This window comes from Ochrobactrum sp. Marseille-Q0166 (genome assembly GCF_014397025.1).
Lineage (GTDB): Bacteria > Pseudomonadota > Alphaproteobacteria > Rhizobiales > Rhizobiaceae > Brucella.
Map to the genome: position 1 here is coordinate 1,422,797 of NZ_JACJUO010000001.1, position 57,671 is coordinate 1,480,467.

The window sequence follows — 57,671 nt, forward strand, 5'->3', positions numbered from 1 at the left end:
AACAATGAGAGTCGCTAAGATTCTTATCACAAGCCATTGCATGGCTATAGTATGACGAAGAATCGGATTCGCCCGGTTTGCGTAAGCTCACTAGAAAAGTGTTAAACAGTTTTCGGAAAAAGTTGCGCGGTAAAACAAAAAGTTAGAGCACTGGTCTGAAGCAGTCAGATCGAGACGCGCTCTCATGTCGGAGATTGCTTTGTTTTTCAGTTTTTCCAAGATTTTCTGGCTGCTCTTCCAACCGTTGACGATTATTTTCTTATTTCTGCTGCTTGGGCTTGTACTGGTCGGGACCAATTTCAGGAAACTCGGTCTGGCCGCGCTGATAAGTGGCGCTGTGGTATTGTTTTTCAGTGCTTATACAACGCTAGGGAGCTTACTTCTCTTGCCACTGGAGGATCGCTTTCCAAAACAGGTTCAGTTGCCGCCTCATGTGGATGGCGTCGTCGTGCTGGGCGGCTATATGAATGGCGATATCAATGCGGGGCGTCCTGGATTTGAGCTGAACAGTGCCGCTGATCGAATTTTTGAGACGATGCGGCTTGCACGGCTGTATCCAGACGCGAAAGTCATCGTGTCCGGTGGGGACGGCGCTTTCTTTGAAGACGCCGAGCCTGAAGCCGACAGCACGCGTAGAATGCTGTCTGATCTCAGCTTTTCAGGCGATCGCTTCATTTTTGAGAACAAGTCACGCAATACGGTAGAGAATGCAGAATTTTCCAAGGCGCTGGCTGAACCAAAACCCGGTGAAACCTGGCTTCTGGTGACATCGGCCTATCACATGCCCCGCGCTATCGGGTGTTTCCGCAAAGCGGGTTTTGATGTTGTTGCATGGCCTGTTGATTATAAAACACCGTCAAAACAGAGTTTCGCACTTTATCTTGAATCGCCTAATGAAGGCCTTTCTCGCTTCAGCGTGGCGATGCGGGAGTGGTTTGGCCTTAGTGCTTACTGGCTAACTGGCAAGACAGATATGCTCCTTCCACAACCCTGATGCCCCAATTCTGCCTTGGCATTTAAGGTTTTATTAAACATACGACTTGTTAAGATTTTGATATTAATTAAGTTTTTGAAGCGCTTTATGATAAGGCTGGCATGCGCGCCGCATTTCCGCCATTTTTCGCAGTTGCGTTTCACATGCGTCGAGATTATATCTGTGGTAACAGCGTTGTGAAGGACGCTGCTTTACAAGAGTTGCACAACAAGGTTTTAAAAAATCTCCATGGACGAAACCGTTCAAAAATCCTGCTGGGGCGTTACGCTTTGGGCAGTCGTTGGCCTCGCTACAATTATTCTCATGGCTTATCTCTTCTCGGTATGATGCCGTAAGGGATGCGTAAAGCGGAAACTTGATGCCGCATTTCGGCAATCCGTTGGCGTTGTTCCGATCTTAAACTATCTATAATGTTGTAATGTCATTTTGCTGCCCTCTTTGCTTGGTTGGCATATGGAATTGCGCAGCCCGTTTTGGGTTGGATAGGTGAAGAATGTTTCTGTCGGTATTTGATCTCTATAAAATTGGTATTGGGCCATCGAGTTCGCACACGATGGGTCCGATGACGGCCGCTCATATGTTCCTCGATGAGCTGATCAGCGGCAATTGGCCGAAGCCATCCAATGCAAAGGTTTACCGATTGAAGGCTAGCCTGCACGGCTCGCTCGCCTATACCGGCGTCGGACATGCTACGGATCGTGCTGTGATCCTGGGCCTTTCTGGTTTTACACCAGATTCGATCGATCCGGATATTATGGATAGCGAAGTCGAGAAGGTATCGCGCGCCAGAACCGTTCAACCTGCAGGCCATCCAGCCTATCAATTTGATCCCAAAACCGATCTGGTTCTTGATCGTAAGACGCCTTTGCCCGGCCACGCAAATGGCATGGCGTTTGAGGCATACGACAAAAGTGAACGATTGCTGCTCCGACGTGTGTATTTTTCGATTGGTGGTGGCTTTGTTGTGACTGCGGAGGAACTGAGCCGCGTGCAGACCAGTGGTGGAAAGCGCGAGGAAAAGGTCAAAGTGCCTTATCCATTCAATAATGCCGCTGAAATGCTGGCTATGGCGCGTTCAAGTGGACTTTCTATTGCTGACATGAAACGCGCCAATGAAGAATGCCATATGTCGTGCCCTGATCTAGACGAAGGTCTTGATCGTATCTGGAGCGCGATGCGCGGTTGTATTGAACGTGGCCTGAGCCGCGATGGTATCATGCCCGGTGGCTTGAAGGTACGTCGCCGCGCGCGCCAGCTGTTCGAGCGCCTGGAAGACGATTGGCGCAACAATAAACTCAATCCGCTGCTCGCCAATGACTGGCTGGCTGTCTACGCTATGGCCGTTAATGAAGAAAATGCGTCTGGCGGGCGCGTTGTCACTGCACCGACCAATGGTGCGGCGGGCGTTGTTCCGGCTGTTCTGCGGTATTATCTGCATTTCCACGACGATGCAGATGCAAAGGGCATACGTGATTTCCTGCTGACATCTGCCGCAATTGGCGGCGTGATCAAGCACAATGCTTCGATCTCCGGTGCAGAAGTCGGCTGTCAGGGTGAGGTCGGTTCAGCTTCAGCTATGGCTGCTGCCGGTCTTGCTGCTGTTATGGGCGGGACACCTGAGCAGATCGAGAATGCTGCTGAAATCGCTCTTGAGCATCATCTGGGCATGACCTGCGATCCGGTCGCCGGTCTTGTTCAAGTACCTTGCATCGAGCGCAATGCACTTGGTGCTGTGAAGGCTGTCACGGCTGCATCGCTTGCGGTTAAGGGTGATGGTCAGCATTTTGTGCCGCTTGATGCCTGTATCGAAACCATGCGTCAGACGGGCCATGATATGAGCGAGCGCTACAAGGAAACCAGTCAGGGTGGTCTCGCTGTCAACGTGGTTGCCTGCTGAGGATAAGATTCTTATTGCTTGAAGCCTGCATTCAGCTTGGCTAAATCAACCTCATGGCACTTAATCTCGTCAAACTTTGCGTCGGCTGCGATAGTATCGAAGATCTCGCGTCCTGGATTGATTTTCGGCTTGCGGAGCAGCGCGCTGCTGGCCTTGTCCCGGAACAGTTTCACACGACGCGCATGGTTCCCAAGCGTATTGATGAACTGCTGGAAGGTGGATCGCTCTACTGGGTCATCAAAGGCAATGTTCAGTGCCGCCAGCGTCTGCTTGATATACGACCCTTTACTGATGAGCAGGGTATCAATCGTTGTCATCTGGTGCTGGAGCCAAAAATTCATCCTACACAGTGGCAACCGCGACGTGCTTTTCAGGGTTGGCGCTATCTGAACGAAAACGAGGTGCCGCTTGATGAGGCGGCGGGTAAATCGGGCCGGGCAGCATTGCCGCCTGAATTGAGGCAAGAACTCGCAGCCTTGGGATTGCTTTAATCAAATAAAAGAAGCCTGCCAGTTTGGCAGGCTTCTTTAATGGAACCTTATCTCAATTTTCAATCGTAATACGGACCGCAACCTTATCAGCCGTTACCGGTAGCGTCATACGCATCATGGTTCTGGGCTTAAGCATCCGGCGATTGCGTGCCGCATGACTCACCAGTACTCCAACCAAATCCCGCGTATGAAAGCCTTTTCCATGGCGCACGTCAGCAATACGAAGCGCAGCCTGCTTCAACGCTTGGACGGAAAATAGTGATCCGATTGCGGAAGGACGACGTGTCTCATCTGCCCACAGATTGGGTGCCAAAGCATGTTGTCTCAGTATCTCGTTCATATTCGACATCTCGAAACCCTCTACGCAATACAAATTTCGGGTTTAAAGCTATGCAGGAGAACCACTTCCCCTGCGTTCTCGTTAGTTTGCGACTGCGTAGCAGCCAAAGTTCTTCTTTTTGAGTGATGCACATGCATCCCATGCTGCTTGTTTTGACGAGAAGCCGACGAAACGGGCACGGTAGAAAGTGGCGTTACCCTTTACGAAAGTCTCGGTGTAAGGCGAAGCCGAACGTAGTGGAGCGCCAACTGACGAAGAAACCTTGGTCAGCATATCGCGGGCCTGACCTTCACTTGGCAGGGATCCGACCTGAATTGCCCAACCGCCGGATGCGGGGGCCGACGCGGTTGTAACCGGGTCAATTTCATGTGCTGGTGCAGAAGGTACCGCAGCCTTTGGTGTAGGGCGAACCGCTGCCTGCGCGGCCATTGCAGCCGGACGCTGAGTTGGAGCGGCAAGAGCCAGAACCTGAGGTTGCTCAATGTCGCCTTCACCGCTTTCATTGTTGATAACATCTGCGACGGCGACGACCTGACGTGCTACCGGAACAGGCGCATTGCGTGCCTTTGGAAGCGTTGCAGAAGCAACGACCTGAGGCACTTCGCTGCGCATCGCAATCAGAGGTTCGGAAACGCGGCCACGCGTTGCTATTGGCAGGTATTTTTTAATGAGCTGCGCCATGTGGGCGTCGCGGCTTGCACCGGTATTGCCACCCATGACAACAGCTACGATACGTCGACCATCAAGGTTGACAGATGAAGCCAGGTTGTAACCGGAAGCATTGGTGTAGCCTGTCTTAATGCCGTCGACGCCTTCGATGCGACCAAGAAGACGGTTGTGGCCGCGAATGGTTTGGCCACGATATTCAAAACTGCTGCGTGAGAAGTATGAAAACTCGCGCGGGAAATGCTGACGAAGCGCGATGCTGAGTATCGCCATATCGCGTGCAGTTGTTACTTGCTGCATATTCGGCAGGCCGGAAGCATTGCGGAATGTGGTGTTGCTCATGCCCAGGCGACGAGCTTTTGCGGTCATCATCTGGGCAAAGCGTTCTTCCGATCCGCCAAGGAATTCGCCGGATGCCGCTGCAACGTCATTCGCAGACTTTGTCACCATTGCAAGGATTGCATCCTCAACGCGAATGTTCTGACCTTTTTTAAAGCCGATCTTTGTCGGTGGCCGCGCCGCCGCATAGGCAGAGACTGGAATGCGAGTGTCTTTGTTGATGCGGCCAGTCTGCATAGCTTCAAGCAGCATGTAGATCGTCATCATCTTGGTCAGAGACGCAGGGTAACGTTTTGCGTCCGCGTTTGAAGCAAACAGGGTTTTACCTGTGTTGGCATCGACAACGATTGCGGCATATCTGTCATTGGCCACAGCAGGAACTGTGGTTGAAGCTGTGGAGCAGCCTGTTACGACAGCAAGAAGAAGAGAAGCTTGAGCTGCTCTTTTCAATACATATGCGACTTTACTGAATGCGGTACGCACGATGATGACCTGCCTGTATTCCGGTTTTTTGAACTGCGGCACAAAGGGCACACAGCAATCTAATTCCGGAACCTTACTGTCATCAGCGTTACCAATCCGTTTATGGTAACCGCATTATTCATAATTTCTAAAAAAAAGTTGATGCTCAAAGTGTGAAGTTGCGCGCAAGAAATCCGTAATTGATGATTGATCTCTTAAAGACTGTGCGTTCAAAATTTTGTTATGATTGGAAATGCCCTGAGATAATTGTGCCAATGTTGCGTCTTGCAATAAGTCTCGGTTGCAAGTGGCAGCGAAGGGCTTAAAATCGGATTATGACGCCCTACATATGAGGGCAAGCAGGCGAGATAGTTGGGCATTTGGGTGTTAGGTTTCATGAGGCATTTTAATCCAGTCATGCAAAGCAAGACCAACGGCGGGAACGGACCGGATAATGGTACCGTTGTGGTCACGCGCACGCAGCCTAAAACCAAAAAGCCTAGCCTCTATCGCGTTCTGCTTCTCAATGATGACTATACTCCTATGGAGTTTGTCATTCATGTCCTGCAACGTTTTTTTCAAAAGAATGTGGACGACGCGACGCGTATCATGTTGCATGTTCATAACCACGGTGTCGGTGAGTGCGGCGTATTCACTTACGAAGTTGCCGAAACCAAGGTTAGCCAGGTCATGGATTTTGCCCGCCAAAACCAGCATCCATTACAATGTGTAATGGAGAAAAAGTGAGGTCATATGCCATCGTTTTCTCCCGGCCTTGAAAGGGCGCTGCATCAGGCGCTTACCATCGCGAACGAGCGGCATCACGAATATGCGACGCTCGAACACCTTTTGCTTGCGCTGATCGACGATCAGGATGCGGGCGCAGTGATGCGCGCCTGTAACGTCGATCTCGAGCATCTCAAACGGATTGTGACCGATTATATAGATCGAGAGCTGGACAATCTGGTCACAGGCTATGACGAGGATTCAAAGCCGACGGCAGCTTTCCAGCGCGTGATTCAACGTGCCGTTATTCACGTCCAGTCTTCAAACCGCGAAGAAGTTACCGGCGCAAACGTGCTGGTTGCCATTTTCGCTGAGCGCGAAAGCCATGCTGCTTATTTCCTGCAGGAGCAGCAGATGACGCGCTACGATGCCGTCAATTATATCTCGCACGGTATTTCAAAGCGCACACAGGGCAGCGAAACGCGTACCCCACGTGGCGCTGAAAGCCCGACCGAAGACCGTAGCAGTGTAGAACAGGAAGAAGGTTCAAAGAAAAAGCAGGATGCTCTTACAGCCTATTGCGTCAATCTGAACGAGAAAGCCAAATCAGGTCGTATTGATCCACTGATTGGTCGGGATAGTGAGATCAGCCGTACAATTCAGGTGCTCTGCCGTCGCTCCAAGAACAACCCGCTTTATGTGGGTGATCCGGGCGTTGGTAAAACCGCGATTGCCGAAGGTCTTGCAAAGCGTATCGTTGAAGGCGATGTGCCGGAAGCGCTTGCTGATGCTACCATCTTCTCGCTCGACATGGGTACGCTGCTTGCTGGTACGCGCTATCGCGGCGATTTTGAAGAGCGATTGAAACAGGTTGTGAAAGAGCTCGAAGACTATCCCGGTGCGGTGCTGTTCATCGATGAAATTCACACCGTCATCGGTGCCGGTGCCACTTCAGGCGGTGCGATGGATGCATCAAACCTGTTGAAGCCAGCGCTTTCTTCGGGTGCAATCCGCTGCATTGGTTCAACGACATATAAAGAATATCGTCAGTTCTTCGAGAAGGACCGCGCATTGGTGCGGCGTTTCCAGAAGATTGATGTCAATGAGCCATCGATCCCGGATGCGATTGAGATCATGAAGGGGCTAAAGCCGTATTTTGAAGACTTCCACAAGGTCAAATATACGGTTGATGCCATCAAGTCGGCCGTTGAGCTTTCTGCACGCTATATCTCCGACCGCAAGTTGCCCGACAAAGCCATCGACGTGATCGATGAAACTGGTGCAAGCCAGATGCTTCTGCCAGAAAACAAGCGCAAGAAGACCATTGGTGTCAAGGAAATCGAAGCAACCATTGCCACCATGGCGCGGATACCGCCGAAATCTGTCTCAAAAGATGACGAGCAGGTGCTCGCACACCTCGAATCAGAATTGAAGCGTGTTGTCTATGGTCAGGATCTGGCGATTGAAGCGCTTTCCTCTGCGATCAAGCTTGCCCGTGCAGGTTTGCGGGAAGCAGACAAGCCAATCGGCTCCTATCTGTTCTCCGGCCCAACAGGTGTCGGTAAGACGGAAGTGGCCAAACAGCTTGCTTCTTCGCTTGGCGTCGAACTGCTTCGTTTCGACATGTCGGAATATATGGAGCGTCACACTGTATCGCGTTTGATCGGCGCACCTCCCGGCTATGTAGGTTTTGATCAGGGCGGCCTTCTGACCGATGGTGTCGATCAGCATCCGCATTGTGTGCTGTTGCTCGATGAAATCGAAAAGGCGCATCCAGATCTCTTCAACATTCTGTTGCAGGTTATGGATCATGGCTCACTTACCGATCATAACGGCAAGAAGATCGATTTCCGCAACGTGATTTTGATCATGACCACCAATGCCGGTGCCGCTGATATGGCAAAGGCTGCGATTGGTTTCGGTTCGACACGGCGCGAAGGTGACGACATGGAAGCGATCAACCGGCTGTTCACGCCGGAATTCCGCAACCGTCTCGACGCAATCGTTCCATTCGGCCCGCTGCCGGTTCCGGTCATCCATCAGGTCGTTCAGAAGTTCGTGCTGCAGCTCGAAGCACAGCTTGCAGAACGTGGCGTGACATTCGAACTGACCGAGCCTGCTATCGCATGGCTTGCTGACAAGGGTTATGACGAGCGCATGGGTGCACGTCCGCTAGCGCGCGTCATTCAGGAACACATCAAGAAGCCATTGGCCAATGAAGTGCTGTTCGGCAAGCTCAAGCATGGCGGTACGGTTCGCGTCGATGTGACGACAAAGGATGATGGCAAGACCGATCTTGCTCTTGAGACTGTTTCCGACAAGCCGGTTACTCCGAAGAAGGATATTCCGGCTGAAAAGAAGCAGCCCGTGCGCAAGAAGATAGCGCCGAAGAGGGCTGAAAAGGAAAAGGTTCTTGCTGGCAAGGATGAGGCCGCGCCAAAACCTGCCACCAAGGCTTCGACGGCGAAATCGTCGGTTCCTAAAGTGCCGCGTAAGAAATAAGAACTTAAAAAGGCCCTTCACATGAGGGCCTTTTTTATTGACCGCATTTGCGGCTGAAAAACTGCTTCGCACTTTTGGCTTAAATACATCTTCAGTTTTTAATATGCATTATCCTGCGCAAAACCGCTTCGCACTTTTGCTGGAAATGCTTTAGTTTGAAGCATGTCTTCGAGTCTTTCCCCCAGTTCAGACCAACAGTCAGCAGAGCAATCTGGCCATATTGGCTGGTTTTTCCGCGGTACGCGCCGAATAGTGAGTGTGCCTGCTATTTTGTTGATGAGTTCCTTTATTGGCTTTTCAGGACTAGCAATCGAAAGTGGCATAACAGTCGGACAAGCGGTGTTTATGACGCTGACCATCTGGGCTTTGCCCGCAAAGGTGGTGCTCATTGGCGCGATCAGTGCCGGGGCATCCATTCCCGCAGCGGCCTTGGCTGTAGGATTGTCATCTGTTCGCCTAATGCCGATGGTGGTGGCGCTTTTACCGGAATTGAAAGGCCCAAAGACACGCAAGCTGACGCTTGCAGCCCTATGCCATTTTGTAGCGGTGACTGCTTGGGTCATGGCAATGGAAGAGCTGCGTAACGTGCCGCGCAATATGCGGACTAGTTATTTTGCGGGTATCGGCTCTGTTCTCGTCGGCACGAATGCGCTTGTGGTCGCTCTGGTTTACATGCTTTCCGCGTCATTTCCGCCGGTGGTGTTTGCAGCGCTTTTCATGCTGACACCGATGTACTTTTTGACGTCGCTTTGGCGTTCGGCGCGTGAACGGGCCGGGCAAATTGCCATGGTCTCCGGTATCGTCCTTTTCCCGATCTTCCACCAGTTTGCGCCCGGCTATGATCTACTTCTGACTGGTATTTTCGGCGGACTGATTTCATTCGCCTTTCACCGCTCGCGCAAGGCGAGCGAGGAGGCTCTGCAATGAATTGGAACAGCTATTCCGATTGGTGGTGGCCGCTTGTATTTATCCTGCTTGCAGGTGCACTTCCAACATACATATTCCGTGTCATGGGAGTGATTGTCGGTGGGCGGATACGCGAGGATTCAGAAGTTCTGGTGTTTGTGCGCTGTGTTGCGACGGCACTGGTTGCAGGCGTGATCGCACAGCTTATTCTGTATCCGAACGGGGAGCTCGCAAACTCCCCGATGTGGCTTCGTATTGGATCGGCAGCTGCCGGATTCATCGCTTATCTTATCGCGGGCAAGCGCTTGCTTGTCGGTATTATGGTGGCTGAAGCGCTGCTGATTGCCGGATTGTTGAGCTTATAAAGACGATTCTTATCAAAGTGCTGCGCGGATTTTCTCAGCATTTGCTGTAAGAACGGCAGCGTCTTCCATTTTTCCGGTATGAGGCTTCAGTTCTACACCTTCAAAACGCGGGATAACGTGGAAGTGCAGATGGTAAACCGTCTGCCCTGCTGCCGATTCATTGAATTGAATGACAGTGACGCCATCCGCGTCAAAAGCCTTCTTCACGGCATTTGCGATCTTCTGCACGGCTTTGATAGCTTCCGCGAGCGTTTCCGGCTTTGCATCAAGGAGGTTGCGTGATGGCGCTTTTGGAACAATCAGCGTGTGGCCTGTTCCCTGCGGCATGACATCCATGAATGCCACAACATCATCCGTTTCATAAACGCGCGTTGACGGAATCTCGCCGCGCAGGATTTTTGCAAAGATGTTGTTGTCATCATAGGTAGCGGACATGGTGTTCTCTCCAGTTCAGTCTCTTATTCGGTTGTTATCGTGATGCCTGCTTGAAAGGCGTGTGCTCTTTCAGTGCTTTGTGTATCTGATCGACTTCTCGTCGTTCACGTTCCAGATAGTCGCTGACAGCGTGACGGAAACCTTCATGCGAAATATAATGCGCGGAATGGGTTGTAACCGGCGCATAGCCACGCGCAAGCTTGTGCTCGCCCTGTGCACCTGCTTCCACAACCCGTAATTTGCGATCAATCGCGAAGTCTATCGCCTGATGGTAGCAAACCTCAAAATGGAGGTATGGGTGATCCTCAATGCAGCCCCAGTGACGTCCATAAAGTGTATCGCTACCGATGAAATTGATTGCACCGGCAATGTAACGGCCATTACGTTTTGCCATGACCAGCAGGATATCCTGCGCCATTGTTTGGCCAATCAACGAGAAAAACTTCCGGTTGAGATAAGGGCGACCCCACTTGCGACTGCCTGTATCAATATAGAATTCAAAAAAGTCGTCCCATACGGATTCTGTCAGATCGCTACCGGTCAGCCAGTCGATTTCGATGCCTTCTAAAAGCGCTTCTCGACGTTCTTTTTTGAGAGCTTTGCGTTTTCTCGACACTAGCTCATTTAGAAAATCATCATAATTAGAAAAACCATTGTTTATAAAATGAAATTGCTGATCTGTTCGATGCAGAAAACCAGCTGCTTCAAGCGATGAAATCTCGGTCTGGGGCGCGAATGTAACGTGCGCAGAAGAAGCGCCTGTCTGATCAGTGAGTTGCCGCAACCCCGCTGCGAGAGCAAACTGGATTGCTCCGGGTTCAAACTCCCGATTATGAAGCAGGCGCGGGCCGGTTGCGGGCGTAAACGGAACTGATGCCTGAAACTTGGGGTAGTAACGCCCGCCTGCGCGTTCGAAAGCATCTGCCCAGCCGTGGTCGAATACATATTCGCCCTGACTATGGCCTTTCAGGTAATTGGGTATTGCCCCGATGAGGTAACCCTGGTCGTCTTCGAGGCGGAGATAGTGAGGTAACCAGCCAGCCTGTTGTGAGACCGAGCCTGAATGCTCCAACGCCAGAAGAAATGCGTGGGAAATAAACGGGTTATAATTGCCATCCTGCCGGGACGTTCCGGCAAGATGGTTCCATTCATCTTCTGAAAAGTCGCCAACGCTTTCAACGATGCGAAGAGCGAAGCTTTGCTCAGTCTGCTTCTCGTCGTCATTCATGGCGAAATGTCCTGTTAGGCGGCCAATGCGCGTGGATCGAAGCCTTCAAAAGTGATCTGATCCACGTTGAGATCGCTATGCTTTTTCATTTCCATATCTCGTACTGTCCAGCTGATGACAGGAAGGTCAAGCTTTTCACGCACGAAGCTGACGAACGGGTTCGGCAGGTGATGCACATTATAGGATACAAAGGAAATCTGATGCGCGAGCATTGCGAAGTGTGCTTCGAAAGCCTTTGTACGCGTGCCTTCCGCTGTCAACCCTGCCGGGATGCCGGGAGCGTCGCTTGCGAAGCGTCGAACCAGATGATGGTCGAAAGACATGATTGCAGCGTCGCCCTTATATGAAGCCAATTCTTTTGCAACCGCCGCAACAAGACCGTCATCTCGGCCTTCAATACCCTTCAGTTCAATAACGACAGGTACGCGGCTGGCAACGAGGTCAAGCATCTGTTTGAGTGTTGGCGCGCGATCAGCAGTGCCACCAATATGAAGTTCGCTGGCTTCAGCGAGCGTCAGGTCGCTGATACGGCCTTCCCGCCCGGTGAGGCGCTTGAGGTCGTCATCATGAAACACGATAACACCGCCGTCTTTGGTCAAATGGACGTCGCATTCAATCGCAAAGCCAGCTTTTGCTGCTGCATCAAAGGCAGCGAGCGTGTTTTCCCAGCGCTCTTTATTGAGGTCGTGCAGGCCGCGATGCGCAATGGGTTGTTTTTTAAGCCATTCAGGAGATGACATTATGCAACCTCGATGATTGCTTCGATTTCAACCGGTGCATTCAGCGGGAGGCTTGCAACGCCGACTGCAGCGCGTGCGTGCTTGCCAGCATCACCGAGGACTGCGACGAGGAGATCGGAGGCGCCATTGGCGACCAGATGCTGTTCAACAAAATCGGCTGTGGACGATACAAATACTGTGATTTTTATGACCCGCTTGATACGGTTCAAATCGCCAAGAGCGGCCTTTGCCTGTGCAAGAACGTTAACGGCGCAGGCGCGTGCTGCGACCTGACCGTGGGCAACCGTCAGGGCATCGCCGATCTGACCTGTGTGAACGAGCTTGCCGTTTTCTAATGGAAGCTGGCCTGAAGTCAGAAGGAGAGAACCGGTTTGTGCGAACGGCACATAGTTTGCTGCGGGTGCTGCAGCTTCCGGTAAAGATATACCCAGATTTTTAAGGCGACTGTCGATGGTATCGGTCATTCCATTAATCCCTGCTAACTTAATGCCTTGAGCTTCTCTTTCATCAAGAGAATCGGTGAAACTTTTGGGGAGGGTGCGTTTTTTGCCTCGCTTCCGCCACGAGTTTTTTTATCATGCTGCTCAACATATCGGGAGATTCATTTATGCGCTTTTTGACAATGGCATTTGCGGCATCCGGAGCAGCTATTTGCATATGGAGCGGCATTGCCAACGCTTCATCGACGGTAACTTTGGTTCCGCATCGCGCCGTTTATGATCTCACGCTCGATCGTTCTGATGAAAAATCCGGTATCAGTGGACTCACAGGTCGTATGGTTTATGAGTTTAATGGATCAGCCTGTGAAGGCTATACGACGAATTTCCGTTTTGTCACGCGCATTGATATGGATGAGCAACCGCAACGCGTGACCGATCAGCAGACAACAACCTTTGAAAGCGGCAACGGGAAGGATTTCCGTTTCGTCAACAAAACCTTCGTTGACAAAGAACTCGTCAAGGAAGTTCGTGGCGATGCCAAGGTTGAAGATGGCAAGACGGTTGTTGCGCTGACAAAGCCAAAGGAAAACAAACTCGACCTTAAGGCGACGCAGTTTCCAACGACGCATATGGAAGAGCTGATCGCAAAAGCGGCAGCTGGTGAAAAGTTCTATCAGACTTCTCTTTATGATGCTTCGGAAGATGCCGACCGTATTGTTTCGACCACGGTTGTTGTTGGCAAGGAACAGGAAGCCAGGGACGACGAAACTAAAGCCATGGGCAAGTTCATGAAAGACAATGTCTGGCCTGTGACGATTTCCTATTTTGATGATACGCAAAAGCAGGACGGACTTCCGATCTATCGCATTAACTTCAAGCTTTACAAAAACGGAATAACACGCGATCTGACAATGGATTATGGTGATTTCTCCATGCGCGGTAAGCTCGTCAAGCTTGATGTTTATGACGAAAAAGCACCCAAAGCAGATTGCAAATAGGTCATTTACCACAGCCTTCGGCGTTATAATTGTCCGAAGGCTTGCATTTGTCAGCGCGTTGGTTTAACAGCGCGCCTATTCCACACACGGGATTGGGCTTTTGCAGGGAGAAATCCTGCCTCAGCCTCCGGTGGCGAGAAATCGCCTCAGCCCGTGGAGGTTCAACCGGAAAAGGAAAATACAGATGGCATTGCCTGAATTCAGCATGCGTCAGCTTCTGGAAGCTGGTGTTCACTTCGGCCACCAGACCCACCGCTGGAACCCAAAGATGGCTCCTTACATCTATGGCGACCGCAACAATATCCATATCCTCGATCTGTCCCAGACCGTTCCTCTTTTGCACAACGCGCTGAAGGTCGTTTCTGACACCGTTGCTCGCGGCGGTCGTGTTCTGTTCGTTGGTACGAAGCGTCAGGCTTCGGACATCATCGCTGACGCAGCAGCTCGCTCGGCTCAGTATTATGTCAATGCACGCTGGCTCGGCGGCATGATGACCAACTGGAAGACAATCTCGAACTCGATCCAGCGTCTGCGCAAGCTCGACGAAATTCTGGCTGGCGACGCTCAGGGTTACTCGAAGAAAGAACGTCTGAACCTCGAACGCGAACGCGAAAAACTGGACCGTGCTCTCGGTGGTATCAAGGACATGGGTTCGGTTCCTGACCTGATGTTCATCGTTGATACCAACAAGGAAGCAATTGCTATCCAGGAAGCCAAGCGTCTGGGCATTCCAGTTGTTGCTATCATCGATTCGAACTGTAACCCGGATCAGATCGACTACCCAATTCCGGGTAACGACGATGCTGCACGCGCTATTTCGCTTTATTGCGACCTGGTTGCTCGCGCTGCTCTTGATGGTATCGCTCGTCAGCAGGGTGCTCTCGGCATTGATATTGGTGCGCAGGCTGAAGCTCCTATCGAGCCAGCTCTCGAAGCTCCAGCTGAAGGCGCGTAATCAGCGCTCGTGATTTTCATCCATCCGTTACATGACGGGTGGATAACTTCATTCGTTCCGATGCAATAAGCGTCGGTTAAAAGTTGGCACACCCATCCGGTGTGCCTTCGCTTTCGTGAAAGGCGACACAATGAGCATTTCCGCATCACAGGTTAAAGAACTCCGCGAACTGACTGGCGCAGGCATGATGGACTGCAAGGCAGCGCTTGCTGAAACCAATGGCGACATCGAAGCCGCTGTTGATTATCTGCGCGCGAAGGGTATCGCTAAGGCTGACAAGAAGGCTGGCCGTACAGCTGCTGAAGGTCTTGTTGGTGTTGCTGCTTCCGGCAACAAGGCTGTTGTTGTTGAAGTCAACTCCGAGACCGACTTCGTTGCTCGTAACGATGCTTTCCAGGATCTCGTCCGTAAAATCGCTGAGGCTGCTCTTTCGACCGACGGTTCGTCTGAAGCTACTGCTGAAGCAAACATCGACGGCAAGACCGTTACGCAGGCTGCTAAGGACGCAGTTGCAACCATTGGTGAAAACATCAGCTTCCGTCGTTCGGCAGCTCTTGAAGTTTCCAAGGGTGCTGTTGCTACCTACATCCATAACGGTGTTGCAGATGGCCTCGGCAAGCTTGGTGTTCTCGTCGCAATCGAAACCGAAGGCAATGCAGAAGCTGCAAGCGCATTCGGTCGTCAGGTTGCAATGCACGTTGCTGCTATCAACCCGCTCGCTCTGACTGCTGCTGACGTTGATCCAGCTGCTGCAGAACGCGAAAAGGCGATTTTCATCGAACAGGCTCGTGAATCGGGCAAGCCAGACAACATCATCGAAAAGATGATCGAAGGCCGCATGCGCAAGTTCTACGAAGAAGTTGTTCTTCTCTCGCAGGCTTTCGTTATCAACCCTGATCTGACTGTTGAAGCTGCTCTCAAGGAAGCTGAAAAGTCGATCGGCGCTCCTGCCAAGATCACTGGCTTTGCACGTATCGCTCTCGGTGAAGGCATTGAGAAGGAAGAAAGCGATTTTGCTGCTGAAGTTGCTGCTGCAGCTAAGGGCTAATATTATTTTTCAAAGCGCATTCTGTTTAGACAAGCGCTTTGATATTTCTTTTCCTGCATTACCCTTCGCAATACCGTTTTGCACTTTTGCTGGAAATGCTTGAAAAGACCATTGATTTTGAAGGGCATCGCGTGACAACGCGGTGCCCTTCGTGTATCGCAAACCGAATAGTATCAGTTGATCACCACCTGCGGAGAAACTCCATGTCCGTTAAGCCCGCCTATAAACGCGTTCTTCTGAAAGCCTCCGGTGAGGCATTGATGGGCAGTCAGGGCTTTGGCATCGATGTTTCGGTTGCCGATCGCATTGCAAACGATATCAAACAGGCCCGCACACTGGGCGTCGAAGTTGGCGTCGTGATAGGCGGCGGCAATATTTTCCGCGGTGTTGCGGTGGCCTCAAAGGGTGGTGATCGTGTGACCGGCGACCATATGGGGATGCTCGCAACTGTGATTAACTCGCTGGCTCTGCGCACATCGTTGCACAAAATCGGCGTGGATGCCGTTGTTCTCTCTGCCATAGCAATGCCCGAAATCTGCGAGAGTTTTTCACAGCGGCAGGCAACTGCCTATATGGATGAGGGCAAGGTTGTGATTTTTGCTGGCGGTACGGGCAATCCATTTTTCACGACAGATTCTGCGGCCGCATTGCGTGCAGCGGAAATTGGGGCCGATGCACTTCTCAAAGGCACGCAGGTGGACGGCATTTACTCAGCTGATCCGAAAAAAGACTCTACTGCGACACGCTTTGATACTCTCACACATAAGGAAGTTCTGGATCGCGGTCTTGCTGTCATGGATACAACTGCGGTTGCGCTTGCGCGTGAGAATAACATTCCGATAATAGTCTATTCCATCCATGAAAGCGGTGGCTTGGCCGAAATTCTGCAAGGCAGGGGACGTTGCACGGTCGTTTCCGATAATTGATCTGCTCCCCTGTTAAGTAATGAAGGAGATACTGATGAGCGATGTTTTTGACATCAACGATCTGAAGCGCCGCATGGAAGGCGCTGTCAACGCGCTAAAGCACGATCTTGGCGGCCTGCGCACAGGACGCGCTTCGGCAAGCTTACTCGAACCAATTACGATTACGGCATATGGTTCTGAAATGCCGATTAATCAGGTTGCAAATATCACGGTCCCTGAAGCACGTATGCTCTCTGTCTCCGTATGGGATAAGACAATGGTCAGCGCTGTCGAGCGTGCGATTCGCGATTCCGGACTGGGTCTCAATCCAATCACCGATGGTATGACACTGCGCATTCCTTTGCCGGAGCTTAATGAGCAGCGCCGTAAGGAACTGGTCAAGATTGCGCACCAGTATGCTGAGCAAGGTCGTATTGCAGCGCGTCATGTTCGCCGCGATGGGATGGATACGCTCAAGAAGCTCGAAAAAGATGGTGATATCAGCCAGGACGATAGTCGTGGTCTTTCTGAAAAGGTTCAGAAGCTGACGGACGATACCATCGCTGAAATGGATAAGATTGTTGCTGTTAAGGAAGGGGAGATCATGCAGGTCTAGGCCTGACATGATTTTTCAGTGAGGGAGAACTCTGACATGTCCGATCCGCGCCACATTGCCATTATCATGGACGGTAATGGTCGTTGGGCAAAGGCGCGCGGGCTGCCACGCAGCGCTGGCCACAGGGCCGGGGTCGAGGCATTGCGCGAAACGGTGCGTGGCGCCGGGGACCGCGGTCTAGGCTTTCTCACACTGTTTGCTTTTTCGTCTGAAAACTGGTCGCGCCCAAGCGGTGAAGTCGGCGATCTCATGGGATTGCTGAAACTTTTCATTAGGCGCGATCTGGCTGAGTTGCATCGTAATAATGTTCGCGTCAGGATTATTGGGGAGCGGGAAAATCTAGCCTCTGACATTTCTGGTTTGTTGGGGGAGGCAGAATCGCTGACCCGGCAGAATACCGGGCTCAACCTTATCATTGCCTTCAATTATGGCTCCCGTGATGAGATTGCACGTGCGGTTAAGAGCCTTGCAAGAGATGTTGCCGCGGGCCTTCTTGATCCTTCATCCATTTCGCCCGATTTGATTTCCGCTAATCTGGATACGGCGGGCATTCCAGATCCGGACTTGATCATACGAACCAGTGGCGAAATGCGTCTTTCCAATTTTCTGCTTTGGCAGGCAGCCTATGCAGAGTTTCTGTTTGTGCCGGGGCATTGGCCTGACTTTAAATCCGCTGATCTTGATGCCGCGTATGAAGTTTTCCGCCAACGTGAGCGTCGCTTCGGTGGTGTAGACGTACGTGAACAACAAGAAGAGTACGTGTGCCCTTCGGCCAATGGTGCAGCTGTCTAAGGCCGCTCCTTCGCTTTATCGAAAGGTATCGATGTCAAATCTGCAAACGCGTATTCTGACCGCCATCGTTCTTGGTACTGTAGCTCTTTGGCTAACTTGGGTAGGCGGGCTGGGATTTACTCTGTTCGCAATCGCTATTGGCCTTGCGATGTTTTATGAGTGGACGGAACTCAGCGCGACGAAGCAGACGACATTTTCCCGTCGATTTGGTTGGATTTGGCTGATCCTCATTTCAATTCTTTTGATTCTTGATCGGGGTGCCATACTTACAATCGGCGTGCTGGCATTGGGGACTGCTATTCTTCTTGTGACGGAGTGGAATAAGGGACGCGGCTGGCCTGCCGGCGGCCTTTTCTATGCCGGCTTTTCCGCTGTTTCACTTTCACTGTTGCGTGGTGACGAGCCGTTTGGTTTCACAGCTATATGTTTTTTATTCGCTGTCGTATGGTCAACTGATATTGCAGCCTATTTTAATGGGCGCGCACTTGGTGGGCCTAAACTTGCTCCACGCTTTTCACCAAATAAAACATGGTCTGGTGCTTTGGGTGGGGCAGCGGCAGCCGTTGCCGGCGGAATTCTGGTTGCCTCTCTCGTGGCGCCTCCCGGAAGCTGGGTTGTGCCTTTACTCGCGCTGTTGCTGTCCATTGTCTCGCAGATAGGTGATCTTGCAGAGTCATGGGTTAAGCGCCAGTTCGGGGCCAAGGATTCAGGCCGCCTCTTGCCGGGGCATGGTGGAGTTCTGGACCGGGTCGATGGTCTCGTCGCGGCTGCAGCACTCTTATATGTATTTGGGGCGGTTATGGCGGAGCCAGACGTTCCATCAGCTATCTTTTTTCGTTTCTGACCACATGTGAATTTGTAGGAGTGGTGATTTGCAGGAGGCTCTCGCCTTTTTTATCGGCAGCGAAAGTCTGCTTGTGGGAACCATAATTCCATTTTTGTTTGTGCTGACTGTCGTCGTTTTTGTACACGAAATGGGCCACTATCTCGTGGGGCGCTGGTGTGGCATTGGTGCGACGGCATTTTCTATTGGTTTTGGTCCTGAACTGGTTGGCTTCACCGATAAACACGGTACGCGCTGGAAGCTTTCGGCGATTCCTCTTGGCGGTTATGTTAAGTTTATTGGCGATGAGGATGCGAGCAGTTCACCTGTTGGTGTCGATATGTCGAAACTGTCCGCTGATCAGCAGAGCAGAGCTTTTCCGGCCCAGCCTGTTTGGAAGCGTGCGGCGACTGTCTTTGCTGGCCCTGCCTTCAATATCATTTTGACCATTATAATCTTCAGCGTATTTTTTGCGCTGTATGGCCGACAAGTTGCTGATCCGCTTGTTGCGGGTGTCCAGCCGAATAGTCCCGCGGCTGCTGCCGGCTTTGCGCCGGGAGATCGCTTTGTCAGTGTTGATGGCCAAAAGATCACAACATTTTCTGATGTTCAGAGAATCGTTTCCGGGCGTTCGGGGGACGAGCTGAGTTTCACCGTTGAGCGCGATGGAAAGATGGTGGATCTGAAGGCCACTCCGTCGTTGGTTGAGCGTACCGATCCCCTTGGCAACAAAATCAAGATGGGTGCCATTGGCGTCGAAACTACACAGGAAGTCGGAAATTTCCGTCGCATTGAATATGGACCGCTCGAATCAGTCGGGCAGGCGATTGTAGAAACCGGTCACATTATCAGTCGGACAGGCGAGTTTTTTAAGCGTTTCGCTGTTGGCCGTGAAGACAAGTGCCAGCTTGGTGGCCCGGTGAAAATTGCCAATATGGCTGGAAAAGCAGCAAGCCAAGGCTTTGACTGGCTCGTTCAGTTGATGGCGATGCTTTCGGTTGGGATCGGGCTCCTCAACCTGTTTCCGCTACCGCCACTGGATGGTGGGCATCTGGTTTTCTACGCTGTTGAAGCAATCAAGGGCAGTCCGGTTTCGGTTGGTGCGCAGGAGCTTTTTTATCGTGTAGGATTCCTCGTTGTTATGGGCTTCATGGGGTTTGTGCTTTTCAATGACCTATTTGCCTGCTAGATCACTTCTCGAATATCTGGCGGGAAATTGGGGCACGCTACAAAATTGATGTGACTCTAACCGAATAACGCCTCTGCTGCTAAAAGCGGTGCAGAGATGTTAAACAGAAATGAACATTGGGAGTGAGGACTGGAAAAGCGTAGCGTTTTGTTTACCATAACTATTAAATCGCGTGGCATCGATGCCACGCTGATTGTTTAAGTAAACAGATTTTAACCGCGACGCTTGCTTGTATGGAAAAACCGGCTATTACGGTTGTATCTATACGTGCATTTCTGGGAAAATCGCCCCGGGGACAGAAAGAAACGAAGGTTCGGAAAGCCTATGACGGCAAGTTCTAAATTCTTTGGCGCCGCTTCAGCGCTCGCTATGTCGGTCGCTCTTGTAGCTTCGGGTAGTGCAGCGCTGTCTCTGGCATCGGTCACTGCTGCTGAGGCTGCTGTTGTTAACCGCATTGAAGTTCGCGGCAATGGTCGCGTTGACGCTCAGACGGTTCGCGACAATATCGGTATTCAGCCGGGCAAAGCTTTCAACAGCAATGACATTGATGAAGCTGTAAAGCGTCTCTATGCCATGGGTCTGTTCTCTGATGTTCGCATCAATCAGTCCGGCAGCACGCTCGTCGTTCATGTCAATGAACGTCAGGTCGTCAATAATGTCCTGTTCCAGGGTAACAAGAAGATCAAGGATCCTGATCTGGCTCGTGCCGTTCAGCTCAAAGCGCGTTCGCCTTATGATGCTGCGACGATGGAAGCCGACAAGGAGGCCATCAAGGGTGCATATGCGCATATCGGTCGTAGCGACGCGATCGTAAATGCACGCACTGTTGATCTCGGTCAGGGCCGCGTCAATGTGGTTTACGAAATCACAGAAGGTGGTCGTACCAAGATCGCTGACATTAATTTTGTCGGTAACAATGCCTATGGTTCGCGTCGTCTGCGCGATGTCATCTCCACCAAGCGTTCGAACCCGCTGTCGTGGCTGACCCGCAACGACGTTTATGATGAAGGTCGTTTGCAGGCTGACGAAGAAGCGCTGCGTCGGTTCTATTATAATCGCGGTTATGCAGATTTCCGTGTTTTGTCTTCGAATGCGACACTCGATCCTTCAACGAACGAATACACGATCACCATCAATGTTGATGAAGGTAATCGCTACAACTTCGGCGACATTTCGGTTGAAAGCACTGTTGAAGGTGTTGATACACAGGCTCTCAACGGTCTCGTAAAGACACGTTCGGGCAAGCATTACAGCGCCAAGGAAGTTGAAGATTCTGTCGCTGCGATCACAGAAAACGTAGCCGGAAGCGGCTATGCTTTTGCCAAGGTTGAGCCGCGCGGTGATCGTAATTTCGAAAACAACACGATTTCGGTTGTTTATAGCGTTGATCAGGGTCCACGCGCTTATGTTGAGCGTATTGAAATCCGTGGCAATGATAAGACCCGCGACTATGTCATTCGTCGTGAATTCGATGTGAATGAAGGTGATGCCTTCAATCAGTTCATGGTTCAGCGTGCGAAGCGCCGTCTCGAAGCTCTGGATTTCTTCCAGACAGTGAATATCTCGACTGCTCCAGGTGCAGAGCCTGATCAGGTTATCCTGATTGTGGATGTGGTTGAAAAGTCGACTGGTGAATTTTCTATCGGTGGTGGTTATACAACCGGCGGTGATTCTCCCGGTGCGCAGGTCGAAGCTGCTATTACTGAACGCAACTTCCTTGGACGTGGTCAGTTTGTTCGTATCAGTGCAGGTGCTGGTCAGGATCAGATGCGCAACTACGCGTTGTCGTTCACTGAGCCTTACTTCCTCGGCTACCGCATGTCGGCTGGTTTCGACGTATTCCGCCGTTCATACCGCGTAAGCAGCGGTGGTCGTTATGATGTTGAGCAGACAGGCGGAACGATTCGTTTCGGCCTTCCGATCACAGATAACTTCTCTGCCGGTATTGCTTATAACCTCGTGCAGGAAAAGTATAAGCTTGATAGGCTTGATAGCACTGGTGAGCCAGACCCCGCTTACTACGCGCCAGCTTTGATTGAGGCGGCAGAAAATAGCCCTTGGCTTCGTTCTTCCATCAGTTACTCTCTGACCTATAACTCCATCGATGATATGAAGAACCCGCATGATGGTATTTATGCGAAGTTCAATCAGGAGTTTGCAGGTCTCGGTGGCGATGCGAAGTACATCAAGACCACTTTCAAGGGTAATTACTATCAGACGCTTGCTCAGGAAGCCGATATCGTCGGTATGCTGGGTGTCGGTGGTGGCTATATCCACGAATTCGGTAATGATGGCGTCCGTATCTTCGATTTGTTCAAGAATAATTCGGATATGATCCGTGGCTTCAAGTTCAACGGTATTGGCCCATACCAGGATGCTGGAAACGGCAATCGCTACTGGCTCGGTGGTACGACTTACATGAATGCGACTGCTGAAGTGCAGTTCCCGATGCCATTGGTTCCGGACAGTCTCGGTATTCGTGGTGCCGTGTTTGCAGATGCAGCAACGCTTTATGGCAACAATACGCCTAATATTTCCGGCGACGACAAGAAGATTCGTTCTTCGGTCGGTGTCAGCTTGATGTGGGCGTCGCCATTCGGTCCTCTGCGTTTTGACTATGCAGTCCCGGTTTCGAAAGCTGATTCCGATAAGGTTCAGAATTTCAACTTCGGCGTTTCGACCAAGTTCTAATAGATTTGCCTTTTCCCGGGGCAGACATGCCCCGGGCAAGAAAGTGCTTTGATGGCAGATCCCATTTTCTTCAAGCCTTCTCGTGAACTCACGATTGGCGATATTGCAGATTTTACCGGTGCAAGCCTTCGCAATCCGAAGCTTGCACCGCGTTCTGTTGCACGTTTGGCATCTTTGAGTGATGCAAGCGATGATGCGCTTGTTTTTGTCGATGGCAAAAGGAATGCAGCGGCTCTTTCCGGCATGAAAGCCGCTGGCGTCTTGTGTTCGGACGATGTTGCTGACAGTGTTCCGGCTGATATTGCTGTACTGGTCACCAAAAATCCGCAGCGTGATTTTTCTTCCGTTGGACGTATGCTTTTTCCTGTTTCGGTGCGGCCTGAGAGCTGGCTGGGTGAAACAGGTATTTCGTCCTCTGCCTTTATTCATCCCTCCGCGAAAATTGAAGCTGGTGCGACTATTGAAGCCGGGGCTTCTATTGGAAAAAATGTCAGTATTGGCTCCGGGACACTGATTGCATCCACAGCTGTTATTGGCGAAGGCTGCCAGATTGGACGCGATAGTTATATTGCGCCCGGTGTGACTATTCAGTTTGCGATGATTGGTAATCGTGTCTCGTTGCATCCGGGCGTACGTATCGGGCAGGATGGTTTTGGATATGTTCCGGGACCGCGTGGTCTTGAAAAAGTGCCGCAGCTCGGCCGTGTCATTCTTCAGGATGATGTAGAAATTGGTGCGAATACAACGATTGATCGCGGCGCCTTGAGCGATACTTTCATCGGTGAGGGTACCAAGATCGATAATCTGGTGCAGATAGCACATAATGTACGGTTTGGCAGGTTCTGTGTTGTCGCTGCGCATTGCGGCATTTCGGGAAGTTGCGTGATCGGCGATCAAACAATGCTTGGTGGCAGCGTAGGGCTTGCCGATCATGTGGTTATCGGTTCGCGCGTGCAGATTGCTGCGGGAAGCGGCGTTATGAATGACATACCCGATGGCGAGCGTTGGGGGGGCGTCCCTGCTCGACCAATAAAGCAGTGGTTCCGCGATATCGCAAATATTCGGAGCATCGGGAAACCCAAGAAGGAGCACTCCTCTGATGAGTGAAGCTAATCAGAAGCTGGAAACCGCGGACATTCAGGCTGTTTTGCGCGCGCTCCCGCACCGTTATCCGTTTTTGCTGATCGATCGTATTATCAATATTGACGGTGATCAGTCGGCGACGGGCATCAAAAATGTTACGATTAATGAGCCGCATTTTACCGGCCATTTTCCCGACAAACCAATCATGCCCGGCGTTCTGATCATCGAGGCCATGGCGCAAACAGCGGGTGCAATTACAGTTCTCAAAAATGGTTCTGATGCGCCAAGCCTTGTTTATTTCATGACAATCGACAAAGCCAAGTTTCGTCGGCCAGTAGTTCCAGGTGATCAGCTTCACCTTCACGTGAAGAAGATTAAACAACGCGGAAATATTTCTAAATATGAATGCGTGGCGGAAGTTGATGGTGTAAAGGTTGCCGAGGCTGAAGTCGCCGCTATGGTTGGCGTAGCCGAAGAGAAGGCATGAGTACCTCAATGAAGGAAACTTTTATCCACCCTACCGCTCTCGTAGAGTCGGGTGTGGAACTTGGGCAGGGCGTATCCGTCGGTCCTTTTTGTCACGTACAGTCTGGCGCCGTTATTGGCGATAATTCTGAACTGATGAGTCATGTCGTGATCAGCGACGCTGTTCGTCTTGGCGCTAACGCCAAGGTGTATCCGCATGCTGTTCTGGGTTGCGACCCACAGAACGGTAAGCACAAGGGTGGTCCGACGACGCTTGTCGTCGGTGAGAATTGCCTTGTGCGTGAAGGCGTCACCATGCATCGCGGTTCAGATAGCAGCCGTGGTTACACGAGTGTTGGCAATAACTGCCAGTTTCTCGCTTATGCTCACGTCGCGCATGATTGCGATGTGGGTGATCATGTCACGTTTGCCAATAACGTCATGATTGGCGGCCATGTTGAAATCGGTCATCATGCGATTCTCGGCGGCGGTTCGGCTGTTCATCAGTTCACGCGTGTTGGTCATCATGCTTTTGTTGGGGGTATGGCGGCGCTGGCCCATGATCTCATTCCTTACGGCAGTGCGATCGGCAACCATGCTTATCTTGGCGGTTTGAACATAATCGGAATGAAGCGTTCCGGTATGCAGCGCAAGGATATTCATAATCTGCGCCATGCAGTCCATATGTTGTTTGATCGCACCAAGCCAGTACGTGAGCGTGCACAGGACGTCTTGAAAGCCATCCCTGATTCTGATGAGGTGGCTGATCTTATCTCCTTCATTCTAGTGGAAAATAAGCGCGCTTATTGCACGCCGCCGCTTGGCTCATCGGTAGGTGGAGCGATGGATGACGGTGACGACGATTGATAGCGCGAAGAACGCCGTAAAGTGCCAACGCACAGCCATTATTGCTGGCAATGGCCTTTTGCCCATTAAAGTGGCTGAAGCTCTGAAGGCGGACGGAAATCCGCCTTTTATGCTTCCACTGCGTGGTGAGGCCGATACCTCGCTCTATGAGTATGAACATCAGGAAATTGCAGCGATTGATTTTGGTATGCTCATCCGTGCCATGCGGTCGGCTGGCGTCACTCAAGTTGTCCTTGCCGGTGGTCTTCGTAATCGTCCGCATCTGAGTGATCTCAAACTCAATCTTCCGACGATCAGGGCCGTGCGCTATGTTCTGACCGCACTTGGTCAGGGCGATGATGCGTTACTGCGTGCTTTCATGCGTCTGCTTGAGCGCTATGGCTTCAAGATGGTTGGAGCGCACGAGGTTGTTCCTGATCTTTTGTCACCGACACCGCCAAGAGTGATCACGCGTCTGACGCCTGATTCTCGGGAGCGCCGGAATGTTGTGCTTGCGATGGAGGCCGCGCTTCGTCTTGGTGAACTGGATGTCGGGCAGGGCGCAATTGCTGCCGGTGGCCGCGTCGTGGCGCTCGAAGGTGCAGAAGGCACTGACGAAATGATCGAGCGTGTTTACGCGCTTCGTATGTCAGGTCGTATTCCAAAACGTGGCGGCGTACTTGTCAAGATGGCCAAGCCGCGCCAGGATGAGCGTGCCGATCTGCCGGCAATCGGCGTCTCAACTGTGGACAATGCAGCCCGTGCTGGCTTGTCCGGCATTGCAATAGAAGCTGGCCGCACTTTCATTCTGGGCCTTGGTGAAACCATGGCAGCAGCCAATGAAAAAGGCCTTTTCATCGAGACGATCAGTCGAAACCAAAGGGATTTAGCACGTTGAGCAAAACCAGTCGGCCATTGAAAATTGCGATCGTGGCCGGAGAGGAATCAGGCGATCTGCTCGGTGCTGATTTGATAGATGCTCTTCGTGGTCAGACAGATCGGCTTGTCGATATTGTCGGTGTTGGAGGCGATCATCTTGCCGAACGTGGATTAAAAACGTTTTTCGATCCGCATGAAATAGCACTCATGGGCCTCGGTGCAATTCTTAAGAATCTGCCTGGTCTCATCCTGCGCATCCGGCAGACTGCAAGGCGGATCGTTGCTGAAAAGCCCGATTGCGTGCTGCTGATAGATAGTCCGGATTTCACGCATCGGGTTGCAAAGAAAATCCGTGCGGCTGATCCGTCAATTCCCATTGTAAAATATATAGCGCCAAGTGTCTGGGCCTGGCGTCCGCAGCGTGCAAAAGCGATGCGTGCCTATGTCGACCATGTGCTGACGGTGTTGCCGTTTGAAGTCGAAGTCATGAAACGACTTAACGGACCGCAATCGACTTATGTCGGCCATCGCCTCAGCAGCTATGCACCGATTGTGAAAATACAGGCTACGCAGCGCGCTGCTGAAGCGCAACGCTGGCCTGATGGTGCACGTTGTCTGCTATTGCTTCCGGGATCTCGCCGTGGCGAAATCCAGACGCTTATGGAACCCTTCGGCAAGGCTGTAGAAGAGCTGTCAAAGCGTGTCGAAAAGCTTGAGGTCATTCTACCTACATTGCCGCGCGTTGAGGAAATGGTGCGTGAGCTTTCCAAGGATTGGGCCGTGAAGCCGCTTATCGTGACCGGAGATGAAGCCAAGTGGGATGCCTTTGCACGTGCAGATGCAGCACTGGCCGCGTCGGGTACGGTTTCACTGGAGCTTGCGCTGTCGCGCATCCCGACCATTTTGTCTTACAAGGCTGATTGGTTTGCACGCCAGTTTTTACTGTCCAAGATTACGATCTGGAGCGCAGCTCTTCCGAATATAATCGCTGACGAACCGGTGGTGCCTGAGTTTTTCAATGAATCGGTACGGCCGGGCAATCTCGCTCGTTACGTCGACAAGCTTATGCAGAAAACGCCGTCGCGGCAGGCGCAGCTTGATGGCTTTGACAAAGTGATATCAATTATGGCCACTGACCGACCTTCTGGTGAGATCGGAGCAAAGGTCTTGCTCGATTTGGCTGAAAACGGCAGGAAACGCTAAATTCAAAAATCAGAACAAACAAAAACCCCGGTACTTTGCCGGGGTTTTCTTCATTCCGATTTTGATTACTTGCGCTTTGCGACTGGCACGTAATCGCGTTCTTGTGCACCAGTATAAAGCTGGCGCGGACGGCCAATCTTCTGCTGTGGATCTTCGATCATTTCCTTCCACTGAGCGACCCAGCCGACCGTGCGGGCGAGGGCGAACAGAACCGTAAACATTTCGGTTGGGAAGCCGAGAGCCTTCAGTGTGATACCGGAATAGAAGTCGATATTTGGATAAAGCTTCTTTTCGATGAAATATTCATCGGTCAGAGCGATTTTTTCGAGTTCGAGAGCGACGTCGAGAAGCGGATCGTCCTTGATGCCAAGTTCGCTAAGAACTTCATGGCAGGTTTTCTGCATGATCTTGGCGCGCGGATCGTAGTTTTTGTAAACGCGATGGCCGAAGCCCATCAGACGGAACGGATCGTTCTTGTCCTTTGCGCGGGCAATGAATTCCGGAATGCGGTCAACAGAACCAATTTCCGCCAGCATGTTGAGTGCTGCTTCATTGGCACCGCCATGCGCAGGACCCCAGAGACATGCAACGCCAGCAGCGATACATGCAAATGGGTTTGCACCTGAAGAACCAGCAAGACGAACGGTCGATGTCGAAGCGTTCTGTTCGTGGTCAGCGTGCAAGATGAAGATGCGATCCATAGCGCGCGCCAGAACTGGATTAACCTTGTATTCTTCGCAAGGCACACCAAAGCACATGTGCAGGAAGTTCGACGCAAAATCGAGGTCGTTCTTCGGATACATGAATGGCTGGCCGATATGGTACTTATAAGCCATTGCAGCAAGGGTAGGCACCTTGGCGATCAGGCGGATCGAAGCAACCATGCGCTGATGCGGATCGGTAATATCGGTCGAGTCGTGATAGAATGCCGACATTGCGCCGACGCAGCCGACGATGACGGCCATTGGATGCGCATCACGACGGAAACCGGTGAAGAACTTCGTCATCTGCTCATGGATCATGGTGTGACGGGTCACACGATAATCGAAATCGGCCTTCTGGGTCGCCGTAGGCAGTTCGCCATAAAGTAGAAGGTAGCAGGTTTCAAGGAAGTCACCATGTTCAGCTAGCTGATCAATCGGATATCCACGATACAGCAACACGCCTTCATCGCCGTCGATATAGGTGATCTTGGATTCGCAAGAAGCGGTTGAAGTGAAGCCTGGATCGTAAGTGAAAGCGTGGGCATTCTTATAAAGTGGACCGATATCAACGACATCCGGCCCGACAGTGCCTTGTCGTACAGGCAGGTCAAACGTTTTGCCGTCGAGGGTAAAGCTAGCTGTCTTATCTGACATCGTGTTTCCTTTCGTGTCCACTTTGCCGCCCGCGCGGCGGCTGAATTTTAATCGTCGTTATAACTTGTCTTTTGTAACATCTATGTGTTGCCCGCCAACGCGGGAAACGACATTATTTTATCTGTTGCCCGTTCTCGTAGAAGAACGAAATTTCAACGCATTATCCAAACGATTTCGCCCGCCAAACTATCCCAATGATTTTGCGATGCAATGCGTATTTTGGTCTAATTAAGTCAGTTTTGTCACGTCAGCGTGAATGCTAACAGTTCAAACGATTTGATCTTTTATGCGTGCAAGTGACTCTTCACGGCCAAGCACAAAAAGTACATCGAATACACCTGGAGATGTAGCGCGGCCTGTAAGGGCAGCGCGCAGTGGTTGTGCTACCTTGCCAAGCTTCAGACCTACGGCTTCTGCATGCGCACGAACAGCCGCATCAAGCGCGTCTACAGTCCATTCAGTAACTGACTCCACATGTGGAAGGACAGCTTTCAGAACTTGGCGACCTTCGTCATTGAGCAGGGACGCGGCCTTTTCGTCAAATGCAAGCGGACGTTTTGCGAAGATGAATTTCGCACCATCGACAAGTTCAACCAGTGTCTTTGCGCGATCTTTAAGACCGGGCATTGCGGTAAGCAGCTGAGCGCGACCCTTTTCATCAAGGGAAGCTTGCAGTTCTTTGCCGCCTTCGATTTCCGGCAATACGGCGATCAGTGCATCAAAGAGAGCCTTGTCGTCGCTGGCGCGCATGTAAAGGCCATTGATCGCTTCGAGCTTCTGGAAATCAAAACGTGCAGCCCCTTTGTTGATGTCAGTGACGTCAAACCACTCGATCATTTGTTCGGTCGACATGATTTCGTCATCGCCATGACTCCAGCCCAGACGGACGAGATAGTTGCGAAGTGCTTCTGGCAGATATCCCATGGCGCGATAGGCATCAACGCCCAGCGCGCCGTGGCGCTTGGAGAGCTTGGCGCCGTCTGCACCATGAATGAGCGGGATATGCGACATTTGGGGGACTTCCCAGCCCATCGCATCATAAATCACGGTCTGCCGCGCAGCGTTGGTCAGATGGTCATCGCCGCGGATAATGTGGGTGACGCCCATATCGTGGTCGTCGACGACAACTGCGTGCATATAGGTCGGTGTACCGTCGGAACGCAGGATGATGAAATCATCAAGGTCTTTGTTCGGGAAGCGAACATCACCCTGAACAGCGTCGCGCACAAGGGTTTCACCTTCTCTCGGAGCCTTGATTCGAATAACGGGCTTTACGCCTGCAGGTGCCTCGGAAGGGTCTCGGTCACGCCAGCGGCCATCATAGCGCGGCGGACGGCCTTCAGCGCGTGCCTTTTCGCGCATTTCCTCAAGCTCCTCCGGCGTTGCGTAGCAATAATAGGCTTTGCCATTGGCAACAAGTTCTTCGGCCACTTCACGGTGACGTGGAGCACGCTCAAATTGGGAAATTGCATCGCCATCCCAATCAAGACCAAGCCAATTCAGGCCGTCCAGAATTGCTGCTGTGGCGGCATCGGTGGAGCGTTCGCGATCTGTATCTTCGATGCGCAGCAGCATCTTGCCGCCGGTGTGCTTTGCATAAAGCCAATTGAAAAGAGCCGTTCGAGCTCCGCCAATATGCAGATAACCCGTGGGTGAAGGGGCAAAACGGGTGACGACCGGTTTCGACATGACAGCTCCACTGTGTCAGAGCCTCGTTGGACTGCGGCAGGACGCCGAAGGCGAGGCAGAATTAGACTATATAGCGCCCGTTTGATTGTATTCTACAGGCAATCGGGGTTCTCGACGCGAACCCTCTCGATTTTGGCTGGCGTTCATGTAGCATAGGTAGCACAGTGCGCAAGGGCTTGACGTCCCTTTCGCAAAGATCCGGTATTCTTCTTTAGATTAGCGGTGAGCACTTTTGCAGTCAGGCGGGGGCATGACGGGCGCAAGGGAAGCACAGGAGATCAGTGAACGGGCATTTGTCAAAGACATGCCCGAAGGATTGACCCGTGCTTTGATGCCTGCTCCGTGGCGTGCGAACGCTCTCGAAGAAATCCGCCCTGCCGCACTTCCAAAGCGAGTTCTAAGGCCTTCTGAACGCGCGCGCGCGTTATTAGCCGCCGCGTGGTTAAATCTGAGCCAAGCTCTGAGTCGGGAGGTAGGGCGCGGGATATTTTTCCTTCTGTTTCCCGTGATGATGGGTGTGGGAGCAGTTATCTATTTCACGCTTTCCTTCGAGCCTGACTGGGTGCCGCTTCTTTCGACCCTGACAGCGGTCTTTATATTGCGTTTTTTTGTGCGCAAACGCTTCTTGTTATCGCAATTGCTGACGCTCGTCATAGCTCTACAGCTCGGCATGATAGCCGGGAAATTCGAAACTGAGCGACGAAGCACGCAATTGTTGGGTTCAGAGGTTACAACGCGCGTTATTGGGCGAGTGGCTGGTCTCGAATATCGCGACAATGGCAGCTGGCGTGTGACGCTTGATCTGCTTGAAACGCAGAGGCCGAAGCTTCGCTACGCACCGCAACGCATCCGCATTACTGCGCGCGATATACCGGCCAAGACGAAGATTGGTAGCGGCCTAACCGGCTTTGCGCGCCTGAGGGTACCTTCGGGACCTGTGCGGCCGGGAAATTACGATTTTGCCTTCCATGCTTATTTCGGCGGTATCGGCGCTAATGGCTTCTTTCTCGGAACACCAAAGATTGCCGACGTGTCAGGACCAACCGACATGACGGCAAAAATTGCCAGTTCCATTGCTCAACTACGTGTGCATGTTTCGGAACGTATTGCGGAAGTGCTCTCTGGTGAGGATGGCAGTGTTGCCGCAGCGCTTATTGCCGGTGAGCGAGCAGGGATCAGCGAAGAAACGAATGAGGATCTGCGCAAGGCAGGTCTGGCGCATATCTTGTCGATTTCCGGCCTACATATGGTGCTGGCCGCCGGCGTTGTGATGATGGCGTTGAGATCGCTGTTTGCTCTGATGCCGGGGTTTAGCGCCCGATATCCGGTCAAAAAGTTTGCGGCTTTTCTCTCGCTTCTAAGCTGCACATTCTATCTGGCCATGTCGGGTGCGGATGTTGCGGCACAGCGCAGTTACGTCATGATTGTCGTGATGCTCTGCGCATTGCTGGCTGACCGTGCTGCCATCAGTATGCGCAATCTTGCGATTGCGTCTGTTGCGATGATCGCAATTTCACCGCATGAGATTCTTGGGCCAAGCTTTCAAATGTCTTTTTCCGCAACTGCTGGCTTGATCGCTGCATTTGCCTGGTGGAGTGACAGGAAAGCACGCAATCAAACGTCTCGCGAAAATCGGCGTGCTGTGCCGCGTGGGTTTCTATCCAAAATGCTCGTTCCAGCGGTGGCGACGGGAGCAACATCGATTGTTGCCGGTGTAGCAAGTGGCATCTTTGCCGCCTATCATTTCAACAATACCGCACCCTTAGGCCTGGTCGGGAACGTATTGGCCTTGCCGGTTATCTCGATCCTTGTGATGCCCTTTGCAGTGCTGAGCTTGGTGTTGATGCCATTGCAGCTTGATTGGCTACCACTACAGATTATGGGATTTGGCGTCCTATTAGTCAGGCATATAGCGAGTTTGGTTGCTAGCTTTTCTCCTGACGGCAATCCGGGCGTCATGCCTGCAAGCACGCTTATCCTCTGGACTGTAGCGCTTGTTATCGCGGTTGTTTCCACGACATGGTTGCGATGGCTGGCTTTACCCTTTGTTATTACTGGTCTTTTCGTTTTTATACGAACGCCATTGCCGGATATTCTCGTTAGCGAGGATGCAAAATTTGTAGCCGTGCGCCTACCCGATGGCAATTTTGCCGCAAATCGCAGCAGGCCGCCAAAATTCACAGGTCAAAACTGGCAGACTGCCTATCTGATCGAAACGTTTATTCCGCCGCAGATTGTAAAAAAGCAGAAGCCGGTATCCACCAATGATGCGTTTGTCTGCGAAGAGGGAGTTTGTACCATTCCTCTACGAGACGGGCGAATGTTTGCCTATACTGCGCAAGAGGAGATGAAGGATATTGCCTGCAATATTGGCGAGATTGTCGTTCTTGCGATAGCAAGCAAAAACCTCAATTGCCCGCGCTCCGATGTTTTACTGATCGACCGGCAGGAACTCGCTCTCAAAGGAACCCTTGAGCTCAGGCTTGGGAAACGTTTATCATCAGACGCGAGTGCATCAGCCAGATCAGCGAAACATGATCACAGCAAAGACGATAAAATCTATCGTTTTGCAGTCATCCAACCACGAAACTTAGCTGGCTATTCTGATAGTCTCAGCTTCGCAGTGGATGCGCCTACGCGGCCATGGCACCTGCATCGTCTGTATTCGAGAGCGGCACGAGGATTACCGGATCGCGAACATCAGAAGAAGTCTCGCAACGATCAATCTTCTGATTTTCAGGCGGCTCCCGACTTTAAGGAGACGACAGAGCCGCTCTGATTTAAAATGACAAAACCTCTATCGCTGCTTCCAACCAATACTAAAACTGTAAGTGCTAGTAACGCCGGATCAGGCCGATTAGTTTACCCTGCACGCGCACACGATCGGGGCCGAAAATGCGGGTTTCGTAAGCCGGATTCGCTGCTTCCAAGGCAATGGAAGCGCCTTTGCGGCGAAAACGCTTCAAAGTTGCTTCTTCATCATCGACCAGTGCGACGACGATTTCACCCGGATTGGCTGTATCACCGCGCTTAATGATCACTGTGTCGCCATCAAAAATACCGGCGTCGATCATCGAATCGCCTTTGACTTCCAAAGCGTAGTGTTCACCGGAGCCCAGCATTTCTGGAGGAAGGCTCAGTGAGTGTGTCTGATTCTGGATTGCCGAGATCGGCACACCGGCAGCTATGCGTCCCATCATGGGTACAGAAACCATTGTGGAGGAATCATTCTCCGCAATAACTGGAGTTGGGCGCGTCGGCGGAGGAGGGGGAGCTTTGCCGAGGCTTCCTTCGATGACGCTCGGAGCGAACTTCTTTTGAGAGTTCAAGCCCGGTGCTATCGAATCTGGTAAACGAAGCACCTCCAGCGCGCGCGCCCGATTAGGAAGCCTGCGGATAAAGCCGCGTTCTTCCAAGGCCGTGATGAGACGATGAATGCCTGACTTAGAAGCCAGATCAAGAGCTTCTTTCATTTCGTCAAAGGACGGAGGGATGCCCGTCTCTTTAAGACGTTCATGAATGAACAGCAGAAGTTCGTGCTGCTTACGGGTTAACATGCGCTACACCCTCCAGACCAGAATCAAATAAAAACAAAACCAGAACGAACACTATATGTTCCAGTCTTGTTCTGCAATGGTTTTAAAATGATTAATGAGGTTTGGAATTAATACCGTTCGTTACAACATTAATATCGCGCAAGAATCACCGATAGCCGCAGCGGGTGCATTTTCTTCTCTGATCAACAGCGCATTGGAGCCCACAAGAGCAGAAAGCATTGAAGAATCCTGAACTGGACATGGCTTGGCAATCAATGTTCCGTCGATTGCCTTCTCAACGGTCGCACGAACAAAGTCCCTGCGGTGATCGTTCGCACTCATTGGCTGACCAAATTTCGCGGGGCGAATATCTGTAGCTAAATCAATGCCTGATAGCTTCGCCACCAGTGGACGCAGAAATATCAGACTACAGACGAGGCTTGAAACCGGATTGCCCGGTAAGCCGATGACATGCACCGTCTTGCCTGAAACTGTCTTGCGGCCATACATCAACGGTTTTCCCGGGCGCATAGCGATTTTCCAGAAGGCGAGATCGACGCCGCAATTCTGCAAAGCCCCGTGAACGTAATCGCGGTCTCCAACCGACGCGCCACCGATCGTTACTAGAACATCGACGCCATCTTTGAGCGCTGCGCTGATTGCCGATTCGATCTTTGCGGGGTCGTCGTTGATGATGCCCATATCTTCAGGCTTACCGCCTGCGCGGCGGACAATTTCGGCGATGCCGACGCTGTTGGAAGCGACAATTTGGTCAGGGCCGGGAACTGTACCGGGTGGGACAAGTTCGTCGCCAGTTGCCAATATTGCAATGCGGGGCTGTTTGAAAACGGAAATGGCTGCGTTGCCACTGGCCGCAGCAAGGGAAAGTGCCGGGGCGTCGAGTGCTTTTCTCTTTGGAAGAATCACATCTCCGGGTGCGAAATCGAGGCCCGCGCGACGAATGTGGCGGCCTTTATAGAGTCCGTGCCGGATTGTTAGCCTGTCGCCGGAACGTTCCGTGTCTTCCTGAATAACGATGCTATCTGCGCCTGCTGGCATTGGTGCGCCGGTGAAAATGCGGACCGCCTGACCTTCGCTCAGCTGCCCGTCGAAACGCTTACCGGCTGCTGATTCGCCAATTATGGTCAGTTCAAGCGGATAGCTGATGTTTTCAGGTGCGATCAGCGCATAGCCATCCATGGCAGAGCAGTCAAAGGGAGGTTGCAGAAGGTGAGCTTTCACAGGTTCCGCAACAACACGTCCACCGGCTGAAGTCAAAGGAACCTGCTCGAAACCGTGTGGCTCTGCCAAGCTCAGGATACGTGCAAGGGCTTCATCGACAGGAAGCAGGGACATACTTTTTCCTCTCGTGCGAAAACTTAGGTTTTCCAGTCGCCTGATTTACCACCACTCTTTGCGGAAACACGAATATCGGTAATTTCCATGTGGCGATCAACGGCCTTTGCCATGTCATAGATGGTTAGGCAGGTGACTGATACGGCAGTCAACGCTTCCATTTCAACCCCGGTGCGGCCTTTCAGCTTCGCAGTTGCAAAGACGCGCAGGCCGGGAAGCGATTGGTCCGGTTCAATGTCCACCGAGACCTTTGTCAGCATCAATGGGTGGCAAAGCGGGATGAGGTCGGCGGTTTTCTTCGCAGCCATAATACCAGCCAGACGGGCCGTACCGATAACGTCGCCTTTGGCGGCATCGCCTTTCAGAATGAGTGCCAGAGTTTCCGGCTTCATTCTGACGGCACCTTCAGCGGTTGCCTGGCGCTCAGTCTCAGCCTTGTCGCCGACATCGACCATATGGGCGGCGCCAGTCTGGTCGATATGGGTGAGTTTGGCTGTCATGACTTAAACCTCGCCGGTCAGAAGTTCGCGAGTTGCCTGAGCAACATCATCCTTGCGCATCAGGCTTTCTCCGATGAGAAATGTGCCGATATCCGACTTCTCAAGGCGCAAGCAATCATCATGGGTGAATATGCCGCTTTCGCCGACCAGAAGATGGTCGGAAGGCACCATCTTTGCGAGGCGTTCGGAGACAGCAAGATCGACTTCAAATGTGCGCAGATTGCGATTGTTGACGCCAACGAGGCGCGAAGAAAGCTTCAGCGCGCGTTCGGTTTCTTCTTCGTCATGGACTTCAATGAGGGCATCCATACCGAGTTCAAAAGCGGTTTCTTCGAGCGCTTTGGCCAGATCATCGTTGACGCTTGCCAAAATGATGAGAATGCAATCCGCACCCCAGCTGCGCGCTTCATAGACCTGATAGGTGTCGAAGAGGAAATCCTTGCGCAAGGCGGGCAGCGAGCAGGCATTGCGTGCTGCTGTCATAAACTCCGGTGCGCCCTGAAAAGATGGCGTATCCGTGAGAACGGAAAGGCAGGCTGCACCGCCATCTTCATAAGCCTTGGCCAGCGCTGGCGGATCAAAATCAGGGCGGATAAGACCCTTGGAAGGGCTTGCCTTCTTGATTTCAGCAATGAGCGCGAACTTATTGGCGGAGCGTTTGGCTTCCAGTGCTTTGAGAAAACCGCGTGTTGCGGGCTGATCTTTTGCCTGTGCCTTCACTTCGTTAAGTGGAAGACGCGCCTTGGCAGCGGCGATCTCGTCACGCTTATAGGCTTCGATTTTCCGCAAAATGTCGGTGGACATGGTTTGATCCTTTCCGTCAGAGCGGATTATCGTTTGATACGGCGATGACCTTTTGCAGAACGGCCAAAGCTGCTCCGCTGTCGATTGAGTGTGCCGCAAGGGCAATGCCGTCTTTTAAGTCTTTTGCCTTGCCTGAAATCACCAGTGCTGCGGCAGAGTTCAAGAGCACAATATCGCGATAGGCATTCTGTGCGCCTTCAAGAACGCCAAGCAATGCCTTTGCGTTAACTTCGGCATCTCCGCCTTTAAGTTCCGACATGTCGACACGACGCAGGCCAACATCTTCCGGTGTAATCTCAAAGGTGCGGATTGTGCCGTCCTCAAGCGCTGCAACCTTTGTGGTGCCAGCCGTGGTCATCTCATCGAGACCGTCGCCATAGACCACCCAGGCAGTTTCAGAACCCAGTTCTTTGAGAACCTGAGCCAGAGGTTCGACCCATTCCGCCGAGAAAACGCCAACCAGCTGCCGCTTGACGCTTGCCGGGTTTGAAAGAGGGCCCAGCAGATTGAATATTGTGCGGGTGCCGAGTTCGACACGCGATGGGCCGACATGACGCATCGCAGAATGGTGCATCGGCGCAAACATGAAGCCAAGACCAGCTTCGCTGATACTGCGGCCAATCGTGTCAGCATCGGCTTCGATGTTCACACCGAGGGCCGCCAGTGCATCCGCTGCACCAGACTTGGAAGAAAGCGCACGATTGCCGTGCTTTGCGACCGGAACGCCTGCGCCCGCTACAACAAATGCGGAGCAGCTTGAGACATTGTAGGAACCGGACTGATCTCCGCCAGTGCCGACAATATCCACGGCATCATCAGATGCCGAGACAGGCAGCATGCGGGAGCGCATGGAAGAGACAGCACCGGCAATTTCCGGCACTGTTTCACCGCGAACACGCAGAGCCATCAGGAAGCCACCAATCTGCGAAGGGGTGGCCTGACCGGACATCATAATGTCGAATGCTGCTTTGGAATCCTCAAACGACAGAGGTGTGCCGGCGGCAGCCTTGGCGATATAGGGTTTTAAGTCAGCCATTCTTTTCTGTCCGCCGCTTATCAGAATGCCAGCGCGTTGTTGATGGCAGTCTGGTTGATTTTGACTGGATACTGCTTCTGCAACTCTCCAACGAGTTGCTCAAGAACATCATCTGTGAGCGTACTTGCAAGGTAGGTTTGCTGCTGTTCGGTAATTGCTTCAGGACCTGCGGCAGTCGGCTCAGTCACTTCAATTACCTTGAACAGAAGCTGTCCGTCATTTGATACGGCGCCAGCGGTGCCGGTATGGTTAAGCGGACCACGGAATACCTGTGCCGTTGCGGCAGAGCCAAAATCCGCATCATTGGTGTTACGAGTGATGCCGCGTTTCGTCTGCTTTTCAACGCCAGCTGCTTGAGCGATTGCATCGAGTGTTTCACCGCCGTCAAGACGTTTTTTCAGTTCAGCCATGCGGTTATTGAGACGCTTGATTGCTTCTTCACCCTTCCATGCCGCTATAACCTTGTCCTTGACTTCATCGAGAGTGCGGTCACGGGCGGGGGTTGTTCCATCAACCTGATACCAGAGATAACCCGAGTTCCCGAGCGTCAGTGCATCATTGTCAAAACCCTGATCAGCCTGGAATGCGGCGGCAAGAAGCGCTTCCGAGTTTGGCAGCTCAAGGGCTTTACCGGCTGGATCATTGCCTTCATCGTCCACTGCTTCAATCGTTACAGCTTTGAGGCTCAGACCCTTGGCAACGTCTGCCATGCTTGCGCCTTCAGAACGCTGTTGTTCGTATGAATCGTGAATACCATTAATGCTGCTGATTGCGATATTGGTCGCTACAGTGTCACGAATTTCTTTTTCAACATCTGCGAGTTCTTTTACATTAGCCGGATTAATCGCCGTAACGCGCAGGATAACCGGGCCGAACGCGCCCTTTACAACATCGCTGACGCCACCTTCGCTAAGTGCAAATGCTGCATCTGCAATAGCGGAATCAGGAAGAGCGGTCTTTTCGAGAGTTCCGAGAACGAGATCATTCTCGCTCTTACCCTGTTCCTTGCCAATGTCGAGAAAACTGGTGCCAGCTGCGATTTTTTCATGTGCGGCTTTGGCGGCTGCTTCATCGGCAAAATTGAGCTGCTCAATTGTACGGGTTTCAGTAGTGCTGAAACGGCCTTTGTTTTTTTCGTAATATTCTTTGATTTCGTCCTGTGTGACAGCGGCTGGATCGGCAATATCCGAAGGTTCAAGCTTCACATAGGTAATCTTGCGATATTCAGGAGCTTTGTATTCGTCTTTGTGCTCTTCGAAATAAGTTTTAAGCGCTTCTTCAGATGGGGCAGGGACCGCATCGGCTTTTTCAGCCGGAATTGTAATGTAATCGGCGCTGCGGCTTTCACCCTGATAAAGAGCCAGTGCTTTCAGCATCGTGGCTGGCATTTTCAGGCCATCAGTCGAGGCTTCAACAATTTGCTGGCGACGCGCGACCTTTGCACGATTGTCGAGATAGTCCTGTGGGCGAATGTTCGACTGACGCAGAACTGCATCAAACTGGGCGCGGCTGAAATTGCCGCTCGCATCCTGAAATGACGGGTCTTCGCCTGTAAGGCGTGCAATCCCATCCTTTGAAAGGCCGAGTTGCATGTTGCGGGCCTGTTCGTCCAAAACTACGCCAGCCGCAAGCTGCGCTAGAACCTGTTGGTCGACGCCAAGCTGCTGGGCCTGTTCCCGATTAAGACGTTGACGGAACTGCTGCGAAAGACGCATCAACTGCTGCTCATAGGCAAAACGGTAGTCCGATGCACTGACTTTTGAGCCGCCAGCACTGATTGCTGAGTCAACTTCCATTTCTCCCTGGAAAGCATCCGTAATACCCCAAGCCGCGAAGCTGAGGACAAGCAGGCTAAGAAGAAGCTTAGCGACCCAGGATTTGGCGGCATCACGCATACTGTCGAGCATTGGAAACCCTTTAAGAACAAAACAAAGCCCGGCTATCTTTAGAGATAAGCCTTGAGAGGGGATAACCTTAAGAAAGGTTCTGATGCAAGTTCTCATTGTGTGCAGAGCACCAAGAACATTGCATTGCTGTGCGAATACGCTTAGTCAGTGGCAAAATTTGGCGCTGCTTGCATATTGTTGAGCGGTTTGCTGTCATTCAAGGCGAGGAGAATGAAATGACTCCGGGAATCCGTCCGCTGGTTGCTGGCAACTGGAAAATGAATGGTACGGGAGAATCTCTGACCGAACTGCGCGCGATCGCTGCAGGTCTGAGTTCTGATCTTGGCCGTAAACTTGATGCGGTGATCTGCGTTCCGGCAACATTGCTTTCACGCGCGGCTGAAACGCTGGAAGGCGAAACAGTTGGTCTTGGCGGTCAGGACTGCCATTCAAAAGTATCTGGCGCACACACAGGTGATGTTTCGGCACAGATGCTCAAAGAGGCCGGTGCCACTCACGTCATTCTTGGCCATTCGGAGCGTCGTACGGATCATCGGGAATCCAGCGAGCTGGTACGTGGCAAGACCGAAGCCGCCTGGACTGCTGGGCTTGTTGCAATTGTTTGTGTTGGCGAAACAGCTGATGAACGCAAGGCAGACCGCACTCTCGATATTATTGGTGATCAGCTTGCAGCTTCTCTTCCGGAGGGTGTGAAGGCTGAAAACATGATTGTTGCCTATGAGCCTGTATGGGCTATCGGCACAGGTTTGACACCAACTGTTCAGGATGTTCGCGCAGCCCATGCATTTATGCGTGAAAAGCTGACAGAGCGTTTTGGTGCAAGCGGCGCGCATCTGCGCCTTCTTTATGGTGGGTCAGTGAAAGCATCGAATGCAATGGAACTGCTTGGTGTTCCTGATGTTGATGGCGCATTAGTTGGCGGGGCCAGCTTGAAAGCAGCTGATTTCCTCGCCATATGCGAAACTTATCGTAATCTGTGATGCGTATCCGCGTCCTTTAACTATATCGGGCGCGGGGCTTGGATTATCACACAATAGAGTGTAAAGAGCCGCTCTATCTATTTGTATCATCGCTGACCGGGCGAAAATCCATTGTTCCTTCCGGTTAAGCATTAGTTCAGAGATATAAAGACCTTAACCTATGCAGACCATAGTCATTGTCATTCATTTGTTGATCGTTCTGGCGCTTGTTGGCGTTGTGCTTATCCAGCGTTCCGAAGGCGGTGGCCTTGGTATAGGCGGTGGTTCGGGCTTCATGACGGCACGCGGCGCGGCTAATGCGCTGACCCGCACAACAGCTATTCTTGCGATTGGCTTCTTCGCCACTTCGCTTGCTCTCGGTATCATGGCCCGTTATGGCGAAAAGCCAACCGACATTCTGAACCGTATTCCTGCGGCTGGCAGCACGCAAAATGCTCCTGCTGGTGGAGCAGGTACTGGCGGTGGTATTCTTAATCAGCTGGGTGGTGAATCTTCACGCACCAATGGAGCTGAAACGCCTGCTTCGGGTGAAGCACCAGCACAGCCTGACAGCACTCAGCCACAGGCTCCACAGGTTCCAAGTTCGCAGTAAGCTTAATCTGCAACGACAAATTTTCGAAGAGGCCGATCCCTTAATGGGGTCGGCCTTTTTATTTCGGTAATATCCACCCAAAGTGTTGCAGGCAGGCAATAGCGATGATTGAATCGTTATGCGTGTGTGTCGTTGTTAATTGAGTAACGATTCTGATTATATTATTGGAGACTAAGAGCCGTGCACAATGCGGCGTCGGAATTTCTCCTACAGCTTGAGTCTTCGGGATCAGATTATGTCCTCACGTTTAATTTTGATGGCGGGTATCGCAAGCCTTTGCATCGGTTTTTCTGCTCCGGGCTATGCGGCCGGTGCTGCTGGTGCGGAAGCTGAACTGGATGCAGCCGCCGTCGGTGTTCAGCAGGTCGCAATGGCAAGTGATGCCAAAGCAAAGCCTGCTAAGAAGAAAAAGAAGAGCGCTTCAAACGCAGGTGCTGCGAAGAAGGTCGGCCTTAACCGTTACAACATCGACCCACGCTATCAGGCGCAAACGGTATCCTTCTCCGGCTATGAGCCAGGTACGATCGTTATCGATCCTTCGAAATATTTTCTCTACCTCGTAGAGAGTGCTGGCACAGCACGTCGCTACGGCATCGCAGTCGGTAAAGTCGGCCTTGAGTTCAAGGGAACCGCAACCATCAACGCAAAGCGCGAATGGCCACGCTGGATTCCGACCAAAGAAATGATCGAACGTAATCCATCTCAGTATGGTCGCTACAAGAATGGCATGGATGGTGGTCCGGGCAACCCGCTCGGTTCGCGCGCCATGTATCTGTTTCAGGGCAGCAAGGATACATATATCCGTATTCATGGCACCACTCAGCCATGGACAATCGGCAGCCCAGCTTCAAACGGTTGCTTCCGCATGACAAACGATGACGTCATGGATCTTTATGATCGTGTCGGCATGGGCGCAAAAGTCGTCGTTCTCTGATTATTTGTTGAAATACCCGAAAGGCCGGGATTTTCCCGGCCTTTTTTCGTGCGCGTGTAATCAATGGAATTTCACGCTGCGAGCCGATTGAACTTGGTGGAAGCGTCCGGTTCTCCTATAGGGAGAGACTGATCGGACGTGAATTTGATGGAAAAAGCGCTGGTCACACTTTTTTTAGTGGCGGAATCAGCAAGAAGGGTCTAACGACATAAGCCCATGGCGCGATATGTATTCATCACAGGCGGCGTGGTTTCTTCCCTTGGAAAAGGCATTGCCGCAGCAGCATTGGCTGCACTCCTTCAGGCACGCGGTTACCGCGTGCGTATCCGTAAACTCGACCCTTATTTGAACGTCGATCCTGGCACAATGTCGCCTTACCAGCATGGTGAGGTGTTCGTCACTGACGATGGTGCCGAAACAGACCTTGATCTGGGCCATTACGAGCGGTTTACCGGTCGTCCTGCAAATCAGCGGGACAATATCACCACCGGTCGCATCTACCGCAACATCATCGAAAAGGAACGCCGCGGCGATTATCTCGGCGCGACGGTTCAGGTCATTCCCCATGTCACGGATGAAATCAAAAACTTCATTCTTGAAGGCAATGATGATTACGATTTCGTGCTGTGCGAAATCGGCGGCACGGTTGGCGATATCGAAGCCATGCCGTTCCTCGAAGCTATTCGTCAGCTTGGTAACGAGCTGCCACGCAACAGTGCAGTCTATATCCATTTGACATTGATGCCGTACATTCCAGCGGCAGGTGAACTCAAGACAAAGCCGACACAGCATTCGGTCAAGGAACTGCGTTCGATCGGTATTGCGCCGGATATTCTTCTGGTGCGGGCGGATCGCGAAATTCCGGCTTCTGAACGCCGCAAGCTGTCGCTGTTCTGTAACGTGCGTGAAAGCGCGGTTATTCAGGCGCTCGATGTCTCTACTATTTATGATGTGCCGATTGCTTATCATAAAGAAGGTCTCGACAACGAAGTGCTCGCAGCATTCGGTATCGAACCGGCTCCTAAGCCACGTATGGAACGCTGGGAAGGCATTTCCCATCTTCTGCACAATCCCGAAGGCGAAGTTACCATTGCCGTTGTCGGCAAATATACCGAGCTGAAGGATGCTTATAAGTCGCTTATCGAAGCTTTGCAGCACGGTGGAATTGCAAACAAGGTCAAGGTCAATCTCGACTGGATCGAAGCTGAAGTCTTTGAAAGCGAAGACCCGTCGCCATATCTTGAAAAAGTTCACGGTATTCTGGTGCCCGGCGGCTTTGGTGAGCGTGGCTCGGAGGGCAAAATCCTTGCGGCCAAGTTCGCACGCGAACACAAGGTTCCTTATTTCGGCATCTGCTTTGGTATGCAGATGGCATGTCTTGAAGCCGCGCGAAATCTCGCCGGTATTGAAAATGCTTCTTCGACCGAATTTGGCCCGACCAAGGAACCTGTTGTCGGCCTGATGACCGAGTGGCTCAAGGGCAATATGCTCGAAAAGCGCACGAAGTCGGGTGATCTCGGCGGAACGATGCGCCTCGGTGCATATGATTCCACGCTTAAGGCTGGAACGCGTATTGCCGAGATATACGGTTCGACCGAGATTTCCGAACGTCATCGTCACCGCTATGAGGTGAATGTTGACTATAAGGATCGCCTCGAAGAAAGTGGTCTCGTTTTCTCAGGCATGTCGCCAGATGGTGTTCTGCCTGAAACTGTCGAATATGCCGACCATCCATGGTTCATCGGCGTTCAGTACCATCCAGAACTGAAGTCGCGTCCATTTGAGCCGCATCCGCTCTTCTCCTCTTTCATCGCAGCCGCGATGGAGCAAGGAAGACTGGTTTAAGATAAATACGCGCCCCTTCGGGGCGCGTTTCATTTGTGCGCCTTGTTTAAGTTCAATTCGGACGCCAGATAAGGTGCATCTCAGGCACTTGTAATATTTGAAGGTTCCAAATCATGACGACCGCCAATCCTGCAGTCAAAATCGGTAATGTTACGTTCTCAAACTCTGCGCCACTGGCTCTGATTGCCGGGCCTTGCCAGATGGAAACGCGCGAACATGCTTTTGAGATGGCTGGCCGTCTGGTGGAAATCACCAGCAAGCTTGGCATTGGTCTCGTTTATAAGTCGAGCTTTGACAAAGCCAATCGCACCTCGCTCAGCGCACAGCGCGGCATTGGTCTGGAAAAAGCTCTGGAAGTCTTCGCAGATCTTAAGAAAGAATATGGCTTTCCTGTTCTGACCGACATTCACAATGAACATCAGTGTGCGGAAGTGGCCGAAGTCGTGGACGTTCTGCAAATACCGGCATTCCTGTGCCGTCAAACTGATCTGCTGGTTGCAGCAGCCAAGACTGGCCGCGCGATCAATGTGAAAAAAGGTCAGTTTCTTGCTCCATGGGACATGAAGAACGTGCTGGCCAAGATCACCGAAAATGGCAATCCGAATGTGATGGCCACAGAACGCGGTGCATCTTTCGGCTATAACACGCTCGTATCTGACATGCGTTCGCTGCCGATCATGGCTGGCTTTGGCTCGCCAGTGATTTTTGATGCGACTCATTCCGTTCAACAGCCTGGCGGGCAGGGTGGCTCCTCCGGTGGTCAGCGCGAATTCGTTGAAACGCTTGCAAGCGCCGCCGTTGCAGTCGGCGTCGCGGGTGTGTTCATTGAAACGCATGAGGACCCGGATAATGCACCATCTGACGGTCCAAATATGGTTCAGATCGATAAAATGCCTGCACTTCTCGAAAAACTCATGGCTTTCGACCGGGTTTCTAAATCGATTTAAAATTTCATTAGAAATTCACCGGCGGGGGATGTTCCTCCGCCTTTTATTTCTGTAATGAAGTCTCACATCGGATTTCTTCAATGTGCCTCGCGGCAGGAGCGAGGCTATCTACAGGGAAGGACTTGCCCCTATGACTGCAATCATCGACATCGTTGGTCGCGAAATTCTCGACAGCCGCGGTAACCCGACCGTCGAAGTGGACGTCGTACTCGAAGATGGTGCTTTTGGCCGCGCTGCGGTTCCATCCGGTGCATCGACAGGTGCACACGAAGCCGTCGAACTGCGTGACGGTGGCAGCCGTTATCTTGGTAAGGGCGTCGAAAAGGCTGTTGAAGCAGTCAATGGCAAGATTTTTGATGCGATCGCTGGAATAGATGCCGAAAATCAGCTTCTTGTCGACCAGACGCTTATCGATCTTGATGGTTCGCCAAACAAGGGCAATCTCGGTGCAAACGCAATTCTCGGTGTCTCGCTTGCCGTTGCAAAAGCCGCCGCACAATCCACCGGTCTGCCGCTTTATCGTTACGTTGGCGGCGCTAACGCCCATGTCCTGCCAGTTCCAATGATGAATATCATCAATGGTGGTGCACATGCTGACAATCCAATCGATTTTCAGGAATTCATGATTCTGCCGGTTGGCGCTCCATCGATTCGTGAAGCAGTTCGTTATGGTGCAGAAGTTTTCCACACCCTCAAGAAGCGTCTCAAGGATGCTGGCCACAACACCAATGTTGGTGATGAAGGCGGTTTTGCGCCAAATCTGCTGAGCGCAGAAGCTGCTCTCGATTTCGTGGTCGAATCGATCGAAAAAGCCGGCTTCAAGCCTGGTGAGGATATTGCAATCGGCCTTGATTGCGCAGCAACTGAGTTCTTCAAGGGTGGCAACTACGTCTACGAAGGCGAAAACAAGACCCGCGATCCCAAGGCTCAGGCTGAGTATCTCGCAAAGCTGGCTGGCGATTACCCAATCGTTTCGATTGAAGACGGTATGGCTGAAGACGACTGGGAAGGCTGGAAGTACCTCACCGACCTGATCGGTAAGAAGTGTCAGCTGGTTGGTGACGATCTTTTCGTAACCAACTCGGCACGTCTGCGTGATGGTATCAAGATGGGCGTTGCCAACTCGATCCTCGTTAAGGTCAACCAGATTGGCTCGTTGAGCGAAACGCTCGATGCTGTCGAAACTGCTCACAAGGCTGGTTATACTTCTGTCATGTCGCACCGTTCGGGCGAAACAGAAGATTCGACCATTGCCGATCTCGCAGTTGCAACCAATTGCGGCCAGATCAAAACCGGCTCGCTGGCTCGTTCGGACCGTACCGCAAAGTACAACCAGCTTATCCGCATCGAAGAAGAACTTGGCAAGCAGGCTCGCTATGCGGGCCGCAGCGCTCTGAAGTTCCTCTGAGGGTTAAAAATACGTTGAACTTAAAAGGCGGGCTTCGGCTCGCCTTTTTCTTTGTGTCTTCGTGCCGACATAATTACTTGCTCTCTAGGATTGCAAATTGGGAACAATGTCATGTCGAACGATACACTGGGTTTTTATGCTGATAACGCGGCGAATTACGCTGCGAGCTCCAGCGTTAATCGCAAACTCGATAGCTTTCTAAAGCATGTTCGTCCGGCTGGACTCATTCTTGAACTTGGTACAGGAAGCGGGCAGGATGCGAAGGCTATGCTGGCGTGTGGCTTTGATGTTGATCCGACCGACGGTTCGCCGGAACTGGCTGCGCAAGCCTCGGCGCTGTTGCAGCGTCCAGTCAGGCAGATGCTTTTCCATGAGCTTGATACAGAAGCGCGCTACGATGGTATTTATGCTTCGGCATCGCTTCTCCATGCTAAGCGTGCCGATCTACCAAATATTGTAAGGCATATGCATCGCGCATTGAAACCCGGTGGCTGGCTGTGGGCCAGCTTCAAAGATGGTCTCGGCGAGGGCTATGACGCGTTGGGACGTTACTATAATTATATGAGTGCCGACGAGATTGCCCACATCTGGATGGACAATGCAGCATGGAGTGCTGTGTCATTGGAGAGCTGGCAGGGCAGTGGCTACGATCAGAAACCGACTTTGTGGCATTCGGTAATGTCGAAGCGGTGACGTTTGCCGCATTCCTGTTGAACTGGATTGCACAGAAAGCTCAGTCTCGTAACTGACTGGCGTTGCAGGCTTGCACGCTATCAATGGTATTATGTTTTTAAACAAAAATCTGCATCGGATTAGCCTGCCTCCACGCTACGGTAAATCTCTGTTAAGCAGAATAATGTTTTATGGTGGAAATCGGATTGACGGCTTTATTTCAAAATCAAAGCTTTTGCGTACATCCGGGAAGGAAGCCGAAATGTGGACTAAACAGAAACGTAAATCTATTCGTGGCCGTTTTGTGCTGCCCGTCCTGACGGCTGCGTTCCTGAGTTATTTCGGTTTTCACGCCTATCATGGCGAATTTGGTCTTTATTCCCGTATCCAGCTTGAAGAGCAGAAAAGCCTGCTGACACAGCAGCTGGAGAAGGTGACTGCTGACAGGGCAGCTCTTGAAAAGCGAGTCACGCTTTTACGTGATGGATCGATTGAAAAGGACATGCTTGACGAGCAGGCTCGCAGAGCGCTTAATCTCTCCCATCTTGACGAAATGACGATAATCATTTCTAGGGAAGATCGTTCTAATTAACTTAAATCCAGTTAATTACCTTTTTGTGATATGTTTTTAAGGGCTTGGCGGCATAGCAGCTATGCTTTGCGTGCATATTGTATCTTGTAAATTGCCCGTATAACGTCACAATGGAACGACAAACGCAGATCGCCGCGCGTCCTTCGTGTGCGTGAATGGTGCTCTGATAATTTGAATTGACGCATGCTGCTTTCAAAACCGGTTCCGATTTTGGGTGCATGCTGTAGGGAGCGAGATATGGCACCGAAGGCTAATAAGGCGTCGGCTGGAAAATCGCAGGCGTCTTTTGGGAATGTTCCCAAGACCCCAGCGCCAGCTGATTTCACAAAAGAGCAGGAACTGAACGCCTACCGCGAAATGCTTCTGATCCGCCGTTTTGAAGAAAAGGCCGGGCAGCTCTACGGTATGGGGTTCATTGGTGGCTTCTGTCACCTTTATATTGGTCAGGAAGCTGTTGTTGTTGGAATGCAGACCGCGCTCAAGGAAGGTGATCAGATCATCACTTCCTATCGCGACCATGGGCACATGCTGGCAACTGGCATGGAAGCACGTGGCGTTATGGCCGAGCTGACCGGCCGCCGTGGAGGTTACTCCAAGGGCAAGGGCGGCTCCATGCACATGTTCTCGAAGGAAAAGGGCTTTTACGGCGGTCATGGTATCGTCGGCGCTCAGGTTCCTCTCGGCACAGGTCTTGCCTTTGCGAACAAGTATCGCGGCAATGACAATATCTCTGTCACCTATTTCGGCGATGGCGCTGCCAATCAGGGCCAAGTCTATGAGGCTTTCAACATGGCATCGCTGTGGAAGCTTCCGGTGATCTACGTGATTGAAAACAACCGTTATGCAATGGGTACATCGGTTTCGCGTTCATCCGCTGAAACAGATTTCTCCAAGCGCGGTGTCTCGTTCAACGTTCCGGGCATCAAGGTTGACGGGATGGACGTTCGCGCTGTTGCTGCTGCTGCTGAAGCCGCTGCTGAATGGGCGCGTGCTGGCAAGGGTCCATTGATTCTCGAAATGGAAACCTATCGATATCGCGGTCACTCGATGTCCGATCCTGCGAAATATCGCTCGAAGGATGAAGTCGCGAAGATGCGTTCGGAACATGATCCGATCGAACAGGTCAAACAGCGCCTGATTGAAAAGAACTGGGCAACTGAAGAAGAGCTGAAGGAAATCGACAAGGAAGTCCGCGATATTGTCGCTGATTCTGCCGAATTCGCTCAAAACGATCCTGAGCCGGATGTGTCTGAGCTCTACACGGATATTCTGCTCTAATTCAGGAAAGGTATTGTCATGCCCGTAGAAATTCTCATGCCTGCCCTTTCCCCGACGATGGAAGAAGGCAAGCTGTCCAAGTGGCTGAAAAAAGAAGGCGACAAGGTCACGTCCGGTGACGTGATCGCTGAAATCGAAACCGATAAGGCAACGATGGAAGTCGAAGCTGTTGACGAAGGCACTGTCGGTAAAATTCTCATCGCAGAAGGCACCGAGGGTGTGAAGGTCAACACGCCGATTGCTGTTCTGCTCGGCGATGGCGAAAGCGCCTCCGACATCGGTTCTGCTCCTGCTGCAAAAGCAGAAGCACCGACAGAAGAAGCAAAAGAAGCACCAAAGGCTGAAGAAAAAAAGGCCGATAGCGTGCCTGCTGCTCCGAAAGTTGAAGTTGCTTCCGATCCAGACATCCCAGCCGGTACAGAAATGGTTTCGATGACTGTGCGTGAAGCACTACGCGACGCTATGGCTGAAGAAATGCGCCGCGACGAGAACGTCTTCATCATGGGTGAAGAAGTTGCCGAATATCAGGGCGCCTATAAGATCACGCAGGGCCTTCTCGACGAATTCGGTGCACGCCGCGTTGTCGATACCCCGATCACCGAGCATGGTTTTGCCGGCGTCGGCGTTGGTGCTGCAATGGCTGGCCTGAAGCCAATTGTCGAGTTCATGACGTTCAACTTCGCCATGCAGGCGATTGACCAGATCATCAATTCGGCTGCAAAGACGCTTTATATGTCGGGTGGCCAGATGGGCGCTCCGATGGTGTTCCGTGGTCCTTCGGGCGCTGCTGCCCGCGTTGCTGCCCAGCACTCCCAGTGCTATGCCGCATGGTACAGCCAGATCCCGGGCCTGAAGGTCGTCATGCCTTACTCGGCTGCTGACGCGAAGGGTCTTCTCAAGGCTGCTATCCGCGATCCAAATCCGGTCATCTTCCTTGAAAACGAAATTCTCTATGGTCATCATTTCGATGTGCCAAAGCTTGACGATTTCGTTCTGCCAATCGGCAAAGCCCGCATTCACAAGCAGGGTAAGGACGCGACCATCGTTTCGTTCGGTATTGGCATGACCTATGCGGTCAAGGCTGCTGAAGAGCTGGCTGCACAGGGCATCGATGTTGAAATCATCGATCTGCGCACCATTCGTCCAATGGATATTCCAACGGTCGTCGAATCGGTCAAGAAGACCGGTCGTCTTGTCACCGTTGAAGAAGGCTACCCACAGTCTTCCGTTGGCACTGAAATTGCCACCCGCGTCATGCAGCAGGCTTTCGATTATCTTGATGCGCCGATCCTGACGATCGCTGGCAAGGATGTTCCGATGCCATATGCGGCAAATCTCGAAAAGCTGGCTCTGCCAACTGTTGCAGAAGTGGTGGAAGCGGTGAAAGCCGTGACCTACACCGCCTGAGGAGGTACTGGACATGCCGATTAAAATCACCATGCCAGCACTTTCACCAACCATGGAAGAGGGCAATCTCTCCAAGTGGCTGGTCAAAGAAGGCGACAAGGTTACGTCCGGCGATGTGATCGCTGAGATCGAAACCGACAAGGCGACGATGGAAGTCGAAGCTGTCGATGAAGGTGTTGTTGCCAAGCTCGTCGTTCCTGCTGGAACCGAAGGCGTCAAGGTCAACGCGCTGATCGCAATCCTTGCCGAAGACGGCGAGGATGTCGCAGAAGCAGCTAAAGGCGGCGATTCCGCTCCTGCACCAAAGGCAGAAACGGCTAAGGAAGAGCCAAAGAAGGACGTTGCAACCGCGGCTCCTACAAAGGCTGAAGCCCCGGCAGCTGCTCCGGCACCAGCCAAAAATGCTGAGAACAAGGGCGACCGCGTTTTCGCATCTCCGCTTGCTCGTCGCATCGCCAAGGATGCAGGCGTTGATGTTTCCGCTGTAAAAGGCACTGGTCCTCATGGCCGTGTCGTTCAGCGTGACGTTGAAGCTGCAATCAAGTCCGGCGGAGCGAAAGCAGCATCCGCTGCACCGCAGGCGGCAAGCACGGCTCCGAAGCCTCAGTCAGATGATGCCATCCTCAAGCTCTTTGAAGAAGGCTCATACGAAATCGTTCCTCACGACGGTATGCGCAAGACCATTGCCCGCCGTCTGGTTGAATCGAAACAGACTGTTCCGCATTTCTATCTGACGATTGATTGCGAACTCGATGCGCTGCTGGCTCTGCGTTCACAGATCAATTCGGCTGCACCGCTGACCAAGACGGAGAAGGGTGAGGTTCCGGCCTACAAGCTTTCTGTTAACGATCTGGTGATCAAGGCTGTCGCTCTTGCGCTGCGTGACATTCCTGAAGCCAATGTCTCCTGGACCGAAGGTGGCATGATCAAACACAAGCGTGCGGATGTCGGCGTTGCTGTGTCGATCCCGGGTGGTCTGATTACGCCAATCGTGCGTCAGTCGGAATCCAAAACGCTGTCCGCCATCTCCAATGAGATGAAGGATCTTGCCAAGCGTGCGCGTGACCGTAAGCTCAAGCCTGAAGAATATCAGGGTGGTTCGACCTCCGTGTCCAACCTCGGCATGTTCGGTGTTAAAGACTTTGCTGCGATCATTAACCCACCACATGCGACGATCTTCGCAATTGGTGCAGGCGAACAGCGCGCAGTGGTCAAGAACGGTGAAATCAAGGTCGCCACGGTCATGTCCGTCACCCTTTCCACCGATCATCGTGCTGTCGATGGCGCTCTGGCTGCTGAACTTGCACAGGCCTTCAAGCGCCACATCGAAAATCCGATGGGTATGCTGGTCTGATTGCATGACCTTTAAAAGCGCCGCATTCTCAGAATGCGGCGCTTGAGGTTTTGAAGGGCAGGACTACTCGACTTGGCCCGGCTGAACGCCATGATGCTGCCCAGATAGCCATTTTGGTCGATATTTCGCCTTATGGCTTTGCATATCGGTTGTGGCGAAGTGTTATGGATTTGAAGAAATGGAACGGCTCGAAGCTGTGAAGCGTATCGGGCAGGACAAAGTTCATGACTGGGTATTGCTTACCCGGAATGTGAACTGAGCAAAGGCAGGAACAATATGGCCGATATTTACGACGTTATTGTTATCGGATCCGGTCCCGGAGGCTATGTTGCGGCGATCCGTGCAGCACAGCTCGGGCTCAAGACGGCTGTTGTAGAGCGCGAACATCTCGCTGGCATCTGCTCAAACTGGGGCTGTATCCCCACCAAGGCGCTTCTGCGTTCGGCTGAAGTAAAGCACCTCGCTGATCATGCCAAAAATTATGGTCTGAAGCTTGAAGGTTCAATCACTGCCGATATCAAGGCTGTTGTTTCCCGTTCGCGCGGCATTGCCGAGCGTATGAATGGCGGCGTCGGCTTCCTGATGAAGAAGAACAAGATCGATGTGATCTGGGGCGAAGCAAAGCTTTCCAAGCCGGGTGAGATCGTCGTTTCCAAGACTTCCAAGGCGCCGATGCTGCCTCAGGCACCACAGCCGAAGAACACGCTCGGCGAGGGTACTTACAAGGCCAAGCATATCATCGTTGCTACAGGTGCGCGTCCGCGTGCGCTTCCGGGCATTGAACCAGATGGCAAGCTGATCTGGACTTACTTTGAAGCGATGGTCCCGCAGGAACTGCCGAAAACCATGCTGGTCATGGGGTCGGGCGCAATCGGCATTGAGTTTGCCTCGTTCTATAACGATATGGGCGTTGATGTTACCGTCGTTGAACTGATGTCACAGATCATGCCTGTAGAAGATGCTGAAATTTCGGCTTTCGCACGCAAGCAGCTCGAAAAGCGCGGTCTCAAGATCATCACCGAAGCCAAGGTTTCCAAAGTTGAGAAGGGCGCGGACAATGTGACCGCTCATATCGAGACCAAGGATGGCAAGGTTCAGACACTGACGGTTGATCGCATGATTTCAGCTGTTGGCGTTCAGGGTAATATCGAAAATATCGGCCTTGAAGCGCTTGGCGTTAAGACTGATCGTGGCTGCATTGCCATTGACGCTTATTGCAAGACCAATGTTGACGGCATCTATGCGATTGGTGACGTTGCTGGACCGCCGATGCTGGCGCACAAGGCCGAGCATGAAGCTGTCATCTGCGTTGAAAAGATCGCAGGTCTTCCAAATGTTCATCCGCTCGACCGCAATATGGTCCCAGGCTGCACTTATTGTAACCCGCAGGTTGCCTCGGTAGGCTTGACTGAAGCAAAGGCGAAGGAAAAGGGGCACGACATTCGTGTCGGCCGTTTCCCATTCGTAGCAAACGGTAAAGCGATTGCACTTGGTGAAGATCAGGGTCTGGTCAAGACGATTTTCGACAAAAAGACCGGGCAGCTGCTGGGCGCACATCTCGTTGGCGCCGAAGTGACCGAACTTATTCAGGGCTTCGTCGTTGCTATGAACCTTGAAACCACCGAAGAAGAACTGATGCACTCGGTCTTCCCGCATCCAACGATTTCCGAAACGATGAAGGAAAGCGTACTGGATGCCTATGGCCGTGCGCTAAATATGTAATATAGAAGTTTAATTCCGATATACAAAAACTCCGGCGCAGATGTCGGGATTTAAACTTTGAATTCAATTCACGAGCAACTGCTCTTAAAGGAGTGAACTCATTCCGCTGATCGATAATGGAGGGCCATGGCGGCGTGCCGCTTGGCCCATGATTAAATGGTGTACGACGGGCGGTCTTGCTTTAGGCTTTCTGGCAGGAAGCTTGAGCTTGCTCGGTGGAAATACCATATCGGTCAACGGAATGGCGATCGCTGGCTGGTATGGCGTCTGGACACTGACATTCGCTCTCGGATTTGGCGGACTTTTGTTCGGTTTCATCTGGGCGTTGGTTTTCAGAGCATTAGGTATGGCAGCGAGACGGTAAGCCGCAGTATATTGACGATGTCTCCGGGCATGCCAAGTTGACAGGGTACAGGTCAGAGATTACGAACCGGACCCAATTTAGAAGTGTTTCAAATTTGAGAAAGCTTCGGACAGGCAGGAAACAACATGGTTACAGTTCTCGACACGGTGAACCAGAGACGTCTTCGTCATCCGGAGAAGGCACACCGTCCAGACAATGAAATCCTGAAAAAGCCGGATTGGATCCGCGTCAAGGCTCCGGTTTCGCGCGGCTATAATGAGACGCGCGAGATTGTTCGTTCGAACAAGCTCGTCACTGTTTGTGAAGAAGCTGGCTGCCCGAACATTGGCGAGTGCTGGGAAAAGAAGCACGCAACCTTTATGATCATGGGTGAAATCTGCACCCGCGCCTGTGCTTTCTGTAATGTTTCGACCGGCATTCCAAAGGCTCTCGATCCCAATGAGCCGGAAAGTGTCGCACGGGCCATCAAGCAGATGGGGCTTACCCATGTGGTTATCACATCTGTCGACCGTGATGATCTGGCGGATGGCGGCGCGCAGCATTTTGCCGACGTTATTCGTGCGATCCGCGAAGCAACGCCAAAGACGACCATTGAAATTCTCACACCTGACTTTCTTCGCAAGGAAGGCGCGCTCGAGATCGTTGTTAAAGCACGCCCTGACGTGTTCAATCACAATCTGGAAACGGTTCCGTCGAAGTATCTCAAGGTTCGTCCGGGTGCTCGTTATTTCCACTCGATCCGCCTGTTGCAGCGTGTGAAGGAACTCGATCCAACAATCTTCACTAAGTCCGGCATCATGGTCGGTCTTGGCGAAGAGCGTAACGAAATCCTTCAGCTGATGGATGACCTTCGTTCTGCCGATGTCGATTTCATGACCATTGGTCAGTATCTCCAGCCAACTCGCAAGCATCATCCGGTGATCCGTTTCGTTACACCTGACGAATTCAAGTCTTTCGAGACGATTGGTCGTACTAAAGGCTTTGCGCTCGTTGCTTCCAGCCCGCTGACGCGTTCATCGCACCATGCCGGTGACGATTTCGCGAAGCTCAAGGCTGCTCGCGAAGCGCAGGTTGCAGCACAGGCTTAAGTTCGCATGCCGCAATTTACGAATGTCAGACGTGTTCATCACAGGGCAGAGGAGATGTTTGCCCTGGTTTCGGATGTGGAAAAATATCCGCAATTTTTGCCGATGTGCGAAGCACTCTCTATCCGCTCTTCCAAAGAACGGGACGGCAAGACGCTTCTGATCGCCGATATGACAGTTGGCTACAAGCTGATCCGCGAGACATTTACCAGCCAGGTGCTTCTGAAACCGGAAGAAAGCGTCATCGATGTGAAATATGTCGATGGGCCGTTCCGCTATCTCGACAATCGATGGACTTTTAAACCGGTTGGAGATGGTTCGGAATGCGATGTCGAGTTCTTCATCGACTATGAATTCAAAAGTCGCACGCTTGGCCTTCTAATGGGATCGATGTTCGATCTGGCTTTCCGAAAATTCTCGGAAGCCTTTGAGAAGCGCGCCGACGCGATTTATGGTTAGGCGTTAAGCGCGTCAAGAACCAGAGCCAGCGCAGAAAGCACCGTTTCGTGACGAATATCGTCTCGTGACTTTTCACCAAAACGGCATTCTTTGTGTAGCGTCGCAAAACCTTTGCGCGCGCTGGCAATGTGCACGAGACCGACCGGCTTTTCTGCTGATCCGCCGCCCGGGCCGGCAATACCGGTAACTGCGATGGTGATTCCGGCGCGCGAATTGTTCAGCGAGCCTTCTGCCATGGCGATCGCCACTTCTTTTGAAACTGCGCCCACACGAATGATCAGTTCCATCGGGACGCCGATCATCTCATTCTTGGCTTCATTGGAGTAGGTGACGAAGCCACGATCCACCACATCGGACGAACCGGCAATATCGGTGAGTGCTGCCGCGATCAGCCCGCCTGTGCAGGATTCTGCTGTCGCAATCATAATGCCGTGTTTGCGGCAAGCGTTGAGTACATCGATGGCTTGGGATTCCGCAACAAGCGTCATTCAGGAACCTCTCCGGGATAGATCACAGTTGCCGTAACGATAGCAGCAATACCTTCGCCGCGACCGACAAATCCCATTTTCTCGTTGGTGGTCGCTTTGACGGAAACACGGTCGTGCGAAATGCCAAGCATATTGGCCATGGCTTCCATCATTGCCGGGCGATGTGGACCGATCTTAGGTTCTTCAGCGATGATTGTCACATCCGCGTTGGCGATACGACCACCGGCTTCACGCACGATCTTGACCGCATGTTCGACAAAGATATGCGATGCGGCACCTTTCCACTGCGGATCGGAAGGCGGGAAATGTGTGCCAATATCGCCTGCGCCGCGTGTGGCAAGCAGGGCATCGGTCAGTGCGTGGAGTGCTACGTCGGCATCCGAATGACCGTTCAGTTTCCTGTTGTGCGGGATGGTTACGCCGCAAAGCGTGACGTAATCGCCCGGCTCGAAACTGTGAACGTCATAGCCATTGCCGGTGCGGATATCTGGAAATGAAGTCATAGCATGCCTCAAGCGTTTGTCGGCCATTTCAATATCTTTGGCCCATGTGAGTTTTGTATTGTCTGCCGAACCCTCGATGATGCGCACGGACAGTCCATAAGCTTCCGCAATCGAGGCATCGTCGGTAAAATCCGAACGGCCGCTGAGATAAGCTTTTTCGTGGGCTTCCAGGATCGGGGTAAATGGAAAGGCCTGCGGCGTCTGTGCTGCAAAAAGACCAGCACGAGGGACAGTCGTTCTGACGGTGCCGTCACTGGCCGATTGCTTCAGCGTGTCCGAAACGGCAAGAGCAGGCAGCACACCTTCCTGCGGTGTCAGATTATCGAATATGCGTGCAAGCAAATCCTGCTCAATGAATGGACGCACACCATCATGGATGAGGACATAGTCAGGGGTGTTCTTGTTGAGCGCCAGCAATCCAAGCCGCGTAGATTCCTGCCGCGTCGGTCCTCCGGTAACAACGCGCACATTCTCATAGCATTCGATGATGGCCTTCTCATAAAGCGCCGCATCATCGGCATGGATGACCACAATGATCTGATCAATCTCAGCGCAATGCGCAAAAGCGCGCAGCGTGCGCGAAAGCACTGCCTCGCCGCCGATCCGCCGATATTGCTTCGGCCCTTCAGTGCTCTGTCCCGCCCGTTCGCCGCGTCCTGCGGCTACGATGACTGCTGCTGCCCGTGAAATGTCGGTCGCCTTCGCCAAAAGATTCATCTAGTTAAATGCGGAATAATGCTTTGCGCAAATAATTGCCATACGGCAATCTATTTATCACCATACGCAAGCGCTTTTCCTTGCGTTCAACGCATTGAGTGATTAAAGTGTGGGCTACTTGCATCATGCACATCAAATGGGCATTTCTTGTTGACTACCCTTGAACAACCTCTGAGCATACGCGGTGTGACACTGCCAAACCGTGTGTTTCTTGCGCCGATGTCAGGCGTTTCTGATCTTCCGTTCCGAAAGCGCGCTGCCGAGGCTGGCGCGGGCATGGTTGTATCTGAAATGGTGGCAAGTGCAGAACTCTGCAATCGTCATCAGGAAAGCCTGTTGCGCCTATCCGGCGAAGGGCTTGGTACGCATGTGGTGCAACTTGCAGGACGCGAAGCGCACTGGATGGGCGAAGCAGCCGTCATCGCCGAAGGTGAGGGCGCGGATATTATCGATATTAATATGGGCTGCCCTGCCAAGAAGGTGACAGGCGGTTATTCCGGTTCCGCGCTTATGCGCGATCTTGATCATGCCATGACTTTGGTTGAGGCGACTGTGAATGCCGTTAAAGTTCCGGTTACGCTGAAAATGCGGCTTGGCTGGGATGAAAACAGTATTAACGCACCGGAACTTGCAAAGCGCGCCGAAGATGCGGGTATAGCGATGGTGACAGTTCATGGACGCACACGCTGCCAGTTTTATGAAGGCAAGGCCGATTGGGACGCCATCCATGCGGTGCGCGATGTCGTGAAGATTCCACTGGTCGCCAATGGCGATGTGTCGTCACGCAAAGATGCGGAAGAATTGCTACGTCGCTCGGGTGCCGATGCTGTCATGGTCGGGCGCGCCTCCTATGGTCAGCCCTGGCTTGCGGGCTTGATCGCAGGCAGTGATTTCGCGCCGCGGTCAAATGATGGCATTCTTTCTTATATTATAAGACATTACGAAGATATGCTCGACCATTATGGCAGCAAGACGGGTATACGCCATTCGCGAAAGCATCTTGGCTGGTATCTGGATCGCTATGCAGTCGAAGCATTTTCTCCCGCAGATAAGGCTGAAATCATGACGCTCACCGATCCTCAAGCGGTTATCGCGGCGCTTTCACGCGTTTTTC

Annotated in this window: 54 protein-coding genes (1 of these 54 cut by a window edge); 38 read left to right on the forward strand and 16 right to left on the reverse strand. The window is 52.2% G+C overall.

The window, feature by feature from the left end:
* Positions 1 to 199: 199 nt before the first annotated feature.
* The 3 genes from H5024_RS06820 to H5024_RS06830 all read left to right on the forward strand — a co-directional run bounded on the left by H5024_RS06820 (position 200) and on the right by H5024_RS06830 (position 3,382).
* A complete protein-coding gene (locus H5024_RS06820) occupies positions 200 to 994 on the forward strand; it encodes a YdcF family protein (protein WP_187546672.1) in 795 nt (264 codons plus the stop codon).
* Positions 995 to 1,487: 493 nt separating this feature from the next.
* Entirely contained in the window at positions 1,488 to 2,891 is a 1,404-nt protein-coding gene (locus H5024_RS06825) for an L-serine ammonia-lyase (protein WP_187544685.1), read from the forward strand.
* Between the two features lie 53 nt (positions 2,892 to 2,944).
* Entirely contained in the window at positions 2,945 to 3,382 is a 438-nt protein-coding gene (locus H5024_RS06830) for a DUF1489 family protein (RefSeq protein WP_187544687.1), read from the forward strand.
* A gap of 52 nt (positions 3,383 to 3,434) precedes the next feature.
* Here H5024_RS06830 and H5024_RS06835 read toward each other — a convergent pair whose 3' ends face one another.
* Complete coding sequence (locus tag H5024_RS06835) at positions 3,435 to 3,731, reverse strand: hypothetical protein (protein ID WP_187544690.1); 297 nt, start codon at positions 3,729 to 3,731, stop codon at positions 3,435 to 3,437.
* A 72-nt stretch (positions 3,732 to 3,803) separates the two neighbouring features.
* On the reverse strand, positions 3,804 to 5,210 hold the full coding sequence (locus H5024_RS06840) for an SPOR domain-containing protein (protein WP_187546674.1): 1,407 nt from the start codon (positions 5,208 to 5,210) through the stop codon (positions 3,804 to 3,806).
* A gap of 375 nt (positions 5,211 to 5,585) precedes the next feature.
* Here H5024_RS06840 and clpS point away from each other — a divergent pair, with 375 nt between their 5' ends.
* From clpS to H5024_RS06860, 4 genes are all read left to right on the forward strand, one after another.
* Entirely contained in the window at positions 5,586 to 5,936 is a 351-nt protein-coding gene (gene clpS, locus H5024_RS06845; RefSeq protein WP_187546676.1) for an ATP-dependent Clp protease adapter ClpS, read from the forward strand.
* Positions 5,937 to 5,942: 6 nt separating this feature from the next.
* Complete coding sequence (gene clpA, locus H5024_RS06850; RefSeq protein ID WP_187544692.1) at positions 5,943 to 8,417, forward strand: ATP-dependent Clp protease ATP-binding subunit ClpA; 2,475 nt, start codon at positions 5,943 to 5,945, stop codon at positions 8,415 to 8,417.
* Positions 8,418 to 8,693: 276 nt separating this feature from the next.
* A complete protein-coding gene (locus tag H5024_RS06855) occupies positions 8,694 to 9,344 on the forward strand; it encodes an AzlC family ABC transporter permease (RefSeq protein WP_247875219.1) in 651 nt (216 codons plus the stop codon).
* On the forward strand, positions 9,341 to 9,688 hold the full coding sequence (locus H5024_RS06860; protein WP_187544696.1) for an AzlD domain-containing protein: 348 nt from the start codon (positions 9,341 to 9,343) through the stop codon (positions 9,686 to 9,688). Before H5024_RS06855 ends, H5024_RS06860 begins: the two co-directional genes overlap by 4 nt.
* 12 nt (positions 9,689 to 9,700) lie before the next feature.
* Here the strand turns inward: H5024_RS06860 and H5024_RS06865 are convergent, their stop codons facing one another.
* From H5024_RS06865 to H5024_RS06880, 4 genes are read right to left on the reverse strand one after another with little or no spacing between them, the layout of a single operon-like run.
* The gene (locus H5024_RS06865) at positions 9,701 to 10,123 is read right to left on the reverse strand and encodes an HIT family protein (RefSeq protein WP_187544698.1); all 423 of its coding nucleotides are present in this window, start codon (positions 10,121 to 10,123) and stop codon (positions 9,701 to 9,703) included.
* Positions 10,124 to 10,157: 34 nt separating this feature from the next.
* Entirely contained in the window at positions 10,158 to 11,351 is a 1,194-nt protein-coding gene (locus tag H5024_RS06870) for a GNAT family N-acetyltransferase (protein ID WP_187544700.1), read from the reverse strand.
* 14 nt (positions 11,352 to 11,365) lie between these two features.
* Positions 11,366 to 12,091 carry a glycerophosphodiester phosphodiesterase gene (locus H5024_RS06875; protein ID WP_187544703.1) on the reverse strand — a complete coding sequence of 242 codons (726 nt, stop codon included), beginning with the start codon at positions 12,089 to 12,091 and terminating at the stop codon, positions 11,366 to 11,368.
* Positions 12,091 to 12,555: a RidA family protein gene (locus H5024_RS06880; RefSeq protein ID WP_187544705.1), complete on the reverse strand. Its 465-nt coding sequence runs from the start codon at positions 12,553 to 12,555 to the stop codon at positions 12,091 to 12,093. Before H5024_RS06880 ends, H5024_RS06875 begins: the two co-directional genes overlap by 1 nt.
* Before the next feature lie 143 nt (positions 12,556 to 12,698).
* Between H5024_RS06880 and eipB the strand changes: the two genes are divergently transcribed.
* The 14 genes from eipB to lpxB all read left to right on the forward strand — a co-directional run bounded on the left by eipB (position 12,699) and on the right by lpxB (position 27,024).
* A complete protein-coding gene (gene eipB / locus H5024_RS06885) occupies positions 12,699 to 13,529 on the forward strand; it encodes a cell envelope integrity protein EipB (protein WP_187544708.1) in 831 nt (276 codons plus the stop codon).
* Positions 13,530 to 13,713: 184 nt separating this feature from the next.
* Positions 13,714 to 14,484 (forward strand): 30S ribosomal protein S2, encoded by a 771-nt coding sequence (gene rpsB / locus H5024_RS06890; RefSeq protein ID WP_187544710.1) that lies wholly within the window; start codon positions 13,714 to 13,716, stop codon positions 14,482 to 14,484.
* Between the two features lie 130 nt (positions 14,485 to 14,614).
* A complete protein-coding gene (gene tsf, locus H5024_RS06895; RefSeq protein WP_187544712.1) occupies positions 14,615 to 15,532 on the forward strand; it encodes a translation elongation factor Ts in 918 nt (305 codons plus the stop codon).
* A gap of 203 nt (positions 15,533 to 15,735) precedes the next feature.
* Entirely contained in the window at positions 15,736 to 16,458 is a 723-nt protein-coding gene (gene pyrH / locus H5024_RS06900) for a UMP kinase (RefSeq protein WP_187544714.1), read from the forward strand.
* A gap of 34 nt (positions 16,459 to 16,492) precedes the next feature.
* A complete protein-coding gene (gene frr, locus H5024_RS06905; RefSeq protein WP_187544717.1) occupies positions 16,493 to 17,053 on the forward strand; it encodes a ribosome recycling factor in 561 nt (186 codons plus the stop codon).
* An 18-nt stretch (positions 17,054 to 17,071) separates the two neighbouring features.
* Positions 17,072 to 17,845, forward strand: coding sequence for an isoprenyl transferase (locus H5024_RS06910; protein ID WP_348770678.1), 774 nt, complete (start codon positions 17,072 to 17,074; stop codon positions 17,843 to 17,845).
* 31 nt (positions 17,846 to 17,876) lie between these two features.
* Positions 17,877 to 18,689 (forward strand): phosphatidate cytidylyltransferase, encoded by an 813-nt coding sequence (locus H5024_RS06915; protein ID WP_187544722.1) that lies wholly within the window; start codon positions 17,877 to 17,879, stop codon positions 18,687 to 18,689.
* Positions 18,690 to 18,717: 28 nt separating this feature from the next.
* Entirely contained in the window at positions 18,718 to 19,857 is a 1,140-nt protein-coding gene (rseP, locus tag H5024_RS06920; protein WP_187544725.1) for an RIP metalloprotease RseP, read from the forward strand.
* A 324-nt stretch (positions 19,858 to 20,181) separates the two neighbouring features.
* The gene (gene bamA, locus H5024_RS06925; RefSeq protein WP_187544728.1) at positions 20,182 to 22,548 is read left to right on the forward strand and encodes an outer membrane protein assembly factor BamA; all 2,367 of its coding nucleotides are present in this window, start codon (positions 20,182 to 20,184) and stop codon (positions 22,546 to 22,548) included.
* A 51-nt stretch (positions 22,549 to 22,599) separates the two neighbouring features.
* The gene (gene lpxD, locus H5024_RS06930) at positions 22,600 to 23,655 is read left to right on the forward strand and encodes a UDP-3-O-(3-hydroxymyristoyl)glucosamine N-acyltransferase (RefSeq protein ID WP_187544730.1); all 1,056 of its coding nucleotides are present in this window, start codon (positions 22,600 to 22,602) and stop codon (positions 23,653 to 23,655) included.
* Entirely contained in the window at positions 23,648 to 24,118 is a 471-nt protein-coding gene (gene fabZ, locus H5024_RS06935) for a 3-hydroxyacyl-ACP dehydratase FabZ (RefSeq protein ID WP_187544732.1), read from the forward strand. Before lpxD ends, fabZ begins: the two co-directional genes overlap by 8 nt.
* An 8-nt stretch (positions 24,119 to 24,126) precedes the next feature.
* Entirely contained in the window at positions 24,127 to 24,963 is an 837-nt protein-coding gene (lpxA, locus tag H5024_RS06940; protein WP_187546679.1) for an acyl-ACP--UDP-N-acetylglucosamine O-acyltransferase, read from the forward strand.
* A complete protein-coding gene (locus H5024_RS06945) occupies positions 24,944 to 25,840 on the forward strand; it encodes an LpxI family protein (RefSeq protein ID WP_187544735.1) in 897 nt (298 codons plus the stop codon). The genes lpxA and H5024_RS06945 overlap by 20 nt, the downstream gene beginning before the upstream one ends.
* The gene (gene lpxB, locus H5024_RS06950) at positions 25,837 to 27,024 is read left to right on the forward strand and encodes a lipid-A-disaccharide synthase (protein ID WP_187544738.1); all 1,188 of its coding nucleotides are present in this window, start codon (positions 25,837 to 25,839) and stop codon (positions 27,022 to 27,024) included. The genes H5024_RS06945 and lpxB overlap by 4 nt, the downstream gene beginning before the upstream one ends.
* Positions 27,025 to 27,089: 65 nt before the next feature.
* Here lpxB and gltA read toward each other — a convergent pair whose 3' ends face one another.
* Together gltA and gltX are read right to left on the reverse strand one after the other, a co-directional pair.
* A complete protein-coding gene (gene gltA, locus H5024_RS06955; RefSeq protein WP_187544740.1) occupies positions 27,090 to 28,382 on the reverse strand; it encodes a citrate synthase in 1,293 nt (430 codons plus the stop codon).
* Between the two features lie 267 nt (positions 28,383 to 28,649).
* Entirely contained in the window at positions 28,650 to 30,071 is a 1,422-nt protein-coding gene (gene gltX / locus H5024_RS06960; RefSeq protein ID WP_187544743.1) for a glutamate--tRNA ligase, read from the reverse strand.
* A gap of 250 nt (positions 30,072 to 30,321) precedes the next feature.
* On the opposite strand from gltX, the gene H5024_RS06965 reads away from it, so the two are divergent.
* Positions 30,322 to 32,850, forward strand: coding sequence for a ComEC/Rec2 family competence protein (locus H5024_RS06965; RefSeq protein ID WP_187544745.1), 2,529 nt, complete (start codon positions 30,322 to 30,324; stop codon positions 32,848 to 32,850).
* A 55-nt stretch (positions 32,851 to 32,905) separates the two neighbouring features.
* Here the strand turns inward: H5024_RS06965 and lexA are convergent, their stop codons facing one another.
* The 6 genes from lexA to H5024_RS06995 form a co-directional block, all read right to left on the reverse strand.
* Positions 32,906 to 33,628: a transcriptional repressor LexA gene (lexA, locus tag H5024_RS06970; RefSeq protein WP_187544747.1), complete on the reverse strand. Its 723-nt coding sequence runs from the start codon at positions 33,626 to 33,628 to the stop codon at positions 32,906 to 32,908.
* Positions 33,629 to 33,748: 120 nt separating this feature from the next.
* Positions 33,749 to 34,963, reverse strand: a complete 1,215-nt coding sequence (glp, locus tag H5024_RS06975; RefSeq protein ID WP_187544749.1) for a gephyrin-like molybdotransferase Glp — start codon at positions 34,961 to 34,963, stop codon at positions 33,749 to 33,751.
* A gap of 23 nt (positions 34,964 to 34,986) precedes the next feature.
* Positions 34,987 to 35,463 (reverse strand): cyclic pyranopterin monophosphate synthase MoaC, encoded by a 477-nt coding sequence (gene moaC, locus H5024_RS06980; protein ID WP_187544751.1) that lies wholly within the window; start codon positions 35,461 to 35,463, stop codon positions 34,987 to 34,989.
* 3 nt (positions 35,464 to 35,466) lie between these two features.
* Entirely contained in the window at positions 35,467 to 36,267 is an 801-nt protein-coding gene (gene trpC / locus H5024_RS06985; RefSeq protein ID WP_187544754.1) for an indole-3-glycerol phosphate synthase TrpC, read from the reverse strand.
* A 16-nt stretch (positions 36,268 to 36,283) separates the two neighbouring features.
* On the reverse strand, positions 36,284 to 37,303 hold the full coding sequence (trpD, locus tag H5024_RS06990) for an anthranilate phosphoribosyltransferase (RefSeq protein ID WP_187544756.1): 1,020 nt from the start codon (positions 37,301 to 37,303) through the stop codon (positions 36,284 to 36,286).
* Between the two features lie 20 nt (positions 37,304 to 37,323).
* Positions 37,324 to 39,210 carry a peptidyl-prolyl cis-trans isomerase gene (locus tag H5024_RS06995; RefSeq protein WP_187544758.1) on the reverse strand — a complete coding sequence of 629 codons (1,887 nt, stop codon included), beginning with the start codon at positions 39,208 to 39,210 and terminating at the stop codon, positions 37,324 to 37,326.
* Between the two features lie 215 nt (positions 39,211 to 39,425).
* On the opposite strand from H5024_RS06995, the gene tpiA reads away from it, so the two are divergent.
* From tpiA to H5024_RS07070, 15 genes are all read left to right on the forward strand, one after another.
* Complete coding sequence (gene tpiA / locus H5024_RS07000) at positions 39,426 to 40,190, forward strand: triose-phosphate isomerase (protein ID WP_187544760.1); 765 nt, start codon at positions 39,426 to 39,428, stop codon at positions 40,188 to 40,190.
* A gap of 160 nt (positions 40,191 to 40,350) precedes the next feature.
* Positions 40,351 to 40,782, forward strand: a complete 432-nt coding sequence (secG, locus tag H5024_RS07005; RefSeq protein WP_187544762.1) for a preprotein translocase subunit SecG — start codon at positions 40,351 to 40,353, stop codon at positions 40,780 to 40,782.
* A 235-nt stretch (positions 40,783 to 41,017) separates the two neighbouring features.
* Entirely contained in the window at positions 41,018 to 41,716 is a 699-nt protein-coding gene (locus H5024_RS07010; RefSeq protein ID WP_187544764.1) for a L,D-transpeptidase, read from the forward strand.
* A gap of 216 nt (positions 41,717 to 41,932) precedes the next feature.
* Positions 41,933 to 43,561, forward strand: coding sequence for a CTP synthase (locus H5024_RS07015; RefSeq protein WP_187544767.1), 1,629 nt, complete (start codon positions 41,933 to 41,935; stop codon positions 43,559 to 43,561).
* 113 nt (positions 43,562 to 43,674) lie between these two features.
* Positions 43,675 to 44,508 carry a 3-deoxy-8-phosphooctulonate synthase gene (kdsA, locus tag H5024_RS07020; protein ID WP_187544769.1) on the forward strand — a complete coding sequence of 278 codons (834 nt, stop codon included), beginning with the start codon at positions 43,675 to 43,677 and terminating at the stop codon, positions 44,506 to 44,508.
* Positions 44,509 to 44,638: 130 nt separating this feature from the next.
* Complete coding sequence (eno, locus tag H5024_RS07025; protein WP_187544772.1) at positions 44,639 to 45,916, forward strand: phosphopyruvate hydratase; 1,278 nt, start codon at positions 44,639 to 44,641, stop codon at positions 45,914 to 45,916.
* 111 nt (positions 45,917 to 46,027) lie between these two features.
* Complete coding sequence (locus H5024_RS07030; protein WP_187544774.1) at positions 46,028 to 46,609, forward strand: class I SAM-dependent methyltransferase; 582 nt, start codon at positions 46,028 to 46,030, stop codon at positions 46,607 to 46,609.
* Between the two features lie 241 nt (positions 46,610 to 46,850).
* Positions 46,851 to 47,180: a septum formation initiator family protein gene (locus H5024_RS07035; RefSeq protein WP_187544777.1), complete on the forward strand. Its 330-nt coding sequence runs from the start codon at positions 46,851 to 46,853 to the stop codon at positions 47,178 to 47,180.
* Between the two features lie 237 nt (positions 47,181 to 47,417).
* Positions 47,418 to 48,458: a pyruvate dehydrogenase (acetyl-transferring) E1 component subunit alpha gene (gene pdhA / locus H5024_RS07040; RefSeq protein WP_187544779.1), complete on the forward strand. Its 1,041-nt coding sequence runs from the start codon at positions 47,418 to 47,420 to the stop codon at positions 48,456 to 48,458.
* An 18-nt stretch (positions 48,459 to 48,476) separates the two neighbouring features.
* Positions 48,477 to 49,865 carry a pyruvate dehydrogenase complex E1 component subunit beta gene (locus H5024_RS07045; protein ID WP_187544781.1) on the forward strand — a complete coding sequence of 463 codons (1,389 nt, stop codon included), beginning with the start codon at positions 48,477 to 48,479 and terminating at the stop codon, positions 49,863 to 49,865.
* 13 nt (positions 49,866 to 49,878) lie between these two features.
* Positions 49,879 to 51,219, forward strand: coding sequence for a pyruvate dehydrogenase complex dihydrolipoamide acetyltransferase (locus H5024_RS07050; protein WP_187544783.1), 1,341 nt, complete (start codon positions 49,879 to 49,881; stop codon positions 51,217 to 51,219).
* A 276-nt stretch (positions 51,220 to 51,495) separates the two neighbouring features.
* A complete protein-coding gene (gene lpdA, locus H5024_RS07055) occupies positions 51,496 to 52,941 on the forward strand; it encodes a dihydrolipoyl dehydrogenase (RefSeq protein WP_187544785.1) in 1,446 nt (481 codons plus the stop codon).
* Between the two features lie 148 nt (positions 52,942 to 53,089).
* The gene (locus H5024_RS07060) at positions 53,090 to 53,305 is read left to right on the forward strand and encodes a hypothetical protein (protein ID WP_187544787.1); all 216 of its coding nucleotides are present in this window, start codon (positions 53,090 to 53,092) and stop codon (positions 53,303 to 53,305) included.
* A 125-nt stretch (positions 53,306 to 53,430) separates the two neighbouring features.
* Entirely contained in the window at positions 53,431 to 54,393 is a 963-nt protein-coding gene (gene lipA, locus H5024_RS07065) for a lipoyl synthase (RefSeq protein ID WP_187544789.1), read from the forward strand.
* Between the two features lie 6 nt (positions 54,394 to 54,399).
* The gene (locus tag H5024_RS07070; protein ID WP_187544792.1) at positions 54,400 to 54,849 is read left to right on the forward strand and encodes a type II toxin-antitoxin system RatA family toxin; all 450 of its coding nucleotides are present in this window, start codon (positions 54,400 to 54,402) and stop codon (positions 54,847 to 54,849) included.
* On the opposite strand, the gene H5024_RS07075 is transcribed toward H5024_RS07070, so the two are convergent.
* Positions 54,846 to 55,337, reverse strand: a complete 492-nt coding sequence (locus H5024_RS07075; protein WP_187544794.1) for a CinA family protein — start codon at positions 55,335 to 55,337, stop codon at positions 54,846 to 54,848. The genes H5024_RS07070 and H5024_RS07075 overlap by 4 nt on opposite strands.
* Positions 55,334 to 56,557 carry a bifunctional 2-C-methyl-D-erythritol 4-phosphate cytidylyltransferase/2-C-methyl-D-erythritol 2,4-cyclodiphosphate synthase gene (locus tag H5024_RS07080; protein WP_187544797.1) on the reverse strand — a complete coding sequence of 408 codons (1,224 nt, stop codon included), beginning with the start codon at positions 56,555 to 56,557 and terminating at the stop codon, positions 55,334 to 55,336. The genes H5024_RS07075 and H5024_RS07080 overlap by 4 nt, the downstream gene beginning before the upstream one ends.
* A gap of 150 nt (positions 56,558 to 56,707) precedes the next feature.
* Here H5024_RS07080 and dusB point away from each other — a divergent pair, with 150 nt between their 5' ends.
* Positions 56,708 to 57,671, forward strand: the 5' portion of a protein-coding gene (dusB, locus tag H5024_RS07085) for a tRNA dihydrouridine synthase DusB (RefSeq protein WP_187544799.1). The gene runs 29 nt beyond the window's last position; only the first 964 of its 993 coding nucleotides appear in the window; the start codon lies at positions 56,708 to 56,710; the stop codon falls past the right edge of the window.

Coding starts and splice junctions, on each gene's coding strand:
- frr (WP_187544717.1), top strand. CDS start 16,493: ATGAGCGATGTTTTTGACATCAACGATCTGAAGCGCCGCATGGAAGGC.
- H5024_RS07045 (WP_187544781.1), top strand. CDS start 48,477: ATGCCCGTAGAAATTCTCATGCCTGCCCTTTCCCCGACGATGGAAGAA.
- lexA (WP_187544747.1), bottom strand. CDS start 33,628: ATGTTAACCCGTAAGCAGCACGAACTTCTGCTGTTCATTCATGAACGT.
- H5024_RS06915 (WP_187544722.1), top strand. CDS start 17,877: ATGTCAAATCTGCAAACGCGTATTCTGACCGCCATCGTTCTTGGTACT.
- H5024_RS07070 (WP_187544792.1), top strand. CDS start 54,400: ATGCCGCAATTTACGAATGTCAGACGTGTTCATCACAGGGCAGAGGAG.
- eno (WP_187544772.1), top strand. CDS start 44,639: ATGACTGCAATCATCGACATCGTTGGTCGCGAAATTCTCGACAGCCGC.
- tpiA (WP_187544760.1), top strand. CDS start 39,426: ATGACTCCGGGAATCCGTCCGCTGGTTGCTGGCAACTGGAAAATGAAT.
- H5024_RS06880 (WP_187544705.1), bottom strand. CDS start 12,555: ATGACCGATACCATCGACAGTCGCCTTAAAAATCTGGGTATATCTTTA.
- trpD (WP_187544756.1), bottom strand. CDS start 37,303: ATGGCTGACTTAAAACCCTATATCGCCAAGGCTGCCGCCGGCACACCT.
- gltX (WP_187544743.1), bottom strand. CDS start 30,071: ATGTCGAAACCGGTCGTCACCCGTTTTGCCCCTTCACCCACGGGTTAT.
- clpA (WP_187544692.1), top strand. CDS start 5,943: ATGCCATCGTTTTCTCCCGGCCTTGAAAGGGCGCTGCATCAGGCGCTT.
- pdhA (WP_187544779.1), top strand. CDS start 47,418: ATGGCACCGAAGGCTAATAAGGCGTCGGCTGGAAAATCGCAGGCGTCT.
- H5024_RS06835 (WP_187544690.1), bottom strand. CDS start 3,731: ATGTCGAATATGAACGAGATACTGAGACAACATGCTTTGGCACCCAAT.
- H5024_RS06945 (WP_187544735.1), top strand. CDS start 24,944: ATGACGGTGACGACGATTGATAGCGCGAAGAACGCCGTAAAGTGCCAA.
- H5024_RS06865 (WP_187544698.1), bottom strand. CDS start 10,123: ATGTCCGCTACCTATGATGACAACAACATCTTTGCAAAAATCCTGCGC.
- trpC (WP_187544754.1), bottom strand. CDS start 36,267: ATGTCCACCGACATTTTGCGGAAAATCGAAGCCTATAAGCGTGACGAG.
- lpxA (WP_187546679.1), top strand. CDS start 24,127: ATGAAGGAAACTTTTATCCACCCTACCGCTCTCGTAGAGTCGGGTGTG.
- H5024_RS06860 (WP_187544696.1), top strand. CDS start 9,341: ATGAATTGGAACAGCTATTCCGATTGGTGGTGGCCGCTTGTATTTATC.
- H5024_RS06995 (WP_187544758.1), bottom strand. CDS start 39,210: ATGCTCGACAGTATGCGTGATGCCGCCAAATCCTGGGTCGCTAAGCTT.
- H5024_RS07050 (WP_187544783.1), top strand. CDS start 49,879: ATGCCGATTAAAATCACCATGCCAGCACTTTCACCAACCATGGAAGAG.
- H5024_RS07075 (WP_187544794.1), bottom strand. CDS start 55,337: ATGACGCTTGTTGCGGAATCCCAAGCCATCGATGTACTCAACGCTTGC.
- rpsB (WP_187544710.1), top strand. CDS start 13,714: ATGGCATTGCCTGAATTCAGCATGCGTCAGCTTCTGGAAGCTGGTGTT.
- eipB (WP_187544708.1), top strand. CDS start 12,699: ATGCGCTTTTTGACAATGGCATTTGCGGCATCCGGAGCAGCTATTTGC.
- pyrH (WP_187544714.1), top strand. CDS start 15,736: ATGTCCGTTAAGCCCGCCTATAAACGCGTTCTTCTGAAAGCCTCCGGT.
- gltA (WP_187544740.1), bottom strand. CDS start 28,382: ATGTCAGATAAGACAGCTAGCTTTACCCTCGACGGCAAAACGTTTGAC.
- moaC (WP_187544751.1), bottom strand. CDS start 35,463: ATGACAGCCAAACTCACCCATATCGACCAGACTGGCGCCGCCCATATG.
- fabZ (WP_187544732.1), top strand. CDS start 23,648: ATGAGTGAAGCTAATCAGAAGCTGGAAACCGCGGACATTCAGGCTGTT.
- lipA (WP_187544789.1), top strand. CDS start 53,431: ATGGTTACAGTTCTCGACACGGTGAACCAGAGACGTCTTCGTCATCCG.
- bamA (WP_187544728.1), top strand. CDS start 20,182: ATGACGGCAAGTTCTAAATTCTTTGGCGCCGCTTCAGCGCTCGCTATG.
- H5024_RS07035 (WP_187544777.1), top strand. CDS start 46,851: ATGTGGACTAAACAGAAACGTAAATCTATTCGTGGCCGTTTTGTGCTG.
- lpxD (WP_187544730.1), top strand. CDS start 22,600: ATGGCAGATCCCATTTTCTTCAAGCCTTCTCGTGAACTCACGATTGGC.
- kdsA (WP_187544769.1), top strand. CDS start 43,675: ATGACGACCGCCAATCCTGCAGTCAAAATCGGTAATGTTACGTTCTCA.
- H5024_RS06870 (WP_187544700.1), bottom strand. CDS start 11,351: ATGAATGACGACGAGAAGCAGACTGAGCAAAGCTTCGCTCTTCGCATC.
- H5024_RS07060 (WP_187544787.1), top strand. CDS start 53,090: ATGATTAAATGGTGTACGACGGGCGGTCTTGCTTTAGGCTTTCTGGCA.
- H5024_RS07010 (WP_187544764.1), top strand. CDS start 41,018: ATGTCCTCACGTTTAATTTTGATGGCGGGTATCGCAAGCCTTTGCATC.
- H5024_RS06855 (WP_247875219.1), top strand. CDS start 8,694: ATGAGTTCCTTTATTGGCTTTTCAGGACTAGCAATCGAAAGTGGCATA.
- clpS (WP_187546676.1), top strand. CDS start 5,586: ATGAGGCATTTTAATCCAGTCATGCAAAGCAAGACCAACGGCGGGAAC.
- H5024_RS06830 (WP_187544687.1), top strand. CDS start 2,945: ATGGCACTTAATCTCGTCAAACTTTGCGTCGGCTGCGATAGTATCGAA.
- tsf (WP_187544712.1), top strand. CDS start 14,615: ATGAGCATTTCCGCATCACAGGTTAAAGAACTCCGCGAACTGACTGGC.
- H5024_RS07015 (WP_187544767.1), top strand. CDS start 41,933: ATGGCGCGATATGTATTCATCACAGGCGGCGTGGTTTCTTCCCTTGGA.
- H5024_RS07080 (WP_187544797.1), bottom strand. CDS start 56,557: ATGAATCTTTTGGCGAAGGCGACCGACATTTCACGGGCAGCAGCAGTC.
- H5024_RS06825 (WP_187544685.1), top strand. CDS start 1,488: ATGTTTCTGTCGGTATTTGATCTCTATAAAATTGGTATTGGGCCATCG.
- H5024_RS06965 (WP_187544745.1), top strand. CDS start 30,322: ATGACGGGCGCAAGGGAAGCACAGGAGATCAGTGAACGGGCATTTGTC.
- H5024_RS06875 (WP_187544703.1), bottom strand. CDS start 12,091: ATGTCATCTCCTGAATGGCTTAAAAAACAACCCATTGCGCATCGCGGC.
- glp (WP_187544749.1), bottom strand. CDS start 34,963: ATGTCCCTGCTTCCTGTCGATGAAGCCCTTGCACGTATCCTGAGCTTG.
- lpdA (WP_187544785.1), top strand. CDS start 51,496: ATGGCCGATATTTACGACGTTATTGTTATCGGATCCGGTCCCGGAGGC.
- H5024_RS07030 (WP_187544774.1), top strand. CDS start 46,028: ATGTCGAACGATACACTGGGTTTTTATGCTGATAACGCGGCGAATTAC.
- secG (WP_187544762.1), top strand. CDS start 40,351: ATGCAGACCATAGTCATTGTCATTCATTTGTTGATCGTTCTGGCGCTT.